This is a genomic window from Pseudoalteromonas fenneropenaei (genome assembly GCF_042643375.1).
In the GTDB taxonomy this organism is placed as follows: Bacteria; Pseudomonadota; Gammaproteobacteria; order Enterobacterales; family Alteromonadaceae; genus Pseudoalteromonas; species Pseudoalteromonas fenneropenaei.
In genome coordinates this window covers 115,343-173,013 of sequence record NZ_JBHRSD010000039.1, presented here as the reverse complement: position 1 = coordinate 173,013, position 57,671 = coordinate 115,343, and the positions used below count along the sequence as shown (strand labels likewise).

Here is a 57,671-nt window from a genome sequence, read left to right as displayed (position 1 = left end):
TGAGCGTTAATCAGGTTTTGTTGTTGAAGTTGCTGAAGGTAATGCCAAGCAAATTTCTGCATTTGTAGCACATCAACTTGATTCTGCAACTGTTGCTCACGGTTTTGACCACTCAACGCTCCTGAAAAACGCTTGAAAAACCCACTTTCTATCTGTTGTTTCAGGCGTTCTTCACTACAAGTGAAAAGCCGTGAGGCATCCATTGCGAGTTGCTGGGTCACTACTACGTTATTTTTATGTTGCGCAACAAGCGCTTCAACCATTTCCTGCTCTGCGTTATTCAATGGTTGTTGAAAAATTTCTTGGGGTACAGCTTCAATTATTTCACTCATTGAAAATATGCCTTAAAGATTATCGATTAGGTTCTTTATTTGTGTACTTTGGTCCGCCATCGTTTTAACTTGGCTAGCAAATTGACGCTCAGACATATACAGCTCCTTGTGAAACTCTGCATAGAAAGCTTGTGACAACTGCAGATACTCCAACGACTCGTGCATGATCATTGCGTTACTTGCGACACTCTCTGTTGCCTCAAGTGTCAGACGAAAGTTTCTCTCAATATGGTTGTCGATGGCTATGCTCATCGCGATTGTCGTAATTAGGCCTCCAATGATCGCACCGACCAATGCTCCAGCCGGTCCGCCGAGGGCTCCAACAGCTGCACCAACAGAGCTACCAGCAACGCCCGCCCCAGATTGCAATAAGTTTTTACCAGATCGAGTTTCTAGCTCTTCTCGGGTAATTTTTCCGGCCGCGAATAGGACAACGTTCTGAACCACATCCACTGCACAGACAGCCACTGCAGCTACACCATTGTTAGCAAAAGCTCGCTTGAATGCGGAACCAGTAAACAAGGTCGGTAAGTTTCTTGCAGTTATGCTGACCGTAGCTGTGGCAACACCGGCTTTCAATGCGCTATCACCAGCAGCGATAGCCGTATTCTGCAGAATCTCGAAAGTGGCCTGCTCAACCGTAATTTCCCCATCCCGCACACGTTTAATCGATTGAAACGTGTTAATGCTACCAGCAATGACTGTAGAAATTACCGCAGCCGATTTCGCGGCGCGCAAGCTCTGTTGAACAGTCGATTTATTGAGATAATCCTGTTGCAGGCTTTCATGCAGTTCCTTACCTTCCTTATTTCCTTGACCTAAACGCTCTGCATCACGTTTGCTAAGTGGGGTTGACTGGGCACCATCGACATCAAGATTTTCCGTTGCCTTATCGCGCACTTCTTTTGCTGCTTCAGCCACCTCCGGACGTGTTTGACTATTTCTTTGCACATCTCTTTCTGCAGCAGCTTTGATCTGGTCAATTTGGTCTGAAGGACCAATAAACGCATCACTGTCTTTATATTTTGCGATGTTATCTTTTGTCGCTCTGAACGCCTTTTGAGTCGATTCACCATCTTTGAAGTATTTAAGTTGTGCACCAAGTACTTGCTCGTCCCCTTTCATCACAACGATATCGTGGGTTGAATGGTTTTTGGTAAGGGGTGAGTTGGCAAAATTATCAGTGAAGGCTCGAACCTCCTTATCTTTTAGAATAGCGTCCAAATTAAATGATTCGGCATGCAAAGTCTCTGCAGCAAAACCGCCTTTAATTGCACTGTTCTGGGCTGTACTCGCAATTTTATTAATAATCGCGTTAGCCTGATTTATCTCTTGTATCATTTTGCCAATTTGCTCTGATGCCTGATGAGGCCAAATGGGGCAAAGGCTAACGGCATTATTTAATGCTTTTTTGCGTTCATTATTCATAGTTATTGCCTAACCAAAAACCATATCGCCCTATGGAAATAGAGCGACATAAAGTTACGTTACTCTAGTAAAGCTCGAAACTCTGGTTTCTCTAGCCCTTTCAAAGTAAATTTTAATAGTCAACCACCAAGTTACATACCCAATATAGTGCTCAGTAGCTAAATCAAGTAATGGCTTAGTAGTCCTGATGATGTAACGGCTAGCCCATTTATTGCTCTTGTTGCTGCAACGTGTAAAAGCGCTCTTTAATTAAAGTCATAATCCTGTTTTTGTCGATTAGTAATTCATCGCAATTATCCATATTTTTCCCTGCTGTTAATTAATTTTTGCTAACATAGTTTTACATCCGAGCTTAAGACCCGGCTTGCTAAAGTTCGCTTTGCTCAGGCGTTCTCAAAAGTGCTAGTTCTTTCACTAAAGCTTCAAACCCAGCAGATTTCACGACTATATCTAACCCTTCAGATAACACTTGATACAGCCGCTCGTATTGCTCCGTAGCCGTTTCTGTACCAATTAAAACATCCACCAGCGGAGCTTCGAGATAATAAGCGTGATAACGGTTTTGTTTTGCGTATTCACCGTCCTGATGATGATTGTAAAAATGCCAGATTGGATGGTTTTGACTGGCTTCAGTTAAATAACGTGGTAATGATTTATAGGCATCAAGCGAGGCATAGTAAGGATGGATTGCTTTCGAAAAGCTAACAATCACAACTAAGTTCACGCCCCTTATGTTACGATGAGTAACACAATGATCTTCTGGGGCATGCAACATACCTATAAAAAGGCCTGGTCGCCACGTTGGCTTGTTGTCCACTACATAACGAAACTCAAGACCATTTCGCCCCCATTGGCGTCCAATCTTTAAATCAAACGCTGCCATTTGCGGCCAAGGTTCTTCAGCTAACCTATTTACAAACTGATTAAATTGCCCTTCAAACTGTTTTGCAGCCATAAAGTGCCACATACCGTCAAAACTCATAGGTGCAATCGGCCCAAGTCCTTCATTTTTTAAAAGCGATAAGAATTCGCTCACTATCCAATGGGCTTTGCTATGCTCTTCTAACCTTCCAAGCAATGGCTGAAGACATACATATACATCTCGCCAACACAGCTTAATATCTGGCGATTGCTGGTGTTGCTTTTCATGGCGAGTAATTAACACTAGTAAAAATTGGTTGTAGTGTTTTGCTGCGTAGCTACGATAGTTATCTAGTTGATTATGGCTTAACCCAGTATCCGTTTTGTGTTCAAAAATTAGTTGTGTATGGCCGAGACTAAAAAACATATCTGGATATACACCGCCAAAATTTTGCTGAGTGGACCACTCAGAGTCACCGTCTAGTGGACCTGAAATGTTTAAAGATGCCCGTTGGGACGAAAGCAAGGAAAGAAATGATTGGGCGGCGTCTGGCACCGTATTCAGTAAGAACGCGAACGCTTCAGTAACAAAGTTTTCGGTTGGAGTGGTGTTTTCTCTTGGACGATACTTTTTTAGATTTACCAATAGACTCTGCACAGATTTCATCCTTGTATAGTGCGTTGTTTTAACTTTGTTTAAATGTACTTCAATATTCGCAATAGTGTAAATAAAACTTACCTCGCATGACTATCAATGTATAACTTCATGGCTGGTGGTTTTAATTTTATATGGTGTGGGTATTGATACCCACCACGGAAAAATAAAGACAAAGCTACATAGCTCAAAAAACTATCTATTTTTTGCTTGTTACTAGACGAAAAGGCTTCTTCCAGTTAATTTAATATTACAATTCAAAAGGATGTTGGGGTTTGCAATGAACTATCTGCAACTTAAAGAAAAGCAAAGGGCGTTACGCCACAATTTTCAGGAAGGGTTATCGCTAAGAGTACATAGAGCACTAAGCTGGATGAATAAAGCTGAACAATCGACAGACGATGTAGATAGCCAGTTCATCTTTTTATGGGTTTCTTTCAATGCTGCCTATGCGCAGGATATAGAACTAATTACTAGCAGCGAGATCCAGTCTTTCTCTCTCTTTTTAGATAAGTTACATCACTTAGATAAAGACAAAAAACTCTACCACATACTTTGGCACGAGTTTCCTTCCAGTATCCGGACTCTCTTAAATAATCCATACGTCTTTCAACCATTTTGGCAATATCAAAACGGGCTGATTAGCCAACATGAATTCGAGGAACGCTTTGCTGACGCGAAACGCTTTGCTAATTATGCTCTAGCACATCAAGAATCCGCTAAGTTAACCGCTTTAGTACTACAACGCTTGTATACTCTGCGAAATCAACTTATTCATGGCGGAGCAACTTGGAATAGCAGTGCAAACCGCGAACAACTTAAAGACGCTGTGAAATTTCTGTCTCAACTCGTGCCTTGTATCATTAACATTATGATGGATAACCCTAACGAACTTTGGGGAAAAGCCTTTTATCCTGTAATCAATTCCTGATTGATTAAAAATGCAAAAGTTTACCCAAGAGCAAAAAGAGCTTATCGTTCAAGCTAATTTATTAGCTAAAAAGGCCAATGGAGGTTGTGAGAAGTCGAAGCTAGAGCTTCTTCATTTACTGGCTGCAAACCCTAAACTTAAAAAAATTCTGCTAACGAAGGCCGAATCAGCAAAGCACAGAAGAAGCTCCAAAGGCCGATGGCGCTCAATTGGATATTCAAGCGTGATGTCGGGGCTTATCGGTCGGACCTCCGCGAGAACCTGGCGCACCACTAAATAATCATTTCTCATTGATGTTTAGCTACCTTAACATCAACGGTTCACGTACAGCGACTTAAAAATCAGTTTAAACTATTCTCTTCTTAATCAACTCTATGATTTAAGTTGCTCTAATAGGCGCTACTAGCCGCATTTTTACGATCACTATAAGTTTCATAGGTACACTATTGCTATTGATACAACCATCGATTAAGTTGATAAATCAGCTCGCATATGAGCAATTGACCAGTCAAGTTCGCTGTTAAGGAAAAAACACGATGATTGAAAAAGCGACCAAGCTTCGTAATCTGGTACACGACGTACTAACTAGTAAAGACCTACATAGCCATCAAGTAAATGCTGCTCAAAAAACTTTTGAAGCGTTCAAAGAAAATGTTCGAGCAGTAGTTACTGCCGCCGAAATGCAAGCAGGTAAATCAGGGATCGCCCTCGCTTTATGCTGTCTTCAAAGACTCAGTCTTTCCGATGAAGCCATTTGCGACAGAAAGCAACTTAAAGACACCCTATACCTGGTTACAATGCCTGACACAGCATTGAAAGAACAAGCTGAAAAAGATCTACAAAAGGCAAAAAACGTTGTTGTCAGCAACTTTATTAATTTCGAAAAAGCGCTTGATAATGAATTTAAAGGTAACCCACCAAAACTAATCATCATTGACGAATGTCACTATGGTTCAAATGTTTCAGCAGTGCGTTACAGCAAAGTTTTTGACTATTTAGAGCAAGAAAATGATTCGTGCAAAGTTGTATTCATTTCCGCCACGCCTTTTGGCGCACTTTACGGTGCTGAAACAGAATACCAAGAAGCCATTGAGCTTCAACAGGAAGCCGAAATTGAAAATGATGACATCAAGTTAAAAGATGCACAAGAGGTGGCTGCGTCAGCCCTTAAAGACTCCATTCTTCGCCGTGACTTTAATACTAGATTGGTGTTCCACAAAACAAGTGATGAGTATTACGGTGTACGCGAAATGCTGGCAAATAGCAAGGTAAAAGGGCTTGATGATGAAACTAAAAACTTTCTTTATCCCTCTCCTGAAAGAGCTAGTTTTGTTCAGCAATTTTTAAATCACCAAGGCATGGGCTGGTCACTTATTCGCGTTCCTGCAGGTTTCGCAATGGATGCTAAACAATTCTTGACTTCTCAAGGCATTGATGAACATTCTATTTATATTCTAGGAAACTCTTTATCCGGCGTTCCTGAAGACGAGCATTGCAGCATTGAGCGCTTCAAACAACAGTTTGAAGATGCCTTAATGTTTGACGAAAAATTAATAGCTATCACCGTCGCAGGTGCTAGAGCGGGTATTAATTTTGGTGCGATGATGAAAAACAACCTGATTTCCACTTGGGATAGCACTGTCGCTAGTGTGGCGGCGGTTGTTCAGGCCAATATTGGCCGTGCATGTGGTTATCATGGCAACAATGCATCAATCCACTATACGAATTTAAATGCAGCAGAAGCTTATGGCGCAATACTCGACCACTTAGAAAGTACTTGCTCCGATCATGCAGCATCAGATTTTGAGGGTCTAAAAGAGTTTTTTGAAGATGTTTGTCAAGAATATCAAGTCAATGGCTTAGATGTTGGACTAACGGTTAAGTATAAAAAAAGACGCCCAATTGGTGATGTTGAAACCTATAAGACAGATAGCTACGTTGTAGTGCCTGGCATGTTGTTTGATGAAGATCACGACTTCACGACATACACGAACAATCCACGTTTATTAGATGCAATTAAAATTATTCGCAACGAATATACCGCAAAAGGTGCACCTACGGTTCGTTCAAGTCGCGCCTTACGTGGCGCAAAGAAAAACTGGATTAAGGCACACTGGGTGAATGGTGACAGCTTTGACAATCCTGAAAAAGCACGAGCTGATGGTACACAGCGTGAAAAAACGCTTAAATACACTGACATGCTCGATAAAGGTGAATATCTAGAATACAACAGAGTTGTTGCTCCTGGTAGCGGTGAACTATCCGAAAACAAAGCTGTAACTGCAGCAATTTTCAGCGTCTATAATATATCGCGTCGCAAGGTCGCAAAGAAGCTCATGAGCACAGAAGATGTATGGGCGATGTGTGATCATTTTAATATCCCTCGCGACGATACGATGATGGTGCTGTATCTGCGAGGCGCATATGACCTGGATAGAACGTTAGAGAAAAAAGAGCATAACAACCTGCCTGAACAAACAGGTCAGCTAAGTGACGAATCCCACTTTTCGGATAAAGTAGAACCCGCATACTAATCACTAAATCTATAAAAGGAGGGAAACCTCCTTTTTGAGCGTATAAATATGAACAGTGCACTCACTCATCGCCAAATTGTTGAAGAATGTATGTCTAAAAATACCTTCGACCACCAGCAAAAGGCCGCACACAAAGTCTTTGAGCAATTCCAATCAGACTCTCGTGCGGTCGTAGTTGCAGCAGAGATGCAATCAGGAAAATCCGGCATCGCTCTCGCCCTCGCTTGTCTGCAACGTCTATCGTTACCCGATGAGCAGATCGTAGAAAGGAAACACCTTAAAGACACCCTATACTTAGTCACCATGGCAGATACAGCACTTCAAGACCAAGCCATGCTCGACTTAGCCCCATGTAAAAACGTGGTTGTCAGCAACTTTATTAATTTTGAAACCGCACTTAGGGCCGAATTCAAATATCAGCAACCTAAATTGATTATTATCGATGAATGCCACTACGGTAGTAGTAGTGACAGTATCCGGTACGACCGGATATTTAGTTACCTAGAAACAGATAATCTAACTTGTAACGTCGTATTTGTTTCAGCTACTCCATTTAGTGCACTTTATGCTGCCAGCAATGACTCCATATTGCGTCATAACTTTAACACCTCCCTTGTCTTTCATAAAACAAGTCATGAATATCTTGGCGTGCGACAAATGCACGCAAATAATCAGATTGTCAAACTTGATGAAGGACAACGTGACTTCTGTGACGACTCGCTCCTTCGTAAGCGCTTTATCCGCCAATTTAAAGAGCATCAAGGAACAGGTTGGTCCCTTATCCGAGTACCAAGTAGCCAAGCAAAACTAGCCCAGCAAATCCTGCTCGACAATGATATTGAGCCTGAACAGATTTATATCATAGGTCAAAAATTAGTAGGACTGGAGGAAGAAGAATTATCCAGCATTGATGAATTCAAGCGCGAGTATGAAACGGCTCTACTTTTTAACGACAAACTCATCGCCATTACAGTAGCTGGGTTTAGGGCTGGAGTTAATTTTGGCCAAGATATGAAGAATACGCTAATCAATACTTGGGATAGCACCATTTCAAATATCGCAGCTGTCGTCCAAGCAAACATAGGTCGAGCATGTGGTTATCATAACAACACCCTAGCTAAGCACTATACCAATTTAGATGCAGTGCGTGCCTACAGTGAATTACTCGACGTTCTCGAATCTCGAGCGGATAGTCGAGATTTTAACGGACTAGACCAGTATTTCGATACCATTTGCGAGCGTTATTCAGTTAGAGGTTTTGACAGAGGTACTGTCGTAGCGGCGTCACCTGAATACACTCAAAGTAAGAAGCTAGATGACTCGAAAACCTATCTCACAGAGCAGTTTTTCATCATTCCCGCTAAGCTTAGCGACCCAAGTTTCGATTTTTCTATTTATACACATGACGCTGAAGTTTTACAGGCTATTGCTCTTATTCGTCAAGAACTGCTCGCAGATGAAGGGCCTTATCGCAAAGCGCGACGTGCACTAAAAGGAGAACATCAAAACTGGATAAAAGCCCAATGGGTTAATGGTGCAACCTATGATGATGGTACAGCAAGTTGTGCCAAAGCTCGCGCTTTGAAGTTTACCGCTCAACTCGCAGCGGGTGAATCCGTTGAATTCAATCTAATCGTCAACCCCGGAGGAGGCGAAAAAACCGAAGATAAACGCATTATGGCGAGTATATTCAGTATCTATAACCTCTCTTCGCGTCAGGACATTCTGAAACGCGCGATGGATACTGAAGACATGGAAGAGATTTGCAAAGCTTTAGGGGCAGAATACGATGATACCCTGCTATTACTGTATCAACGCGGCTGTTATAGCCAAAGTTTGAGTGATGCCAAGTCACTCAATGCAGAGCCACTCCAAGCGTCACGTATCAGACATCAGAGCGTATTTTAAAAACAAAAAAGCCGCTATCGTGCGGCTTTTCTTCAATTCTGATTGCTTGGTATTACTAGGCAGAACAATTACCCGTCTGCTTTGCTTTCTCAATTATAAGCTTTTGATCATTAATAGAATCATGAACGACCTGCTCGAAAAACTTCTTTTTGTCACGAGATGAAGCATGTCTAAAGAAGTCTGAAAATGCGGTCGATTTTACTTTTTCACGCTTAGCAGCAAACATATAACCTCCTGCTACTTGTTCAAGCCAACTATGGCTTCTAACGATTCACGATTGTACTTTTTGCGCAATAGAGCGTCAATGTCACTAACATTAAAATGTGGGTTCTCATTAATACCGTCAATATTTTTTTCAATAAAAATGATATCTACATTATGTTTAAAGACTTGTTTTAACTCACTAACTACGCGTTGTGACTCCATAAATTGATTAACGAAAACGTCTGGAGGAACACGGCGACCTTCTACGATTTCCCTTGCTTTTACCAAACACCATGCTTGCTCTGGCTCTTGGTATACAAAAATAATCTGCACATAACGACCTCGTTTTAACGAGCGCTCTATATTGTCTTTTGCCTTGCTAAAACTCGACAATGTAGAATCTAGAATAAAACTAACATCTCGTTGCAGAGCTCGATCGTGGATCGCTTCTACCAAAAGTGTAGCTGGCGTTTGGAACAACGGTGAGTTTTGCCCATCATAATCCTCAAATTCTTTTCGCAATTCATCGTTTTCAATATGAACTGGGTCTATACCACACTTTTCTTGAAAAACTCGAATCATGTTGCGCGCAACTTCTGTTTTCCCCGCACCAGGCGAACCTGCCATAAATACCGAAACAGCAGAATCCTCCTGTGGTAAATGATCAACCAAGCGCTTCGCGACTTTCTTTTTAATCGCCTTGGCTTCCTTGATTGCCTTTGCGATTATCGCTTCATCATGCATTGTTTATTGTCACCACTAAGGTCGGAGTTAAACACTCTTGCAACGACAACCCTCCGTGATTGTAATGATCTCCTGCAACGAAAGCTGAAATACCAGGAGCCATAGCAATTGACACGTCAGGATTCCAAAACCATGGCATCACCAGGCCGTCATGCTGTACGTTATCTTTTAAAATAGCGCAGCGGCGTTGGCGATTCTTGCCAAGCGATTTGTGTAGATCCGCACTCGGTAGTCCATCAGGCACCCACAGCCAACCATGATCTGTCACTATCGTCACTTTCCCCCAGCCTGCATCAACTAAGGCACGTATTCGCGATACCACATCATTCAATACCCCTTCAATAAACAGAGGTAATTTACGTTGTTGTGCGTGACCTAAGTTATCTAGGTCGCCCGTCTGCACCCATGCCAATCCCTGAGGATCGCCCGTTTCCAAGCCATCTAAATATTGCCAACCATTTTCAGCAAGTAATTTTTTGAGTTGGTGACTACTAAATTCAGCATCCGTATCTGCTACAACGGGTTTAAAATAGGCGTTATCAAGCTGCCCCTTAAGTAAGTCCACTACAGGCGTTACAGCGGCCTTCGCAGTCGCAGTGAGTGAAGGTAATGCGGCCCACCGGGTCGATAAGTGGCTACTGAGCCCTACGTCCACCAGCTTTTGCTCCAGCCATTTGGCTGTATCAAAACGTAAGCCATCAACAAAAAACAGCACATGACTAGCTGTTCGGTAATTGCCACTTGGCTCATTCACTTGGTTATGCCCAGGGTAATATTGCGTTTCAACGAGTTGTTGAAAGTTTAATGTGGTTTGTTCAAGCCAAGGGGTATAAATAACACTCAGTACTTGCGCGAGTGTTTCTTGCTGGTGGATATCTTTAGCTTTTGCCATTGCCTTCAAAACCGCAGCATCAACCTGCCAAAACTGCTCTTGGTAATGCTGTGCCATAGATTCCGGTGTGCTGCCTGAATAAACTCGCTCGGTATGAGTCAGTACAGTCATCACCTCTCGGAGAATCTCAAGCCAGGGCGAATAACCCAGTCGAGTCCAAAGCCAAGATTGTCTCGCAGCTTGAGTATGCCAGATTTGCTCTAATGCTGCTTTAATCGCCTGTCTATCTTGAGTACTAACACGTTTAAATGTAGCCTCAATATCTTGATCGTCCCTAATGTTTTCAGACAAGTAATTTTCCGGGTTTACCGCACTCAATCCATCAAAAGCGATGCGCTTTAATTGTTCAAGCAAGTTGGGTAAGTTTATCGCGGTATCGGCAAAACGGGCCCAAACTGGCTGCCAGGCATGCTCAGCCTGACACAATAAATGCAGTGCAGACTCAATATCGCTCGAATCCGCTTTGAAGCCATATTGATTGAAGCACGAAGTGCTAAATACATCCCATTTACTGCCCTGCCACAGTTCTTGTTTCTCGTGTGGGTTGTTTAACCAACTTAAAATATCACGCGGAAGATCATCCATTACTAAGGCATAAAAATCATCAGCTTGAAGTTTTCGACCTTGCAGCTTGTCTATGGGGGTTTCGAGTAATTCTGGTAATATTTGTACAATAGCTTCTTGCGTACGCTTGTCTTTGGCGATATCAAACTCAATGCCTACTGCGGGGTTGGTCAAAAACGCACTGACACTCCAGTCTCGCCCTGCAGTGTTGTATACCCACCAACAACCACGGTATTGCAGCTCCGCCAGCGGTTGCAAGCGCTCCGGACAAGATTCGATAGCGCGCAAGTCTTTACGCTCAACACCCGGCATATAGAGGATAGGCGTCTTGCCTTCTGGGATCAGATTTTCTTCTAACGTCCCCGCCACAATGCATTTTACCCAAATTGCCGGGCCAATACGTTTGTCGGGCTGATAGAAGCCATCTGGCTCCACCAGCTCTATTAGCTCTGGCAGCTGCTCCTTAATATAGGGCATTGCTTTTTTCCACTGGCCATCTTTATCAGTCCAAAGCACCACTGCAGGGGCGACTTGGCTTGCCGGGTTAAAGGTCGCGCATTGCCTTAATTGCTGAATTAACTGGCTAACTACTAACATGCTTTATCCTTAGCGGCTCGCGCTGCTTTTTTCTCAGCGAGTGTTAGGTGATGGTCGTTAATACGATCGCCTTGATTGCCGCCATATTCTAAGCCTAAGTCATACCAAGGCGCTGATTCTACATCAGTGCCACGGTCTTTTTTCCAATGAATATTGGGGGCTGCACGCAGCACACCTGCACCTTTCTTAGCCACGTCTTTTGCATACATAAATGGGCGAATGTTCAAGCGAACACCGTCATTTAGGTCTGGATTCCAACCAATAGGTTGTTCTGCTAATGATTTCCAGCGGACAAAAATATCTAAGCCTTTTTCACCAACCAAAATGTCTTCAAGTTGCTTTCTTAGGTTTCGAGCTGCAGCTAAACGAAGTTCAGCGCCTTCGTCACCCTCTTTTTCTAGCTGAATTTGAGTACTAATCCAATCATCAAGATAAGTGTAGATTAAGCGCTCTAAACCTTTGTAATCGAGCTGGTGGTAATTCACTAGCGCAGAGAAACCATCTGGCAAGCCATCCCATATATGCCAGATAAACGGACGATGTTGGAACAATTTACAATGTTGTTCAAAGAACTTATCACGTAGCCAGATGTTTAAGTCGCGAGACTTAACGGATTTCAATAAATTGTTTAATACTGTCGCAGACCATTTATCACCATAGGCAGCATGCAATATGGCTTCTAATCTATCTATCGCTGGCTTTTCACCGCGTATGGCAGGTATACAAACAATACCATCATCATCAACTAAACCATCAAACACTTTGTTCTGGGCGATGATTTCACGCATTTCAGATGCTAATTCCATATCCGTGTCTAATTCGGCTGGCCAGCGGTAACCTAACAAACGAGCAACGGCAACTTGCAGAACGGTATCATCTTCACGTAAATCGCTAATAGTGGTAGTTTTCTTCTCCTCGTCCCAAACTACAGAAGCACAAGGGTGGCCGTGGTAAAGCCATTGAGTGCAGTCGTTTGAATATGGTTTGGGTAGTCCATAAGGATATTTAGCTTTAGCTAAATTCTGCCAATTATCTAGTTCGAGTTTAACCTTTGTAAAAGTACCTGCTGTAACAGACATTTTTTTATCTAATTTACTAATATCTGATTGTAGTTGACCTGAGATACAATATTCCCAGAGGGCCGGTAATAACTCATTTTTATCCGGAATTATTACTGCGACATTATCATCAAATATACCGTCTTCATAAGGAGTAAACCTAAACTTTCCAGCCTTTCCTATTGCTATCCCTTTTTTACCGTATACTCTTTCACCTCGTTGAGCAAAACCAACTTCTAACGTTGGGTTAAAATTGGTGTCATTCCATAGAATAAGATCACTGCGACCAGAGTAGCCATTTGAATGGTCGGGGCTGTTCAACCACTTCTTAGCGATTCGAGGAAAAGTATTAAACTCCCAAATTTTTCTAAGGTAATGAAAGCCATCTCCGGAAACGCTCCCCTTTCCAAAATCAGCAAACTTTGAAAGTGATTCTCCTTTTATACTAGCTAGTTCAAAAGAAATTCTATAATCCGGGTTGTCTAATTGTTTTAATTGCTCAGCAACCTCTATTTTTCCATTTTGTAAGGTGGCTTCTTTTGAGTTGACAGAGGCATCTTCGAACTCTATTCCTTTATGGAATTTGCCACTTTCATTAGCTGTCATTTGAAGACAAATATTGACGACCTCTCCTGAGATTTCTTCAAAAGCACCTTTCCCTACTCTTGCCATGAAGCCTAAGTTTTTACTTTTTATAAACTTTTCCCTCAGTGATGAATAATATTTTAGAAACAACCAATACTGCTGGGTAACTATGCTGCATACACCACCAGGATTTAGTAATTTATGGTTTCTTTCCATGAAAGTTGTTTCTAAAGCATATTTAGATTCAGGGTAGTAATTTTCACAAAATGATTTTAGAGTTTCACATTGATCACCAGCTTTTAGGTAAGGCACGTTTGTTACAACCCACTCATATTTTCTTGACAGTAATGTTGCTGATTTAGCAAGTCCTTGTGCTGTAATTAATGTCTCGTTCGAAGCATTGGATTGTTGTTTTAATGCATTTTGTAGTAACTCCCACGGAGCCTTTAATATATCAATCTGAAGTGGCTTTGGCTCAATTAAACTTCCAAGGATTGGCGCATTCTTGAAAGTTTGCTTCATCCACCCTACAGCACGTTCAAGCTCTTCATTACCTTTGGCTATATTCTTCCACTCTTTTTGAGCTTCATTGATCGATATACCTGAACAGGCAAGATGTAATTCAGGTAATTGACGGTAACCACCAGAATTAGGATAACGCCATGCTTCCAGCGCTAAAGCAAATGCTGCTAACTCTACACAGCGTTGGTCGAGTTCTAATCCATGAATATTTTGAGCTAGCACCTTATCAATGGCTTCTTTTGCAGTAAGTCCCTCCAGCTCCATACGAATTGGCACTAACATTAAAAATTTAGCTACTAAAAAGTGACCCGACCCACAGCATGGATCGAGGGTTTTAAATTCACTTAAATCTTCTGGCCACTTATCAAAATCACCTGCGGCGCAACGCCATGTTTTTGTAGATTCATCCTGAACAAAACGCAAATATTCAAGCGGAACGCCGGGAATAGAGGCTAGATTTCGCAGCTCTTGTTCGTTGGTAGCTTTAGCTAAGTCGTCTTGTGTTAAGCGCCGTTTTGCCCACCATGCGCCAAGCGCGTTGTCGAGTAAAAAGCTCACCATATAAGGTTCGGTAAATAGCTGAGTAACCGGGCTTAATTCTTTGGCGCCGATTTTTACACCAGATTCATTAACCTGTTTTTTCTTTTTGTTTTGCCAGAATTGATAACACCAACCCAGGGCGTCAGATGCTTGGAACGTATCCGGGTGTAAGCCTGCGATTAGCTCTTCTAAAGCGTGAACATGGTTGATAGACAGCTTTACTTCAAATACAGGGGAATCCGCACGGAATATTTGCGGCAACATTTTTTGCGCTAAACGTCCTGCCAATTCCCAGCCGTCTTTCACATCCGGGTCTTCTTGTGCTAAATCGTGGCAATCTTGTAAAGTGACCGAGGTATACTCGTCGTACATCAGTAATTGGCTTTGCTCTAAAAAGCGCGCAAATAACATACGGTGCCAATGTTCGTAGGCCATTTCATTAACGAGTAACTCAGTTTCTTGCTTACCCGTATCTTTAGACAATACATCGCCAAGCTGCCTGCCATGAGCACGCAGCCGAGTTCTTAATTTTTTATCACCATCATTTAAGTAGCTTGGTGCAGCACCTTCCGCGACCCCTAAACGAGTTAGCGCTTCAACAACCGCGACTTCGACGATATCACGCGCTTTTTCAACCGTTTTTTCAAGTGTACTGCGCAGTGTTCTTTCTAATGCCGTTCTCATTTATTGTTCCTTTTCCACATTGCAGTTGACTAATTGGGTACTACAGGCCCATGTACTAATTGCGCTTTTAGTTCGCGTTCAACATAAGCAAGCCAATCGCTTAACTCTTGTTCTGAATTGATAACGGGCTTATTAATGCGGTGGTATCGTGTTTTAGGCTGCAACTTTGTGATTGCGGCTTGTAATACTTGGCTGAATAGTCCTGGTAGGGCGGCTGTTTTGTCGCTCCACTGCTGTAGGCTTAACCTATCGAGCGAGTCAAAGATATCTTCAAGACTACTGACATTAACCGTAGAATTAAACATTAAGCCGCGTTCGCTTAATAACGCATCTTGTTCCTCTGATGACAACTTACACCAATTTTCATCGTCTAATAAATCACTTAAACCTTGGCGATGTTCTTGGTCGTATGCGGTACGTTTTGCCTCGATAGCGAGGCGCAGTGCGTCCGTGGCTTTTGTAATTAATGGTTCAACCGGACACGGGTCGACAAGCAAACTGCGATTCGCAATAATGGCTTGGTATTCAGCGTCAAGTTGACTCATTACGCTTAGACCTTTGCAGTACTTCATCGCGTCATCCAATTTCTTCCAACGCTTTAGGCGTTGCTGTGCTTTGTCTGCTTGCGCTTGCCAACTCTCAAAGAGCGAGCGAATGTTATCGTGTTGTTCAAATACTACTTGTAATTGTTCATTACCATTAAGCATATCGAGTTGCGAAAGGATGGGGGAGTTTGGCGACTTTGGTAATGGCGCATCGCCACCAGCTTGCTGAGCTAACTGAACAAGGCGCTGCAGTGCTATTGGGAATTTAGTGGCTTCTTCACCTGTTGCGCACCCTTCACCCAACAAAGCGCCAATTAAACCGCGAACTTTGATCAATTGAATTGTTGTTAATGTGACTTTTTCCGGACGGAATTTGGTTTGCGACAGCGCCTTTCGGTCAAGGTTTTTGGCATCAATCGGGCGCTCTTGCCCTATGGTAGCTTTCAGTACGCCCGCTGCTAACATCGCGAATAATGCGCCTTCAATGGTATCTTTTGACCATCCAAACGGCGCTTGCTCGAAATTATCGATGATCTCTTTGCCGACTTTCATCACACCGATAAAACGCATTATTTCAATACAAACAGGATGTTTCTCAACACTGTCTGAAAAACCGAGTTTTTCAACCGCATTGGCATCGCCTATTTTGCTTGCCGCATCGTAGACTTTATTCCAACGACTGTCGTCTGACATTTTGAATTTATGATAAAGACGCGTGCAAGCCAATTCAGCTGCTTCTTTAAGCTGCTCGACTAGGCTGTCACCCTCAATTTGTTGGCCTCCGGCCAAACACACCTGAATGCTCGCAAAGATTTCATCTAGTAGCTTTTTGCGTGTTCGCTCTGCTTCTGCACGGCGAGTCTCCATAGCTTGCATTGCTTCGCGGCCAGCTTCCGTTGACGGACGTCCACGCACTTCAAGTGTGGTTTCCGCCGCTTTAAACGTTAAAATCGCTTTTAGGAGTTCAGTCCGATAAATAGGAGGTACAAAAACAAAAATAGTTGCACTATCCGGGTCGGAACGGCGCGCTAATTCGTAAAACTGCTTTTCTGGTAGTTCAGGCACTAACACACTGACACGATTTTGCCCTTCAGCGGGCAGCTCATCTGCAAAAAAAGTTTTTAACTGGCGGCTAACCTTACTTTCGCCTTGAAGCACACTAACTTGCTGAGTTTGCCGAGAAATGTAATTCTGGATTTCTTTTGCACGTAATATTTCGAGGCCTTGAAAGTTACCTCTTAAGTCACTTTCCTGGCGGCGATATTCGTCATACCACGCTTGGCTTTCCACCGTTTGTAAACTGAATTGGTTGCCTTGAACCGTATCACGCGACATCACTAAGTGCTCGTCCTCAAGAATAGCAAGCATTTTGGGGACTTTTGCACGTAATTCGTGCTTGTCTTTGGTTAGGTCTTCTAGCAATAGATCAGACAGAGTGTCAACCGTTGCGTAGATACCATATTCCATCTCGCTCGGTAGTTTACTGATCAGTAAAATTAAGGCCAATAATCGACTTTGTAATTGCTCGTCTTCAGTGCCGCCACGTTTTCGGCTTATGGTTTCGTATATGTCTTTTTGAATGACACCATTTTGAAGCAAATTAGTGGCAATTTGGTCGTATAGAAAATCGGCAGGCACCACATAACCAAGGGGCCTATGGGCATTTGTTTTTAGGGCTTCGTGAACAACTCTTAACTGGTTACGTAACTGAGATCCCGTGCCTGTTTTATCAAGTGCGGGTAATACCTTTTCCCAAAAACGACGACGTACTGGTAATAGAGGATAATCAGGTACCATCCACTGTTCGTCGTCTTTTTTGTACTCTATTGTTGAACCGCGCAAATGGCGAGCAATTTCACCTAAGTTGTCGTCTACAAGCTCTGCAATTGCAGGTTTAGCCGACTCCTTTTTAGCTAGAATGACTTTGCGAATTACCGAGTCTACGTCGGTATCTTCTAGCTGCACAGGGACCGGAAAACGCCCCATTAAACGTTGTAAATTAGTCGTGCCCGACAGCGCGCTCTGGCCTGTACCAACAAAAATGAGTTTCGCTTTTAATGCACTTGCACCACTACACGTTTCTGTAAGCTCTTGCACCGCCATCGCTTTTTCGATGCTGTCACCAATATATTGCTGGACTTCGTCCAGGACAACTAGGGTCAAAGGTAGCTCACCATTTCGGCTAATGGCATCGACAATCGCACTCACCATTTCTTCATTACTAACGTCTTTGACTATCGTGTATTGCGCTCGCAGCATTTCACGCATTTCTTTGAGATCAGCAGCAATGCCAGGAATAGCTTGAAAGACAGCATCAGCCAGTATCGGAGATACGTGGAGGTTTTTAAGTTCCTTTTGCCAAGTGTCGATTCCCTCTTTTTTAGGCGCTTTATCTTCAACAAACGCTTGAACTTGCTCTAATACTCCCTGTGATTGAAGCCATATTACAAAGCGCGCTAGATGGTATTGTTCCGGTAAACCAACCGATTTAAATATAATAGCCAAAAGTGCAATTCGAATTTTATCATCAGCACCTGAACCCAAAGTGCCGGAGGCCGCATGAACACCACCATGCTTTTGTGCTAGCTGTGAAAGGGTTTCAAACTTTGTTCTAATACCTTCGGGCAGATCTGCAATTGAGCGAGCGGTCGCCCCATTATTTAAAGTTTGATTTGTCCAAAGCGCTCGTAACATTTTAGCTAAATGTGATTTACCTGAACCAAAGAAGCCGCTGATCCACACACCTGGCTGTTCATTTGCTTTACCTTTGCTACCATCTTTTGGATAATTTTGCTCTAGCACATTTAGATAATTGTCTAGTATTGAATCTATCCCTTGAGCATATTTACCTTCGCAAACAAAGGTTCGTAGCTCGTATTCCAGAATATCAAGCGCGCCAGATGACAAATCATCCTTTACTTTTGCAACACCATTGTTAGCTAAACGACTGTTTACTGGATCATTGATAAATATTTCACGATTAAGCATCTTTTTTCCTTATGATGTTGCTGAAATGGCGGTAGCGTGATAACCCCAACCGTCCTTTGCATCGAGTAATTTGTAATTGTTGTTTGTTACCTCACCTGGGAAGAAAACCACCAGGCGCCCAGCTACATGCTGCGCTAATTGACTCACTACATGTGAAACTGATGTAAAACCAAATAGCGTTCCGCAACCTTGTAAAGCAACAACGGTATTTTCACACTGGTGCTCTTGTGTGCTGGTCACTAACTTTGCTATTAGCTCTTCGGTGAAGTCATCGTAAAGACCGACTAAATACTCGGGATCTTCAAAATAGGTTTCTTTATAGTCTTGTTCAGCCATCCAGCTCTCGAAACTTGTTGTCACATCTAAGAGCAGCCAAGGGTGTTCATGTTTAGTACAAGCGTGTTCGAATTCAGCAACTCTGGCACGCAGCTTTAATTCATCTTCTTTGTTGTATACAAGAAATATACTGCGCTCGTCTGCCGATACCGCTTTTGGCCATGGGATGCTTATATGACTTTCAAAGCTATGAAGCAGTTTTGATATTCTATCTGACATCACTAATTTCCTTGTTGTCGTTGTTCTTGAGGAAAGGTTACTTCGATGATTTCACTGACTTGTTTAAATCTTATTAGCCCATGCAGTGATGCACGATGCGCTAAATCAAGTAATACCTGCTTGTTGTCGCTTAATAACTTACACCAATAGCTATCAAACATTCGCTGTCCACTTAGACCATGGCAATGCGCAAGATAAAGAGCAAATGCTACGTTGACGTAACTCAATCTAGGTTCGTCACGCAACTTTTTGCTTCGCCCGACCAAGTACCCTGCTTGTGTCCAAGTACCGTTGATATTCTGAGCAAACGACTTTAACGACGCTGGACTGAAGCGAGTGGGATCATCCTTAGCTAAAAATGCTTCCATACTTTCCCTAGTTAATCGCTCGCCTAAATCCAGCCCTAAAATCACCTCACTTGAGGCGCGTAGTAATGGGTCTCTAGCTATCGCTAGCTGTAATGCCAAAACATCTTGTGCTTTTTCATCTAACGCCCAATACCCGCGAAATTGACGAAAAATCACGACGCTTGAATCTAAACTATACAAATCAAGTAAGTGACGGTATGTAAGCTTACGAGAATTAGTCGTTGGTTTATGTAATATATTGCCGTCGACTATAGCGTGTTCGTATTGTTCTTTGGTTGCGTTTGCACCATGAACACTGAACAACAGTTTTAGCTCTTCGTTCATCATACTTCGAGCAGCATGTGCACCATTTTTTCCAAATTTAAACCCTAAGGTAATAAGCTGCTGTTCTGATATCATGATTGAGTTTCCTGGTAACCTGGAGCAAGCGAAGCGCTCTCTACGCCAAAAATAGCGGCCTGCTCCTTAAGCGCTAAATGATGCCTTTGAGGACATAGGCTATGTGTAACTGAACAATCCACTTGCCATTGATTAAGCAAATAGCCGACAAGGGCTGCTCGGCATTCTAACTTAAGTGTTCCTTGCTCCATATTGTAATCCAACTCAATTGCCTGCGGATAAGGAGCTTTCGGATGGGGAATCAGTGTGAGATCCACGATGCGGTTCCATTGCTTGTCAGCCTGACTTGTTTCTTTTTCCAAAATGACTGTGCTTTTAACTAACAATGCGTTTTGAATGCGAGTGATAACAAAATCCCGAAACGTGTTTGATTGCCTGTCAAATCCTCTAACATGCCAACGATTTCCATTGTTCGCCAAACTATGAGGAACAATCTCCCTTTCACTTAAACCAGAAGTTAACGATATATAGTTGATTTTGACTACTTGATTGCGACAAATAGCAGGCATTAAAGTTGCTAAAATTTCAAGTGAGGGCTTAGTAAGACTTTGATAAGTATTATAGTGCTTGAGTATTCCGGTTGTATTACATGTATAGGAAAACCCTTTACTAAAACTAGTCAACACCATATCAATATCATGCTCGAATAAGGGAATAAATGAATCTGTGCGGTGATATGACTTGGTGTTGTGTATTAGCTTGAGATTCGAGTCAGCAAATTCTTTATACGACGCAAAATCTCTCGTTGCTGCCGCAGACCCTGTTTGAAAACAATCAATTAAATCTTGACGACTGATTTCCCCAATGAAGCATAACCGGAAGTCTATAAATGCCAAACGTTCCCTTTGTGCATGTGATAGCTCTTCTATCTTCTTCATATATTGAATGCCGAAATGTGATTGAGATAGCTTACTATAAAAGCAAGCTACTCATGATGCAATCAAAATGATTCGATAAAATACTTATTATGATTTTAACTTGTATTTTTTCGAGAGGTGATATTGACCCTGTAACGCTGTCAATCAGATATATTTAAACGCAACCGTTTTGGAGACGCACAATGTATTTGTAATCGAGCACACTTCAGCGTTGCTTGATACGTTCATCAATCCACTCATCCACTTCACATAACACCCAGGCAACTGACCTAGCCCCGAGTTTTACTGGTTTTGGAAATAGTCCTCTGTCGACGTAGTCATAAATGGAAGAACGGCTTAAACAGGTTTTGCTGATGACATCTTTTAATTTGATTAGTTGCATGATGGTTGGCTCCTAAACTTAACCATCAAATAAGGAAGAGTTGTAAAAAAATACGCAGCTATTGTGCTCCCAACTGAGGACTCATCGGTTCAAATCGATAATTATTCAAATCTATATCATGCTCCTGAAATCAGAACATGGAGCCTCACTATGACAACTTTAAATTCCACAAATTTTGCCCAGAACTGCATCAATGAAGACGAAATGTTATCCGCAGCGTCTCAAATCCTTTGGAATCGCCTGAAGCGCCTGGGTGCGATTCAAAACCCTTTAGATGCGGTTGAGTTTTTGAAAACCAAACTCGGAGCACTTGAACGCGAAGCGTTCGCCATTCTGTTTTTGGATAATGCGAATCAGATCATTGATTACCAAGAGCTATTTCACGGCACGATTGCTAGTGCCTCGGTTTACCCAAGAGAAGTGATAAAGGAGGTACTGAAACAAAACGCCGCCAACGTTATTCTGGCCCACAACCACCCTTCCGGTAACTGCGAGCCGTCAGCTGCGGATAATGCCATCACAGCCAAGCTTAAACACGCATTGTCGTTGATTGATGTGGAAATACTCGACCATATCATCATCGGTAATGGTTACGTGTCTTTTGCCGAAAGAAACCTATTAAACCCAAAGTAGGAGAAAATTGGTGTTAAGACCTATTTCTACACCTCAAAGTACTCGCCTCATTGTGCAAATCGTTGCGATTTTGATGATAGTTAAAGAGATACTTGAGGAAAACTAGCAAAAATAAAGGGATGGCATCAGCCATCCCTTTGCTTTGTCGTTTATTTTTTTCCTTTTTTTTGACGCAATCCAAGAACTACTGGTGGCGTATAAATCAAGTATTTTCCATCACTATAGGTCTTCTCTCCGATTCCGAAGACTTTAGTGTTTGGCTTTGCTAAGTAAGATAGACGTGTGAGTAGCGCAAGCTTTCCTAGTCCAAGCGTTTCATTTTTTGTGTCTACCCAATACTTGGGGTTCTCAGGGAAATGAACATGTGAACAACTCATCGAATATTCGATTTTAAGTGCACTAGCCCAAGCTTCTATAATCTGCTGTGCCAATGATTTTTTAATAAATTTAGGTGAGCATATGGCTGCATAAATATCGCCTAATCCTTGGAAGTTATCTTTGTTTAAAAATATGCATACATGATAGTGAGGTCTGTTGCTTTTCTCGCCATATTCTTTTACCCATACATATCGTAAATGTTGTACCTGCTTACTTGATTTGAACTTATGAGAAGCTTTTATCTTAGCTTGAAGCGAGCTAAAAAATCGCTTCATTACGCCACTTCCAATGAAGCATATCCCTTCAGGGTCTAGACAACTTGGTGGAATGTGTAAGTCAAAGCGAATGCCCGTTAATCTTGGATGGGCGCTTAACGCTTCATCGACAGCCCATTCAATCTTGCCCATAGTCTCTTTTAAGACTTTGTAATTCTTATCGTAAGGATTGGTGATGATATTTGCTTGGGTTTTGGTGTGTGTTTTCGTATTGATATTGTTGTACATTTTGAATACCTATTTAGTTGATTCAAACAATATCGATGACTAATAAAAGTTTACGCAGCATTGAAGCAGAACATAGCATCACAAAGGTTTAAGCGTTATCCCTCCTCTCATCCCTAAAACTCAAACAGCTAATACCTTACAAACCGTTATGCCCATACATGGTTATTTAGATTAGGTGTATATATTAACAATACGGAATTGTTCGATATCTAAAATCTAAGCGTGTACATCTCTTTTGATCATGAGGTCCTGTGGAAAGTGCTGTTTTTTAGAGTGAGTTACTCTGCAGTTAGCGGAACATAACAAATTGCATACTTGTAAGGATAATCGCTAATAAATCGATACATAACCGGAGCTGGCTCGTCCCTAGATAGTTCGTCAAACGGCAAAACCTTGACGTGGTTTGAATTCCATACTAAGTTAGGCCAACGCCATTTGTAATAGTTTAACCTTGATTCAATGAACTCTAGTACTCAGGCAATCTATTCAAATTCGCTTGTATCGGACGAAACTATTTAAACCTTTAAACTTAATAAAACCATATAGCAATATAAATAAAACCCTTGTAATACATAGACTATTGTGAAAAAACCACACACCCTGATAACGTTACCAGTAACACTATTAGTAACCAGATTGACAAAATTCGTTACCTATAGCGTTACCGGTAACGTTACAACAAATTAAATAGAAAATTTTTCCTCCTTAGTTATGCGTAGGAAACAGAAATGTGTAATACAAATGACTCTTCTTTAGATTTAAAGAACCTAAAAAGATTCTTCCATGGCATGAGCAATGTCGAATTCGAAGAGGCTAAAAAATGGCTTTTTCCTTACCTGTGCAAGAAAAATAAAAAGATTGGCAAACTTTACAATCTTCTAGAGCCTCATATTCTTATTCATTCTAAACGGCTAATATTTACTAATCTTCAGGAGTTTGATGAAACTCAAAAAAGCGAAATTTGTAGTGCAGTTAAGTCTGTCGGAAAATATTTGGATGACCATAAAAGCTATTCGCAATTAAACAACGCTTGGAGGCAATGGAAATTTAGAAACTCGAAAGAAAGAAAAAGGATTTCAATTGACATACATTCAGATGACTACGATAAGTTAGTTAAACTAGCCGAAAGAAAAAATGTAACGCTTTCAGATATCGTAAATGACGCCATAAAAAAAGAGCTAGCAGATAAATGGTGGCTCGCTCCTCTGATCTAACAAAGTTTATCGCGCACTACATCGTGATGCATAACGATACATTTGGGGGATGAAACGGGGTAATAAAAAACAAGATACAAGTTAAAACTATAAAAATCAATTAACTATGATTTAAAAAATATTAAGATCCAGAATATTGAGTAAAGCTTATCATCGCTCAAGAAATCGTAATACAACGAAAAACCTTGCTTTATAGCGAGGTTTATTTTCTATCATTTTAATATCTACGCTATGCAAATTGCGATTAACCTACTGCCAACTTGGCCGCTTGTTGCCACATAAAGTGCGGCATTTGATCTTTTAACTGCCACGTAATGCTCATCGGCTGAGAGCCCGTATGCGATATATAGTCCACTTCACCATAATTAACAAAACCCATGGTACGGCCATATTCATCTTTGCTTTGTTCACGCACAAATAAAAACAGACGCTTACCCATTTTTTGGTGTTGGATGTACTCCAAACCACGGCCTTTATCTGGCCGTGCGCTATTTTGCGACTGCCAGTGAAACAGGTGTTCGTTGATCGCGTAATCGTGATACATGGTGGTTGGCGAAAATTGCTTTTCATTTTTGTCTAAGGTGACAAACATCAGTTCAATATTTTGATCCTTCAGTACAAACACACCTTCGCGTGCTGGCGGCTGGCGCTCAAACGTGGTTGCACCAAATGCCACCAATATTTGTTCACGCGCATAGCGTGCATGTAGCCTCAATGAAACATCAGGCAAAGCATGCATTGTTGGTTGCTCATGTTTGGTTTGTGCAAGTTGCCAGTTAACAACGTCCATTAGTTCTGCCTTTATCTCGCAAACATTCAGTTTCGCTAAGCTCAGATCAATGGAATCGAATCCACATTCAGGTCCCGTTTTTTGCCAGAAATCGTAATGGCACATCAAGGCATGACGTTGACTATAATTTTCAACAATAAAGTTATTTTGGCAAAGCTGCTTTAAGAAGCTTAAATAGGCATGATCGTCACAGGTCAAAATTCGGTTATGAATGGCCTTTCTAAGCATTTTCAGCAGATCTTCATCAGCTGAATTTTCGTTGATTTCATCTTTAGCTTGTTGAACCAGCTGCGACCAACTCCCTCGCTTATAAAGCTCATTCAAGTCAATATGAGGATTTAAGGTTAAGAAATTCGACAATGTTAACGGCAGTGTGGAATGCTGAGGATATTGGCGGATCATCACGACTAGGCGCTTCAACGTTAATGAGGCTTGACGGATATTGCTCAGTACCATTTCTTGCGTGCGCTTACTCAACTCAATGCGGCAACCCAGTGGCGCGTGGGGGAAGCCTTGCTTTATTTCATCACTGATCGCTCGATGACTTTTACCCACTAATGCTCTAAATTTGTTGGCAAAGTCATATTCAGGACGTGAGTTGCCAACAAAATCCAACACGGTACAGCACTCTTTTCCGTCAGCTAAACGCAAACCTCGGCCAAGCTGTTGCAAGAAAATCGTGAGGCTTTCTGTCGGCCGTAAAAACAATAATGTATCGACCTCGGGAATATCGACACCTTCATTAAAGATATCGACCACGCAAAGCACGTTAATGCTGCCAGAACGAATCGCTTGCTGCTTTTGTTGCCGCTCGTGGCTGTTATCACTGGTCAACACATCCGCTTTAATGCCTTTTAATAAGAGTTGCTCTGTCATATACAGTGCATGTTCTTTGCTCACACAAAAGGCCAATGCTTTCATTTTGCCTATATCAGTGATGATCTCCTGCATACTCAGCAAAATCTTGTCAAAGCGGACTTGGTTGTGGGTATAGAGATTGGTCAGCTGAGCGATATCGTAACGTCCACGACTCCATGCAATGTTGCGAAGGTCGGTATCATCATCAATAGCAAAATACTGAAATGGACAAAGGTGACGACGATTAATCGCTTCCGGCAAACGGATCTCTGCCGCAATCACACCACCAAAATCCGCTAAAATATCACCGCCATCATGCCTCTCTGGTGTTGCAGTCAGGCCGAGTAAAATAGTTGGAGAAAAGTGCTCCAGCAGCGCGCGATAACTAGTCGCTGCAATATGGTGCACTTCATCAATGACAATGTAGTCATAATAGTCAGCAGTTAGGTTAAGCTGTTCCAGTTGATTGTTCAGAGTTTGAATAGAAACAAACAGTTGTCGATAGTGCTCCGGTGAATGTCCGCCAACCCAAAGTTCACCAAACGTACCATTACGCAATACGCCACGATACGCAGCTCTGGCTTGTTTTAATATTTCTTCGCGGTGAGCGACAAACAGGAACTTAGCTTGCGGCTTGTCTTTTACAAAGCGCGCAAAGTCAAAGGCTGAAATCAGGGTTTTTCCGGTGCCGGTTGCCGCAACCACTAAATTGCTAAATCGTTGGTGAACACTACGCTCTACAGCCAATTGCTCCAATATGTCACTCTGGTGCGGAAACGGCGAAATATCAAAGAAATGCGTGGGACTAGCCTCAAAATCTCCGCGCTGCTGGTTCAAGGCTTCTTTGAGTTTTTCACTGCTTGTTGCATCGCCACTAAAGTGTTCAAAATCATGAGAAGCCCAATAGGTTTCAAAGGTGCTCAATGATTTATTGATGATGTGTGGGATTTCTTGCGAGGTGATTTTTAAATTCCACTCTAAGCCATTGGTTAACGCTGAATGGGAAAGATTGGAAGAGCCGATATAACCAGTGTGATAACCCGTGTTGCGTAAAAATAGATAGCTCTTTGCATGTAAACGTTCCCGCTCAGTGTTGTAACTCAGCTTCACTTCGGTATTGGGTAAGCTCGCCAGATATTCCACCGCTTTGGCATCTGTCGCCCCCATGTATGAGGTGGTAATGATTTTTAGCTCACGGCCACTAGACGTAAACTCTTCTAACTCTTTACGAAAAATTCGTATCCCTGCCCACTTAATAAATGACACTAACCAGTAGATTTTATCCGCAGACAAGATCTCCCGCTTTAATTCAGATTCGAGCGACAACCCTGCATTACTGCCACAAAACAGCTCGCTTTGGCTTAACCCTGTTAGTGGAAAAATGTCGTTAATATAATTTTTTAAATCGGCTGAGACAGGATTTTCGAGCTCATAGAGCGCAGTCAGAATTTTACCTTGACTGGCGAGCAAATTGTCTTCGATAAAATCGTTATCTTGAATTTGTGTTTTTAGCCAGAGTAACAATTGGTTAGATAAAGCAATCTGCTGTTGTAGGCGATCATCGTTAGAGGGGACTGACTCAATCGCATACTCAAGAATGTCTGATAGGAAACGAGATAACCACGTCGATGCTTCACTACTATTGAGCTCACGTTCGCCCACATAGAATCGCTCTCGGTCAATGCGACTCTCGATAAGCTGCGTTATAAGCTGCTCATAAATTCCGACTTGTTGCATGATATTCCTTTTATTCTAATGGCTGGATCAATAACAACATCGATTGATATCGCAGTTTTACCGCCGATCCATTTTGTGATTTTTGCATCTCAACCAAGTTGTACTTGCCCAGTATTTTCAATGTTCTCGACACATTACTGACCGTTCGGCCTGTAAGCATGGCCAGCTCAGTTACCGATTGCGGCTTTTGCTCGGCAATCACTTTTAACAGTTCCTGGTTTTCTTTCGACAGCACATTGGAGACCGATTTAAGCGAGTCGAACCAGATATCAACGGGGTAATCGGGGTCGGGCCTTTGCCCTTTAATCCCAATCACGCAGCGCGAACTTTTGCGTTTTTCATTGCTTTACTCGCATGTCTTGAGTCGCACAGTTTACTCAAATCATTTGCTCGCACTCTCTAGTTTCCCCTCTATACTCTCAAAAAAGCCAGCGAGTACGTAAAACAACGCTTGCTCAATCAAAAGACTGTACGCTTATACATAAGCTGCATATCGTATCAATCGCTGATAATCACGCAAGACTATTTTCCGTTCGGGACGATTACAACCCTCGTGTACAGTAAATGCACGAGCAGATTTGTCAGTGTCGAATTGAATCAACAGCACTCGTTCAACTTCATCATTAAAATCAAACGCTTTGAGCCACATGAAGTACACAAGGCGCCAATCCCCTTGCATTAACCCGCTGCGTAAAGCAGCTAAATGCTGGAAAAAATCGTCAGCATGTTCATCGTCAAAATATTCGTAGTACTCCTTGATGGAAAAAGTCAGCAACTGCGACTCATCGCTTTGATGCACATAAAGCCCATCGCTTGAAAAGCCAAGTAACGCATCGGGAAGCGTTCCAGCTGGCAGCTTGATGTAAGCATCGATTGAACCCCAATCGGCATAGTAAAAACCGATATCAAAGTATTTTAACATCAGCTCAAAAGGCTCCGCCTTTAAGCCGCTGTAGGTGTAATACACCTGAAAGGGCGTAGCGCTGATCTCGGCTCGGCTTGAAATGGATCTGAGTGCTTGACGTGCTTTAGCATCTAAATACCCATCCAAACTCTAGAATTTATAGTATTGATATTCACTCACGATGACCTTGCTATGTATTTATTGTGAATTGAAAAGTTTGTTTTAACAAAGGCTGTACCTGAACCATTCTATCGACAGGTTCCGTATTTAAAAAACGTCTTGGGTCAATGGTCACAAATCCCCAAAACTGCAAAAACCGCACAATAAAGCGTGACTTTATCAACATACTTAAGCGTTGCTCCGGTGAGAAGTAATCACCTGCAGGGAATCCCTGTAGTAAATCGGGGAAAGCCGTCATCACTTCTTCAACCAGTTGTTCCAAATTGTTATGGCTTTGAATGCGCCACAGCATAAACAGCCAAAAGGTTCGCAAGTCGACATCAAACTCAAAACCGTCCAAATAGCCCCAGTTATATTTACTGATGGCAACTTCTAACATAGGTTTAAAAAATGCTTGTATACCTAACGCCTGATACTGCTTTTGCGCTGATTTTTTTACATGGTAGCGACCGCTTCGCCGATAAATAATACCGCTAATTTCGGCTAGCACTCTGGTGTAGTGCAAGGCATTGAATTTGTCTTCGTTGCTACCCACAAACTCGCTGATGCTTATATCACGTTCGAATTGAGCAACGGCAAACTCAGGCAATAACTCACTGGCCTGTTTGACTAACTTAGCGGGTAAGTTGCCTTTACTTGTGGCTTTGAAGGCGCCTTCTTGCGCCATAGCTTCATCAAGAATGAGGGCTAAATAGCGCATCACTGGGCTGGCAGAAAGAGAGTCGGGTGTGCTGATTGTCACCCACTGTAATTCATCAAAAGGCGCGTAAAGCCAATTAGCCATTTGCGTTGGCGTCACGCCACAAAAATCGGGATTAGGTTGATTATTGCGATCCTGCACTTTGTGCTGCAAAGCTGCGTTGAGTTCATCAAGGCTCAAATTTGGGTTCATTGCCAGCATAGCTTCAACATCATCGAAGACTTGAGCATGTTGGTTGGAAACGCTGCTCATACAACAACGTTTAAATTTTTTACCACTGCCACAATGGCAAGGATCGTTACAACCGAGCTTCATTGTTGTCCCTTCTTATTATTTAGGAAAAAAGCGCCGCATTTTCCTGTTTACGCTGATTAAGGGTCTTAGTAATTGCAGACACTGTTGTTTTACTGATCCCTTGTTGCTTCGCAAGATAAGCAAATTGGCTGATGGCTTCTGCCGCTTCATCAATGACTTTCCTTGCCTCATGCCAACTCCCATAGCCAGCACTGGTCGCTAGTTTTTGCATCACCTTAAGCGGTGGCGCTTTGCCATAACCTCCGAGCGCAGTGGCGTGCTCGTTGAATGGATGTGGGCTGTAAGTAACATCGTAAAAAGGTGCAGGATCCCATTGGCCGTCATCAGCTTGCAAAAACGCCCAGTTTTTACTGTGGTCGTCTTGATTAGACGACAGCAGGTTAAAAATGGCGCGGCGAAATTGCAATTGTCCAGCAGCTGGAGATTTACACAACTGACGGCTGGCTTTGATCAAGTCAATATAATCTAAACTTGGCGTTCGAAAGTCTGCATCCAGCAGCCCGCAAGCGCTGTGCATATGCAACCGACCTGCACTGCGTTGACTGCCTGAGTCGGCCTGTTCAGTGACATAATCAAAACGCTTGAGCGCCAACCACGCAGGCGCACCGCTTTTAGCTGGTGCTTCAATGAGTTGCCAAATTGGCGGTTGGCACTTTGCTTGCTCGGCCATTTGCAAATACACTGCCTCACACAAGCCTTCTTCATGCCCGAGCGCGAGATTTTTAGAGGTAAACTTAATCAGCCAAGCCTCATCTCCAGGCTGAGCAAAGGTTCGACAATGCTGAGTTTCCCCAGCAGGCATATAAATCTGCGCTTTTGGCCTTGCCCCACCCGAACTACCTCCGGCAACTAATGCGGCCAACACTTGTTGCGTATGCCCATCTAACTCACCGTGGTGGTCGGCACTATAATCTGACATTGAAGCGTCGAACAGCGTTTGCGCTTCTAAACCCAAGGTTGCCAAATCAATATCCGCGTGCGTCGCGGCTGAAAACTCAGACACCGGAGAAAAAGACAATGCTCCCATGCCTTTATCACCAACAAAGGCCAGCCTATCCATCGCCGTTAATTGATTAGGCAAGATGCCCTTTTGCCGGAAAATACGATCTTGTAACAACATGCCCCAGCCATCAGGCAAACAATCTGCAAATACGCCATGTACACCTTGATGCGGTGCTTTAGGTGCGGCTTGGACTTGCACATTCGCTTGCAAGGTAAAAGGTGATAAATTGCCAAACTGCTGCAAATAGGTGTCTGCATACTGAAAAAAAACGCCTTGCCGATTCTGGGCTAAGATCCCAACAGCTATCTGCTCACCTGAGCTTAACGTACGAGTTACAGTGAGTTTTTGAATGGGTTTAAAACTCATCTTTTAGCACCTCATCAATGCTAGTGGGCATAGTGGCGCGCTCTTTGTTAGGTTGTGTGAGTTGATAGAGCCTCTCTAGCGAATCAAGTGTCTGCCAAAGCAACAGCAATTGGCGAAATGAAATTTGCCCAGTCAACTCAAACTTCTTAATTGTGGCCGCAGGTACGCAGCTCCGCTCTGCCAGAGCAGCGCGTGACAGCTTTGCCTGCTTTCGTAACTCACGCAAATAAGCCGCATAGGCTTGGCTTACATCGGTATCATCAAGTAAGGTAAAATTCATCAGCAAAGACAAAATGGACACAGTTATATCCATTATAGCGAAATAAAACAAAAAGTGGATACTATTGCATCCATTAACGGATGAGGTGTTGAAAAATTACTCGATATAGCCTTTCAAAACTGCTATGTTTTTACCCTAACAGCAGCATAAAAACGGCACTGTTTTTCTATTGCTAACCACTAAGATTTAGTAAAAGCCACAGGCAAGTGGCAGGCAGTTTTATGGGCAAGTATTTTTGAACGGCTCCCATTCGAGAGTCAATTGATTTTTATAGGGACTACTACTCAATAAACAAACTCGGAATATTGAGCACTATTCGATGAACCCCTTACTGACGAACGTTATCGTGTGCTCATTAGCACAAGCTACTTCGTTGCCATCAATGGCTGGGTTTACGCTGATTGACCATTTCACCCTAAGTAAACAAGCGTGGTTAGATTATTACCATCCACTTAAGGCGCGCGTCTCGGAACTAAAGCCCAGGATGTCCGGCTCAGTAGCAATTGCGGATTTAGAGCGAGAAATTGCTTTTTATGAGCAATTTCGCTGCAACAAAATTCCTAGCCATTATTCTTTACGGTTATTCTTGCACTGCGCAATTGAGCCTAATTGGACATTTGCGATACAATGCGCCACTTTAAAATAGCAAGGCTTTTAGAGAAACATGATGGCAACCACCACACGCGGTAATTTGTTTATTTTATCGGCTCCTTCTGGCGCAGGTAAATCCAGCTTGATCAAAGCATTACTTGAAAAACACAGCGATGTGCAAGTGTCGGTGTCGCACACCACCAGACAACCTCGTCCGGGTGAAAGCAATGGCGTGCACTACCATTTTGTAACTGTTGATGAATTTAAAGCCTTGATTGATAAAGGTGACTTTTTTGAATGGGCACAAGTATTTGAAAATTACTATGGCACCTCAAAACAAGCGATTGAGTCACAACTTGCTGCGGGTATCGACGTATTTTTAGATATCGACTGGCAAGGCGCGCGCCAAGTACGTGAGTTGGTGCCTGATGTTGAAACCATTTTTATTCTGCCCCCCTCGCGTGATGAACTTGAGCGCCGCCTGAATAGCCGGGGGCAAGATTCGCAAGAAGTGATTGCAGGGCGCATGGCACAGGCAACATCTGAGTCTTCACATTACAACGAATTTGATTATGTGTTGGTTAATGATGACTTTAATACCACCTTGGCTCAGCTAGAAAGCATTGTTCTTGCAGCGCGTTTGCGACAAAACCGCCAAGCACAGCGCCATGCCGCGTTGATTGCTGAATTATTAGCCGAATAACAGCAGGCAAAATTTAACCATGGTGCTTGGCGAAAGCAGCACCATGCAGTACACTACCCCCTTTCCGAGTGAATAATTTTGGAGTGCATAGATGGCTCGCGTAACTGTAGAAGATGCAGTAGATAAGATTGGTAACCGTTTTGACTTAATTCTGGTCGCAGCACGTCGTGCGCGTCAAATCTCTGTAGGTGGTAAAGATCCTATGGTTGATCCAGAAAACGATAAACCAACGGTTATTGCTTTACGTGAAATTGAAAAAGGCCTAGTTAACTCTTCGTCTTTAGATCGTATCGATCGCGAAGAACAGCAACACCAAGAAGCCGCTGAGCTTGCTGCGGTGGCTGCCATCGTTGGTGGAAAGCGCTAAGCACACGAGAATTCGTGGCCAACCCTCCGGGGTTGGCTTTTTTATTTCTGCGTCTAACCTCTTTCGCCGTTGGCAACCCCCTTAAATCATCGTATATTCTTAAGCAAGCAGTTAACCTTTTTGGAACATTGGAGTGTGAATGTATCTATTTGAAGGTCTAAAGAAAAAGATTTCCGAATACCTTTCCCCTGAAGACGTCGAACTAGTACAGAAGGCGTACGTCGTGGCGCGCGAAGCGCACGAGGGCCAAACACGTTCCAGTGGTGAGCCTTATATTACTCATCCGGTTGAAGTCACGCACATTCTTGCCAGTATGCGCCTTGATCATGAAACGCTGATGGCAGCACTGATGCATGACGTGATTGAAGACACTGAATTTAACAAGCAAGACTTAGCTGAAATTTTTGGCACCACAGTGGCAGAATTAGTCGCTGGGGTAAGTAAGCTCGATAAACTCAGCTTTAAAGATCAAAAAGAATTTCAGGCTGAAAACTATCGCAAAATGATTATGGCGATGACGCAGGATATCCGCGTTATTCTGATCAAGCTTGCCGACCGTACCCATAATATGCGCACTTTAGGCGCACTGCGGCCAGACAAACGCCGCCGCATTGCCCGTGAAACGCTCGAAATTTTTGCACCTATTGCCAACCGTTTGGGTATTCATGATATTAAAAACGAACTTGAAGACTTAGGCTTTCAGGCGTTATATCCCATGCGGCACCGCGCGCTACGCTCAGAAGTGGCTAAAGCTCGTGGTAACCGCAAAGAAATTATCAATAACATTCAAGGCGAAATCGAAGCGCGTTTATCTGAAAGTGGCATTAAAGCTTCAGTTAAAGGCCGCGAAAAACACCTCTATAGCATTTACAAAAAAATGCTTAATAAAGAGCTGCAGTTTAATGAAGTGATGGACATTTATGCGTTTCGTATCAATGTTGAGAACCTAGATACCTGCTATCGCGTGCTTGGTGTGGTGCATAACCTTTATAAGCCGATTGAAACGCGCTTTAAAGACTATATTGCAGTGCCAAAAACTAACGGTTATCAATCGCTGCATACTTCGTTAGTCGGTCCTCACGGTATCCCAGTTGAAATTCAGATCCGCACTCACGATATGGATCACATGGCGGATAAAGGGGTTGCAGCCCACTGGATGTACAAAAAAGCCGGCGACAGCGCAGGCCACACCGCCCAGCAACGGGCGCGCCAATGGATGCAAAGCTTACTGGAATTGCAGCAAAGCGCCGGTTCGTCGTTTGAATTTGTCGAAAACGTTAAAACCGAACTCTTCCCTGAAGAGATTTACGTCTTTACCCCAGATGGCCGCATTGTTGAATTACCTATGGGCGCGACCGCAGTGGATTTTGCCTACGCGGTACATACCGATGTGGGCAATACCTGCGTTGGCGCCCGAGTTGACCGCCGCCCTTACCCACTGAGTAAACGTTTAGACACTGGCCAAACGATTGAGATCATTACCAGTTCTGGCGCACATCCCAATGCCACTTGGCTCAACTTTATCGTGACCGGTAAAGCCCGTCTTGGCGTGCGTAACTATTTGAAGAGTCAGCGCCAAGAAGAAGCGTTGCAGCTAGGCCGTCGTTTACTGGATTCCGCTTTAGGTGAAACCAAACTGGAACAAGTACCAGACGAAAGCCTTGCTCGCGTGTTAGAAGAGCATAATCTTAAAACCATGTTGGAATTATTGGTCGAGATAGGTTCGGGTAACATCATGAGCTTACTGGTCGCTAAGCGTTTGTTGCAAAAAGATTCGGACGAGTTGGAAACCCTCGCGAAAAAAGCCAAAGCTGCCATTATCGGCACAGAAGGCATGTTGGTCACTTATGCTAAATGTTGCCGTCCAGTACCGGGTGATGAGATCATCGCTTACATGAGCCAAGGTAAAGGCTTAACTGTGCACCGCGAAGGCTGTAAGAATATCAAAGGCTGGCAGAATGAACGTGCCAAGTACTTTGTGGTAAAGTGGGAAGATACCAAAGAGAAAGAATATATTGCCAATATCCGGGTGGAGATCATTAACCACCAAGGTGCCTTGGCTAAACTCACCAATGTGGTGGCCAGTACTTCGGCCAATATTGTCGAAATCGCCACTGATGAAAAAGAAAGTAACTTATACGTCATTGATCTCGGTGTTACCGTCAAAGATCGCATTCATGTGGCTAATATCATGCGTCGTATTCGCGTGATGCCAGATGTACAACGCGTATATAGAAAAAAATAAAGGACAGCTATGAACAAAGCAATTATTTCGACCGATCAAGCGCCAGCTGCTATCGGCACTTACAGTCAAGCAGTTAAAGTAGGTACTGCGGTTTATCTATCAGGCCAAATTCCGCTAGTGCCAGCCACTATGACTATGGTTTCTGACGATTTTGCTGAGCAAACTCATCAAGTGTTTAAGAACCTCAGCGCAGTCTGTGAAGCTGCAGGTGGTCAGCTACAAGATATGGTAAAGGTCAATATTTTCTTAACGGATCTCAGTAATTTCGCCATCGTTAACGAGATTATGAGCCAATATTTCCGCACACCTTACCCAGCTCGCGCCGCGATTGGCGTCAAAGAATTGCCGAAAGGTTCACAGATTGAAATCGATGGCATTATGGAACTGCCGTCAACCAACTAAAAATCCTCGAACAAAGCTCGCAAATGCGAGCTTTGTTTTTATTATGAACGACTTGACGAGTTGGCATTATTTTAGCAATCTGTAGCTGACAGGTTCGCATGCTAGATTAAGGATGGCATCAGGTGTTTAAACTGGCACATAACGGCAATATTCTCATTAATGTCTCGGAAACTCCCCCCCCGAGTCCCGCTTTTATTATCGAAGCGCTGGAAAAGTCGCCCTATGCCGAGTGTGAAATTAACCATGATACCATCAACGCCTTCTTTAAAAGCGACAGCAAAGAGCCAATGTTGGTTGTGGCGAAAAAGGTCGATGCGCAATTTTCAGTTGCTTTGTCTGCCGACAAAATGGAAGCCATCGCCACTTTAGTCACCGCCAAAGGTGGCAAGGTGATTAGTCTTGATGATGCCAAGCGAGAAATCGTTAAAGCAGGTGTGACCCGAGGCTATAAGCAAGCCTTTCTAGAAGACCTCCTTAAACACCAATTTAGTAGCACTCCAGGTTCAAGCTTCGAAGGTGTGGTAGCCAGAGGCCGCGCCCCACAAGACGGTTTGCCGGCTAAACTGATGCCACATGTGCAAACACTCAAAGAACGTTTAAAAACCCCTAAGTTACGCGAAGACGGCACGGTTGATATGCGTGATTTTGGCGCACTTGCCAGTGTTGCGCCAGGCACAGTGTTAGTCACCCAGCGCCCCGCCACGCCGGGCAAAGAAGGCTACACGGTGACTGGTGATTCGATTGCCGCCAAACCCGGCGCAACCTTTCAATTAATGGCAGGTGAAGGTACCCAGATCTCCCCCCATAACCCGCTTGAGTTAATTGCCACCATCGCAGGTTGCCCGTCAGATATCGCCAATGGTATGCGCGTTGATGACGTGTTCACCATTGCGGATGTCACGGTAAAAAGTGGCCATGTTGATTTCAGCGGCAGCGTTATCGTCACCCACAACGTTGAACCTGGCATGCGTATTAAAGCCAAAGGCGATATTACGGTGATGGGCAGTGTTGAATCAGGCGAGCTGATTGCAGGTGGCGATATTGAAATTCGCCAAGCGGCCATTGGCCACATGAGCCATATTGAGGGCGACCACAGTTTATCCTGTCGTGTTAGTGCCAAAGGCGACGTGCACCTTACCCATGGCCAATACGCCTATATTGAAGGCACTAACATTTTTATTGATAGGCAAAGTAACCACTGCGATTTAAAAGCCACCAAGCTTATTCAGATTGGCCAAACGGATAACCCCAAAGGCAAATTAATTGGTGGTCATGTACTCGACGCACAGATGCTTATCGCCGGAGAAATTGGCGTTGAGTCTGGCACCAAAATGTCTATCACCCTCGCGGCGGAGGGCAAAAAACTCACTGAGCAAACCGACCATTGCCTCAAAGAGTTAGCAAAAACGGACGAGCAGCTTGACGCGTTACAACAAGCGATTGAAAAAGCCGACCAAGTGAAAGATGCGGCGAAGAAAAAACTCTTATTAGAAAAAATCGGCGCAACCCAATTGCACTATTGTCAGCAAGCAGAACAACTTGAACACAAGCTCACTGAACTCGACAATACCCTGCACGAACTGGTTGATAATGCTAAGTTATCCGCCACTGTAACGCTCCACCCGGGGGTTGAAGTACGCATTTTTGATAAACAGCTGAAGACTACTCGCAGTTACCCACCCTGCAGCGTGCAACTCGAAGAAAGTAAAATCGAAATCGTCTTTAAAACTGCGTGATGCAAATGAAAACGCTCAGGAAGTGCCTTGCAACAACCTGAGCGCCAGGGAATTTTCTCTCTTAACTTGGTAGCGAAATCGCTACGTTCATCCCCAATCACCTCACAATCTAGGCTCATGGGAATGCGCTGACTAACCACTTGACTGCAACGCCAAGTAAGCTGGGATCAAATTATAGCAGTGACGCGACCGAGGCTTTGACTACAGGTGCCCACACGCCCACTTGCACTTGGCCGATATGGTCTTTCTGTAATAACAACATGGCTAATCTTGATTGCCCAATGCCTCCGCCAATGGTTTGCGGTAATTCACCAGCCAATAGTTGCTGATGCCAAGCTTGTTGTAAGCGCGCTTCATCTCGGGTTATGGTCAATTGACGCTTGAGCGCATCAGGGCAAACTCGGATCCCCATTGAAGAAAGTTCGAAAGCATCTTCAAGGACGGGGTTCCACACTAAGATATCACCGTTTAAACCATAATAATGATCATCGTTTTGCGTCGACCAATCATCATAGTCAGGGGCGCGCACATCGTGCTTTTGCCCGTCGCTTAACTCAGCGCCGATGCCAATTAAAAATACCGCACCATACTTACCACATACCGCTCGCTCGCGCGCTTTTGGTGATAAATCTGGATACATTTCTCGCAGCGCTTCGCTGTGCACAAAAGTGATCTCTTGCGGCAGGAATGGCGTTAGGCCAAACGCACTGCTGACCGCTTGTTCGGTTTCGCGTAGCGCAGCATAAATTTGTCGTACCGTGGTCTGCAAGGTTGCAAGGTTGCGTTCAGAACGAGAACAAATGACTTTTTCCCAATCCCACTGATCCACATAAACAGAATGCACTGGTGACAAGCGTTCTTCATCTGGGCGTAACGCTTTCATATGAGTATATAGCCCCTCACCCACTTCAAAACCGTAATCACCTAAGGTCTTGCGCTTCCACTTTGCCAATGAATGCACCACTTCAAATTGCGCTTCAGGGAGGGTTTTGACTTTCACCTGCACGGCTTGTTCAGTACCGCTAAGGTTGTCCTGAATACCATCCCCTACTTGCGCCAAAATCGGTGCTTGGACTTCAACAAGGTTGAGTTTGTCTGCCAATGCTTCACTAAACTTTTGTTTTACATAGCTAATCTGTTTTTGTGTGGTGATAAATTGTGTTTTCATGATTTAGGACCTCATTCCCAATACAATACTTGCTGTCTGGAAACCATAATCAACAAAACTCAACATTAATTCAATAACATCACAGACAAAAACCACCTTTACATAAGAATCAATAAAATATTAAACTTAAAATTAAGAAATCATTAATTGAAGCCAAAAATCATGCAGGAAATTTATCAGATCGATAATCTCGACCGTGACATCCTCAACGCTTTGATGGAAAACGCCCGTACACCTTATGCCGAACTCGCCAAACGTTTTGCCGTGAGTGCAGGGACTATTCATGTGCGGGTAGAAAAAATGAAGCAAGCCGGCATCATTACTGGCACCAAAGTGCAAATCGACAGCAAAAAGCTCGGCTATGACGTATGTTGCTTTATTGGCGTAAACTTACGCCATGCTCGTGATTATCCCGAAACCATTAAACAGCTGACTGAGTTTGAAGAAGTCGTCGAAGCCTATTACACCACAGGTAATTACAGCATTTTTATCAAAGTTATGGCGCGTTCCATCGAACATTTACAAGATGTGCTGATCAACAAAATTCAAGCCGTTGAAGCCATTCAATCGACCGAGACGCTTATTTCGCTGCAAGCGCCAATCCAGCGCACTGTGATGCCCTAACTAAAAATAACATTTTGATCTTAAAGAAGTTAATTTTAAGCAGGTGGTAAATTGGCGGTGTAAACTAAACTTTGCGGCGATTTGCAGGTATAATGCGCGACATTTTGACCAACAGAGCCGAATAGTATGGAGCCAAATCGCTATCATCGCGTAAAGCGCGTGTTAGACCGTCGCCAAACCGACCTGACGGTATGTCTAGAAGAAGTCCATAAACACCATAACCTCTCAGCCATTATCCGCACTGCGGATGCGGTTGGCTGCCACGATATTCACGCGGTTTGGCCGCATGAGCGTCGCCGTGTGACCAATAACACCTCTGGTGGCAGTAAAAACTGGGTTGCCACCCATATGCACCCCAGCATTGAAGATGCCGTTGCTAGTATGCGTGCAGCCCATCCGGGGACGCAGATCCTTGCTACCAATCTGAGCGACAAAGCCGTTGATTTTCGTGCTATTGATTATACTAAACCGACCGCCATTATCGTTGGTCAGGAAAAACTCGGTATTTCAGACCGCGCATTGGCCTTGGCCGACCACCATATCGTGGTGCCGATGGAAGGCATGGTGCAATCACTGAATGTTTCGGTTGCAACAGCGTTGATTTTGTATGAAGCGCAGCGTCAACGTACGCTAGCGGGGCTGTATGAGCGCGAACCTATGCTTGACGCAGAGGTGAAACACGCCCTGCTATTTGAAGGCTGCCATCCCATCATAGCCAAACGCTGCAAAGAGAAAAATTTGCCTTATCCACCGCTAGATGACAATGGCGAGATTGTCGCAGACGAGCAATTTTGGCATATTCTTAAGTTCTCACAATAAACTGCATGGAATCAGCATGAGTAATCTGTCCTTAGCGCGCTATCCCATAACCGAACTTAAAGGTGTTGGCCCTAAAGTCGCCGAACGCTTGAGTAAGCTTGGGATACACAGTGTTCAGGATATGCTGTTTCACTTGCCGCTGCGCTATGAAGACCGTGCAGCCACTCATGCGATTGCTACGTTAATGCCGCACAGCCACGTCGCGGTTGAAGGCGAAATCGAACACAGTGAGGTCACCTTTGGCAAACGCCGGATGTTGCTTTGCCGCATCAATGATGGCTCAGGGCGCATGACGCTGCGCTTTTTTAACTTTACTGCGGCGCAAAAAAACGCCATGGTGCCCGGTAAAATCATGCGCTGTTTTGGTGAAGTGCGCCGCGGTAACGTTGGCCTTGAAATGGCCCATCCCGAATACAGCATTCGTGACAGTTACAGTGATGCACTTGGCGAGGAAGCGACGTTAACGCCAGTCTACCCCACCACCGAAGGACTCAAACAATTGAGCCTGCGTGCCATTGCCCTGCAAGCATTGGCACTTTTGGACAAATACCAGCTGGATGAGTATCTGCCAGTACAGTTTCGCCCCACCGCCCTTACCTTAACCCAAGCGGTGCAATTGCTGCATGCGCCCCCCAGCGATGTGAACTTAGCAGATTTAGAACTTGGTCAACATCCAGCGCAGCAACGTTTAGCATTTGAAGAATTACTGGCGCAAAACTTAAGTTTACTGCAGCTGCGCGCAGCGGCGCAGGCAGTAAAAGCGGTTGCGTTACCAACCAGCTCATTGCTCGAGCAGCAATTTTTGGCGGCACTGCCGTTTTCACCCACTCAAGCACAACAGCGTGTAGTTAGCGAAATCAAAGCAGACTTAGCAGCGCCCTATCCCATGCTCAGATTAGTGCAAGGTGATGTCGGCTCAGGTAAAACCTTAGTCGCCGCGCTCTCAGCACTGTGTGCGATTAGCGCTGGTTTTCAGGTGGCTTTAATGGCGCCCACCGAAATTCTTGCAGAGCAACACAACAACAGCTTTAGCGCGTGGTTTAACGCGCTTGGCATTGAGGTCGCTTGGCTTGGCGGTAAAACCAAAGGCAAAGAGCGCCAAACTGTGCTCGAGCGTATTCAATCTGGCGCAGCACAAATGATAGTGGGCACCCATGCACTCTTTCAGGAGCAGGTTGAATTCAACAATCTGGCGCTGATTATTATTGATGAGCAACACCGCTTTGGTGTGCACCAAAGGTTGTCGCTACGCGAAAAAGGCCGCTACGGCGACTGTTACCCACACCAACTGGTGATGACCGCCACCCCCATCCCACGCACCTTGGCTATGACTGCCTATGCGGACTTAGAAACATCAATTATCGATGAGCTGCCACCGGGACGCACGCCCATTACCACAGTCGCAGTGCCAGATACTCGCCGCAGCGAGGTGATTGAGCGCGTTCGACAAGCCTGTACGCAGCAACATCGCCAAGTTTACTGGGTATGTACTTTGGTTGAAGAGTCCGAAGCATTGCAATACCAAGCAGCCGAAGATGCCGCGGTAGAGTTGGCCGAGCAATTGCCAGAACTGAATATTGCCTTGGTGCATGGCCGTATGAAAGCGGCGGAAAAACAACAGATCATGGCTGCATTTAAAGAGGGTGCCAGTCAGGTCTTGGTCGCAACCACAGTGATCGAAGTGGGTGTCGATGTCCCCAATGCCAGTCTTATTATTATTGAAAACCCCGAGCGTTTAGGCCTTGCACAGCTACATCAGCTGCGTGGTCGAGTCGGTCGAGGTGCCGTCGCTTCTCATTGTTTATTACTTTATCACGCACCGCTGTCTTATACCGCGCAACAACGCTTGGCGGTGCTACGTGATAGTAACGATGGCTTTGTGATTGCAGAACGAGATCTGGAAATTCGCGGCCCGGGCGAAGTGCTCGGCACAAAGCAAACGGGTTTAGCCGAATTTAAGATTGCCGATCTGAATCGCGATAAAGCTATGCTGTCGCAGGTACGGGCATTGGCAAAAACCTTACTACAACAACACCCAGCCATTGTCACGCCGCTTATCCAACGTTGGATGGGCGAGCGTAGTAAGTTCGCGATGGCTTAGCTGCGTTATACTCGCTACGTGATATTTGCCAACATTCACACATAAAAAAGCCCCGCTTCGCGGGGCTTTTGGGCTAAATCAGGGCGATTTAGAACTTGTATTCCATGCCAAGTGCCAAGTAGTTTGACTCAGCTTGGTTGTCAGCATCAAATGTCGAGTAGAAAGCAAACACTTTGGCGTTTTTGCTTAACTTGTGGTCAACCCCAACAGATAAACCATCAATTTTGTTACCCGCATCAAAATCAATGACTTGATACTGAGCTTTGAACGTATTAGCGCCCATTTTATAGGTTGCATTAAGCAAGTAGCCGTCCGCTTCTGCGCTGCCATCGACTTTCTCTTGAGTTTGATACATTGCGCCTACCGTGAAATCAGCTAATTTAGTTTGCGCACCAAAACGTACTGCGTCGTAGCCTTTCACTTCGCTGTCAGCCGCTAATGACAAGTATACTTGGCTATTTTTAAGCTCTGCATCACCATAAGTGATAGCGCCTGATAGACCAGATTTACCCGCTTCTTGATCTTTTGCGATGTAAGTAGCTAGCACACGGAAACCGTTCAAATCCATAGATTTGTAAGATACCGTGTCACCTAAACGGTTTTCACCTTTGAATAAACGCTTGATATCGCCTTCAAGGTCATTAAATAGATCAAGTTTGCCTTGTGATTGTTTAAGCGCCGTATCGTTACGACCGATGACCACCTCACCAAAACCGCCTTTTAGACCAACATATTGGTTACGGGCTTTGATGTTGTCGTCTTCGTCGTCAGCAAGGTCTACTTGAAATTCAACTTTGTAGATAACTTCTAAACCGCTTTCTAATTTCTCGCTACCTTTTAGACCAAAACGTGAAGCATTGCTTTTGATCTCAGAGAATGTGCCTTCACCTTCATCAACTGATTGCACAGTTACGTTAGCTTTACCATAGACATCAACCTCAGCTGCCGCTGTAAAAGACACACCAGCTAATACAGCAACACATAGCGCAGATTTAACTAAATTCATGTTTATTCCTCAATATCGCAACACGGTAGTTCGTAATGGGGAAAGATTCTGACAGGGCTTAATGACAGAAATATTACATCTTGCATTTTGCTGCAAAAATTCTGTCATCAGCTGGTAAGGAAATCGTCAAATTTCAATTTTAACCAATACAAATCAATTTGTTATAGAATTTCACAATGGCACAAAAGTGCCATAATTAATTCTCAAATTTGTCATGACCTTGATTAAGTTGCATCAGCAAGCTGACCATTCTCTCAATTTGCTCTTTTTGGTCGTTCTCGCGGTGGTAGGCCACAAACACTTCTCTTGAAGTAGAAGGCACGGCATCTACATGATGCAATAACCCATTAAAAATGTGCTCTTTAGCCAAAATTTCTGGCACAAAGGCATTGCCGCCGCACTGTAAGATCAAATCAAGTGCGATACGGCCTGTGCTGGTACGGAAAAATGGTGGAGTATTGCCGGTAAATTGTTTGGCATGCCAAAGCGAAAACGCAGTCCCCCAATCCACATAGACATATTGCTTTTCAAAGAAACGTTCGCGGTCCATACCATCAAAAGTGCTCACCGCAATGATAGCCAAGTCGCAAATGGGCTGTACTACCAACTCATCCACTTTTGGTGGATCAAATAATACCGCCAAGTCTAAGGTGCGCTCCAATAGTAACCGCGTACTCTCTTGCTGCGCTTTTACTTCCGCCATGAGCGATACTTCAGGCATCGCCGAAACAATGTTATTAATGCCAAATTGTAAAAACGCATCCCAAATATTGGGCGTCCCCGCCAAAGACAACTGTTTATGCATGTTGTTTGCCAGCGCCACATCGACTTTAGCGCGCTGCATACCGGTTAGGATCATTTTGGCGTGCGGCAGCAAACGCTCACCGGGCGCGGTAAGCTGAATATTGTTGCGCTGACGAATAAACAGATTTACGCCTAAACTTTGTTCCAGTTGGCGAATACGAAAACTCACGGCAGACTGCGTAATGTACAAATTCTCCGCCGCCCGACCAAAATGTCGGGTTCGCACCACTTCCACAAAAGTTTTCAATAAATCTATATCCACAAATTTATCCTTTCGATAAAAATATCTTGTTTAAAAAAATCGACAACGTGATCCATACTCCTGCGCAGCTGGAAGATCAGAGGAATCAGTCATGAACAACAATTTGTCTGAATTACGTAGTGCTTTTGCAAGCCCAAAAGCATTCTATGACGATGCAAATTTTCCACGTGGTTTCGCACGTAGCGGCCACTTTACCTTAGCGGAATCCGAAGTGCTTGAAAACCACGGCGTAGTTTTGAAGGGTTTATACAACAAAACCCTAGAGCCACAAAATAGTTTTCAAACACAATTTGTCAATGTGATGCAAAATGGCCTTGAACCAAGCAACGTTGTTGAACGCGCTTGGGTTAAATATTTAAAGCTGACCACCAGCAAAGCCAAATTCCATACCTTGTTTGGCCGTTCTCGCTTGGTAGCAGAAAACGTTCCAGCTGCATCTAGCAGCGACGACGATTTCTAATCTACACCCCATAGACTTGACGCAGCAGCGTCAGCTGCTGCGTTAGTTATACCCAGATCACTTGGTGCGATAGATACGCAGCAAGTAATCTGGTCATATGTGGGGAAGGCATTTGGCGTATGGATTAACTGTTCAATCCTGCGCCAGCTGTTTCTTAACACTCTCTTGACATCCCGACATTGCTTTTTCTACACATCACGATTAATAATAGTCTCATCATTGAAAATAAAGCAGATCTTGTGTGGCAAATCGAATTCTTATAGTTGAAGATACCCCAACTATAGCCAAAGTTCAAAAACATATTGCAGTATCAATGGGTTACGAGGCTGATGTCGCAACCACACTGGCAGAAACTAGCCGCTTTTTGGCTGAGCATCGCTACTTTTGTGCGATAGTCGATTTTGTCTTGCCTGATGCACCACAAGGTGAAGCAATAGGTGTCACTGTCAAAGCCGATGTGCCTACTATAGTCATGACGGGTAACATCGACAATAAAACCCGCGAAATCGTTGAACGTTATCCAGTAATTGATTACATCACCAAAGAAAGCAAACAAGCTTACCACTACTTGCGCAAACAACTAATGCGACTGCCACGCAATAGCAAAAGAACCATCTTGGTTGTTGATGATTCCATGCAAACGCGTCATCACATTTGTGATTTGTTGATGCGCCAAAAATACACTGTACTTGAAGCCAAAGACGGTCTCGAAGCATTAGAAGTGCTTGAGCAACACCCAGAGATCAGTGTGATTATTGCCGACAACATCATGCCAAGAATGTCAGGCGAAGAGCTGTGCGTCGAGGTTCGCCGGAAGTACAGCGATGACGACATTGCGATTATTGGTGTATCAAGCTCAGATCAAGCATATCTTTCTGCCCGTTTTATCAAAAGCGGCGCCAATGACTACATTCGTAAACCTTTTAACAATGAAGAATTTTACTGCCGACTCAGCCAAAACGTGGATATGTTGGAAAATATTGCCACCATTCGCCGCCAAGCGAATACCGATTACCTAACGGATTTACCCAATCGCCGTTACTTCTTTGAGGTTGCGCGCAAGGAGTTACGTCAACAGGAGTCGGCTGGAAAATCTTGCCATTTGGCGATGATGGACATAGATCATTTTAAACGTATCAATGATCAATATGGTCATGACACTGGCGATGCGGTGCTAAAAGCGCTAGCCAAACGTTTACTCAAACATTTTCCCAATGATTTGGTGGCGCGATTAGGTGGTGAGGAATTTGCTATTTACTTTACCCACAGTAGTTACACCCAAGCCAGTGAAATGCTAGAGCAGTTTTTGACTATGGTGGATAAACAAAGCCAATCCTTCTCGCCTGATGCGGTGCATTTTACCTTGTCGGTGGGACTGACTCAGGCAAGCCAAGTCAGCATTGACAAACTGCTCAAACAAGCCGACCTAAATCTTTATGAAGCGAAACAGACTGGGCGTAACCGCATAGTGAAAGATGCCTGAGTACTAAGAGCTAGACTCAGGCATAATCAGATGTAGAGTTAAATAGGTGAACCCGGTGGTAAAGGCAACGCCTTAAAGCCACTTGGCCACTTACCCTCATTTAAGAACGCCCGCACTTGTTCAGCCAGATACACTCTAAACGCCGCTTTATCGGCTTTATTACTTTCAAATAACGAGGCGCCCTCAGGCATTACCGCCAATTGTCGTAAAAAGCGATGTAACTGCGCTTGTGCTTCTGGTGCCACTTTGTCACTGATACTTAAATCGGCAAATTGCTTCGCTGCTAACAACTGCACGCGCTGTTGGATAGCGAGCGCTAAGCCACTTTGGCTTTCACTGTCGAAAATGTGCTGATAAGTGCGCAGTAGCACAGTATCTAAGCCTAAGTTTTTCGCATCACGCGCCTTTTGTTGGGCAAGGCGGTTTAAACGCTCTGGGTTTAATAGCAAGTTTAAAGTTTGCTGTGCTGCGACTTCGGGTAGCGCCATGGCATCAAAAGTAAGCCCAGTGCGTCCTGTTACGCTTTCACGGGTTTTATACTCACCGTAAGCTTTAGGTGGGATCAAAGCCAAAATCGACTCAGGTAAAGCCAATTGTGATGGCGTTAGCGTACCAAGTAATGCTTTTAATGCACTGAGTTGAAGCTCGCGATTTACCACTTGTGCACCTTTGATGGTTTCATCACCACGCACTTCGTAGTCGTAATCCACACCACCGATGAGTTTTACCGCCGCTTCTAACTGATAACGGTGGAATAAATACAGTGGTACTAGGCGCTCTTCCAGTTGCGATAACGCCTCACCGGTTCTAAGATTCTCAATACCAAATTGCGCCAACGCTTTTTGTCGCAGTTCCAGCACTCTTTGCAGCTCAGCAGCAGGATCTTGACCATTGTCCCAAAGGTGTGCAGTTGGATGCGCACCACCTGCTGCACGAGCGTCGGCATCGGAAATGAATTCAAGCCCCAATGCGCGATTTTCTTTTAGTACCGCAGCCAGTGCCGCTTTTTCGTCAGTTTGACTAAAGTCGCCATAACCATATTTAATGACCTGTTTATCCCACACCCCAATATCGTGCGCATAACCTTGGCTGACATCTAATTTGCCCGCCTCATCGATACTCAGCAGTGGATGCGGATAATCCATCACAGAGGCACGCTCCGCCACAGATGCCGAAAAGTTGTGTGCAATCCCCAAAGTATGGCCTATCTCATGGGCGCTGAGCTGACGAATTCTATCCAGTGCCATGGCATGCAAAGTTTGGTTGACTTCATCGCCTTGTTTAAACGGTGCAGCCAATGACTCTGCGATCAAAATATCCTGACGTACTCGCAGTGAGCCCAACGTCACGTGACCTTTGATGATTTCACCGGTACGCGGATCGATAACCGAGGCGCCATAAGACCAGCCGCGTGTCGCACGGTGTACCCATTGAATAACGTTGTAGCGCACATCCATAGGGTCAGCGGTTTCAGGAAGCATCTTTACTTGGAAGGCATTTTTATAGCCTGCCGCGGCAAAAGCTTGATCCCACCAGCGGGCACCATCTAATAAGGCGGTACGCACCGGCTCTGGCACACCAGGGTCTAAATAATAAACAATCGGTTCAACTGCTTCACTCACCGCAGCCGATGGGTCTTTTTTCGCTAGACGGTGACGCGGAATGTAACGCACATACATAGACTCACCCAGTGGCGCTGAATAGTCTTTGTATTCGATGCTCCAATAACCACTTTGTGGGTGGAACACACGCGGCGTGTACTTGTCATCTGGCAGTTCAATTAAAGAGTGATGCTGGTGCACCGTAAACGCATACGGGTCGGCACTGACTTGCTTAAGATACTCACCAGGATTGTTGCCTTTAAACGTCAACATCGCTTCAAGTTCAGTATTTTTTACAAACGCTTTTGAACGCGGTAAGTAAACGGCACTGCGGCTGGCATCTAAACTAAAGCTGCCTTGCTTAGTCGCTTCAATACTGCGGCTAACGCCGTGGACATCCGACAACAAATAGGGGGTGTAATCGACCAACACACTGTCGTTATCTTCTGCCACTACGCTAAAACCTTGTAATACGCTTGAAGCAAACGCTTCGCGTACACTTTGCTGCTCAGCAGGGTTAGCGGCTGTGGCGCGATAATAAGTATTGAGCGCGCGTAACATCACTTTGTCGCCAGTGCGCTCAAATTGCACTACATAGGTGCCACCTAATTGCCCACGGTCAAGGCCAATGTCATTTGAGCCAACACCGTACGGCAAACTGTGCTGCATTAAAAACGGCTTATCCAATTTATCAATATCTAGGTAGATTTTTGCTGTTGCTGGGTCTACATAAAAGCTATAGAAACCGGGAAAACGATTAAATGTTTCGGTATATTCGTCAATTGACTTAATCGCGGCGTGCGCTTGGGTTATCATAGTCAGCAACAAAGCTGAGACCATGTGTTTTATCACTGTTATTTTTTGCATAAACTTATCTTTGTTATGTCAGGTTTAAGTAGAAATTTTGTTCCAGTATATGGAGATGGTATACAAAATACAGCTATTTAGACGAAAAATCAGCGCGGTTTGTCGCTTCTCTCACATTTTCGGCGATAAACACAACGTTATCAGGATCATAAACTATGCGTAGACTCCCACCGGTGTTAGTTGAAGACGGCTGCTCTCGCGAGCTGGTGTCGCTTATTCGTACCATTTTAGCGGCTTGTAAAGAAATTTCTTTCCGTGTTGGTCAAGGGGCATTATCTGGCGTACTTGGCTCCACTTTGGATGAGAACATTCAAGGCGAAACTCAGAAAAAACTCGATGTATTGTCTAATCAGCTATTAAAAGACATCCTGCTCGAAAGCGGTTACGTTAAAGCAATAGCTTCCGAAGAAGAAGACAGCACGGTGGCTGGTAACCCAAACGCCACTTACATTGTGGCTTTTGACCCGCTTGATGGTTCGTCAAATATCGACATTAACTCGCTGGTTGGCACCATTTTCTCAATTATGACGGTCGATAAAGACGCCGACGCCAACGACCCAGCTATTTTCTTACAGCCGGGCCATAAACAAGTCGCAGCAGGCTATGTATTGTATGGCCCATCGACTATGTTGGCATTGACCACAGGTAAAGGCACGCGTATTTTCACCTTGGATAAAACCCATGGTAGCTTCTTGCTGACCCACGAATTTGCCAGCATTCCAGCGGACACCAAAGAGTTTGCTATCAACGCCTCAAATCAACGTTTTTGGACGCCAGCGATGCAAAACTATGTGGCCGATTTGCTTGCCGGTGATGCAGGCCCGCGTGGTAAAAACTTTAATATGCGTTGGATTGCCGCTATGGTTGGTGACGTGCACCGTGTACTCTCGCGTGGTGGCTTGTTTACTTATCCTGAAGATACTAAAGATCCCAACAAGCCATACAAACTGCGCTTACTTTATGAAGCAAACCCCATGGCAATGCTAATTGAACAAGCTGGCGGCCTTGCCCATACGGGTACGGAACGTATTCTGGACATTGAGCCAAAAGAAATTCACCAACGTGTAGCGGTAATTTTAGGTTCAAAAAACGAAGTAGAAGCTTGTTTAGGCTACCATAAGTAAGCGCTTAGCTTGGTGTCAGCAAAGTCAGCAGCTGGGTGAGTTTATCATTTGATAACTCACCCATTTGCTCAGCATTCGCTAAAGCGTAAATGACCCCGTCAATTTGACTACAATCGAACTCTGGCCGCGCTTCAATAATATTCGCCCACAGCTCTAGCTCGTCAAAGTCAATGTGACCCTCTAAAGTCCGTTGCAGCACAGAGCAAACCAAACTTTTATCAATAACATAAGGCACATAGTCAGTTTCAGTGTTGGCACTCAACACTTGCATGGCTGCGAGGTAATTTGTTTGCCAATGGGCAACGCTCATTATCGCCGTTTGTAGGCTTGTGGTAGACTGCACCGGAAACCCTTTTTGTTAAATTAAAACCAATTATGCCCAGCTTAACCTGTCGGCGCTGTGACGCCATTTTACAATGCCAGCCTACAGACTGCTGGTGTTTTTCGCTGCCAGCCATTTTGCCTTTGGATAACGCCACCGGATGCTTATGCCGAACCTGTTTATTGCAAGCTATCCGCGCTTACATTGCCAGCAGCGAATTAACACTGCAAGAGCAAATCACTTTGGCCGCGCCCTATAAACAGCAGGCTTTGATTGAGGGGCTAGATTACGATATCGAGCAAGGCTTTATGGTGTTTAGTCGTTGGTATCATTTACGTCGCGGTGCCTGCTGCGGCAATGGTTGTCGTCATTGTCCTTGGCGCAAAGAGCGCCAAACTTAATGCGCCCCCGTTGCAACCGGTAAACTCGCATCACCACCCCACTGCGCCCAAGATCCATCATATACACTCATAGGTTGGCTAAATCCGCTAAGCTGCGCAGCAAATGCCAATACACATGCCGTTACGCCAGAGCCACAACTGAATTGCAAGTTTTGCTTAGCGACACCCAGTGCGCTGAATAAAGCGTGCAGTTGCTCGGGAGATTTCACTAACCCATCGGCGCCTAATATCTGGCCATAAGGTAAGCTTTTACTGTTTGGCACATGACCACTGCGCATCCCCACTCTTGGTTCTTGCTCTTCGCCGCTAAAGCGTTTAGCACCACGCGCATCCAGTAGCAAAGTATTAGGGTCGTCAATTGCCGCTAATACTGCGGTTTTATCAATAAAATAACCGGCTTGTGGATGAGCAACAAAATCACCTAAAGTCGCAACTTGGGCGTATTCAGTCGTGGTCGGCAGCTCGAGCTCTAACCACCTAGGTAAGCCGCCATCCAATACATAAACTTGCTCAAACCCCATCGCTTTAAACATCCACCACGCACGTGCCGCACTAAACAAGCCTAAGTCATCGTACACCACGATAGTATCTTGCTGACAAATACCTAACTGTCGCGCTTCCGCTTGAAACTGCGCAGCACCACACATGGTATTGGGTAAAGTGCTGTCAAATGCATTAAATGCGCCACTGATATCAAACCGCTTAGCCCCTGCAATAATGGCTTCAGGCTGGTATGGCGTGGTGACTCCCGGCTTCACTAAGCCTGCATCTAAAACCACCACATCCGCTAAGTGTGCACTTAGCCATTCACATGTCTTCAAAAAACCCATTTTGGCTCCAAGCGTAGACCCCTGAAAAGGCTCAGGTATAATCGAACGATAAACTCACTCTAATCTATCTGTGTATGCGAAGCAAAGCTATCCAACCCAGTAATGAGCAAGGACCTATATTAGTGGTTCTGCCCAAATTTATTGGTGACGTGATCAATACCTTACCAGCCATTGCGTTACTTAAAAAACTCTATCCTGACTCTCGGATAGACTTACTGGTACGCCCTTACTTGGAGCAACTGCTTTTAGCCCAACCTGAGCTGGGTGTTAACCTTGTGGTAGACCAACGCTATAGTGATAAACGCGCGTCGACATGGCACAAAGCAGCGTTGTTGCGCAACACGCATTATAGCTTGGCATTATTGTTTCGCGGCTCTTTAAGTGAAGCTCTGCTCTGTAAGTTGGCTGGGATTAAAACCATAGTGGGTTATGCTCAAAACGGGCGTACACCGCTATTAAGCCATGCACTTAAACTAAATCAGAATCACCATTACATTCAGCGCTATTGCCGTCTGGTCAATGAGAGTCACGGTGCACCATTTACTGAATTTGCTTTACCTCAGTTACAAGCTAAAACTAGCCCTCTAGTTGATGCAGCAAAAACCACCATTGGCTGTTACTTTGGTGGCACCAACAAAGGATTTCGACATTATCCAACACATCTTGCTGAGCAAGTTGTGGCCGCTCTGGCTGAGCAAAAAAATACTGAAGTTGTATTGTTAGGTGACAATAGTGAAGCGGCAGATAATCAAGCAATTGTAACTAAACTCGGACTACCCAACGTACGTAACCTTGCTGGAACAACCGCACTACATGAATTAGTTGACGTCGTTGGTAACTTACAATTGCTAATCAGTATAGATTCAGGCCCTATGCATATCGCCGCTGCTTGCAACACGCCTTGCGTTGCCATTGTTGGTCTGGGGACTTCACCTTGGAGTGTGGTAGCTCCAAAAGCGCCGAATTTCAGCGCTTTAGTGGCTAATGGCACCAGTTTGGATGATGCAAAATTAATAGAAGCCATAACACCAGCCGAGATTATTACGGCTGCGCAGCTACAACTGGCTAAATTTTAATGATTTCACCGCGCAGCGGTGCCAAGCGTGCAAGGATTTGATTTTGCACGGGCACGGAAATGCCCACTTCATCCATCGCCGCAATCAACAGCTCAACCACGCGATTAAAATCCGCTTCTTTTATTGCCATTCCAGTATGGATCTGCACCATAGAGTCGCCGCGATATTCACAAGGACCATCTAACACATCACACATATGCGTTAAGAAACCAGCGCGAAAGTGCGCTACACTGGCATTAGCAAAGAATGGTAGGATCTGCGCGTCATTGCCTATCTGGTTAATAAAAGCATCGACTAAACGTTCGGCACCAGCCTCGGCACCGATTTGTTGGTATAAACTGGGGCTTGCAGTTTGGCACCCACTGACCAATAACAGCGTAGCAAACAATACCGCTTTCATCAGAAGCTCCCCATCAGTGAGATATACCAACCCGTTTGCTTATCTGCCCCGGCTATGCTGCCAAGGTCTAAATAGGCTGCGGTAATACTAAACGCTTTATTTGGAAACCAAGCGACAAACACATCCCGCCAATGTGATTCTGCCAAACCTAGGTTGTCTGGTTTTTCGCGAAACTCCATACCAACTGCCCAGTGCGGCGTGATGAAAACTGCGGTACTGGCCTCTTTTAGCCAATTGCTTTGCGACTTAGCGCCACCATAACCTAATAGCCCCAGTTGGTTCGCTTCAGAGTGGCGCAGCGTGGCATTCCAAAACCAGTTGTAACCGCCAATTGCGCCCAAATGTAATTTACTGGCCGCAATATATATATCGTTCCCAGCGGTGCGCTCTGCGCCAAGTAATTTTGCAACACTGCCATCATGGAGCTGTTTGTGTTGCCAGCCAACACTGACTTGCGGATAAGGGCTATACACTATATCGCCAAACAGCCGTAATTTAGCGCCAAACACCAACTGTTCAATGTCGGTGTTAAGCGCAGGCACGGCAAATTGTTGCTCAGCAACACTGAGTTCAAGTCGGTCAAGAATGTTGGTTTGTACCCCACACACATCTAAGCGATAGTCGCGTACATCTGCGCGACTACAAAAGCCACTGACGCTCCACTCGTCTTCACTGGCGTAACCCGCTAATTGCGCCCAAGGTACTAACCCCCCGCCACCACTGCCTTCAACTTGAGCAACACCCGGCGTGGCAAGGATTTTGCCACTGGCTGCATAACCACTACAGCTGCAGAGTAATAACGCGAGACTAACCTGCTTCATGATACTCCCCTAGCCACTTACCAAACTCTAATGCAGGTAGCGGCCGACTGAGATAATAACCCTGCGCGTAGTCGCAACCCATATCACGCAGCAGCGTTAAAGTAGCTTTAGTTTCGACCCCTTCGGCAACCACGCTAAAACCTAACTGATGACCAAGGCTAATTGTTGATTGCACAATACATTGATCTTCATGCGACTCGTCGAGCTTTAAGATAAACACTTTATCTAGCTTAAGCTCATCAATAGGAAGCATTTTTAAACGTCCTAAAGAGGTTTGCCCGACCCCGTAGTCATCCAACGACACCACCACACCCAGCTCTTTTAAGCTTTTCAGTGCGGCAATACCTTTGGCTTCGTTTTCGATCATGTCGCGCTCAGTAAGCTCGATAGTCACAAGCTTAGCGGGGACTTTATAAGTCAGTAAAATTTGCTGCAAGTAGGGTAAAAAGGCTTCATCGACTATATCCTGCGCAGAGACATTAATGGCCGCTTTCATGGTGATCCCTTGGCTTTGCCATTGCGCAATTTGCGCCACCACAGTCGCGATAACCCATTGTGTCAGCTCTACAATCAAGCCCGATTGTTCGGCCAAATCAATAAACAATTCTGGCGATACCCATTCGCCGCTATTGCGTCGCCAGCGGATCAAGGACTCAACTTTATCAATGGCTTGTGTCCGCATGTTGAGCTTAGGCTGGTAGGCCATAAATAATTGCCCATCATTGGCGCTCAGCGCTTGCTTCAACTCATCAATTAACTGCAAACGAGCAAGATGTTCTTCGTCTTCGCCTTGGCGATAATAGTAAACTTGACCACCTTCCCCTGCCGCATTGTCGAGCGCAATTAAAGCTCGGCGTAATAAATCATCGGCATTGTCACCTTGCTCAGGCGCCACCACGACACCTAAACTAAACCGTAAGTTAATTTCCAACCCTTGCACCGCATACTGCGCCTCAAGATGACGCTGTAACTCGGCCACACAACGAGCCACGGGCCACTCGTCACGACTTTCTAGCAAGAGTAAGAATTCATCGCCGCCTAGGCGAGCAAAACTCGCATTCAACCCCTCGGCCATCACTTGCATCCGAGCGGCTACCATTTGAATGCATTGGTCGCCAATTTGCGGCCCCAACTTATCGTTGATGTGGCGTAAGCCTTTAATATCTAAAGCCAATAAAAACTGATTGGGCTGCTTTTGTAAACGCTGTGACAACGTCTCCAAAATAGCGCTGCGGTTTAAAAACCCAGTTAGGCTATCGTGGCTGGCTGCAAAGCGAATTTGCGCTTCACGCGACTGAATATCCGAGCCCATTTCATGGAAGGCGTCCACTAACGCGCATATTTCTGAGCTTGGTTTTTTCTCTGCCATGGTGGCAGCATAATTACCTTGGGCAAACGCTTTAGCCATTTTGGTCAGCTGTTGCAGCGGGCGAGTCAAATTACGCGCCAAGAAGCCACTGGCCAGTAAGCCAATTAAAACCGTTGCGAGCGACAAGCCTAAAATGGTCAAAACCAGCTGATCAAACTCCGCATAATCGTTACGCAGATCAGCACTTAACACCACACTGATTGGGTTATCCTGCAGCGCTGGCAGCTCTAATTCTGCATTCGCATAGGCTGGAGCATCCGTTAGCAAACGGTGGACAGATTGGCTGTCCATATAGGCGAGTACATCAAAATCAGTATTGTTGGCTGCGCTTGCCACTGGCAAACTGGTCACGGTTAAGTGGTCAACTTTAGCAAGAATGCTCACTTCCATGCTGGTTAAATCACGCAGTTCTTGGGTAACTTTTGGGGTAATGGCAAAGCCCACCAAAGTGTAGGCAATGGTACGTGGCGCTTTCACGGGGAGGATAATGGCTTGATACAAAACCTTATCTATCACCAAAAACGTTGATTCATTATTATGCGACTGCAACTCACGCATCAGCGCTGGCGTATCCTCCGGCAGGGTGATATTTTGCTGATTAGACGAGATTAAATTGCCTTGCGTATCAAGTAGCAGCATCAGCTCAGCATCAATACGTTGGCTATGGTTAAAGAGTGCACTGGCAATGGTGTCAGCATCGCGCGTTGCAATCGCTTGTTTAAAGCCAAAATCCGCAGTTAAAACATTAGCAGCAGTCAGCAGCAAACGTTCTTTGGCTTGTAGGTACTGCTTATACACGTTTTGCGCGGTATTGATGGCGTCTTGAGTCTTACGCTCGTTAAACTGATTAGTTGACCACCAAAATCCCGTTAAGCTGGCTGTTGCTGTCAGTATCACTAGGCCGATACAAAGCGCAATGATACGATGCTTTAAACTAGTGAGCATGATTTCCCTTAAATTTGTCCGCAAACGACTGACGTGGCGCTGGAGCCACCGTCGCAATGCGTAACGGCTGTTGTTGTTTTATTTGCTGCCATTGGGTTGTCCACACTTCTTCTGCGCCGATTTGTTGTTGAGGATGCCAAAGTCGCAGCTGCTGAGTGTCAGTGAGACTCGGTAAGCTAATTTCACCACGCTCATTACTCACATAAGTTGCACTAGATGCCGCGACATAAATATAACCCACCATAGAATCATGGATATTACAGCCAAGCACCACAACCCCAGCGGTTGGAAAGGTCAAAGGCGCGCCCGGCGTACCGTGATATAAACGCAGTTCAAAGGGTTTGGTTTTAGAAAATGAATAAACATGATGACGAATATCATCACTATTAGGAAAACTCACCGCCTGACCTGCGGTGATCACCAACACATGGGGTTGGAACTGCTGGTTTACTTGATCCATAATCGCATTCACGGCTGGCGCAGGGGTGGTATCACCAACTAACTCGACGACCACACCAGCGAGTGGGGCGCCTTGCGCATCAGTCACATATAATGTGTGTGCATAAGAAGTGGTCGCAACACTCAGGGCAATACCGCACACCCAGTCGCGCCACCTGCTCAACTGCATTCGCATACTAGGCTCTATTTTTGTTTGAAGTGCAATGTACTAAGTAAAAGAGGTTTGCCGAACAATTGCAAGAGGGATGCGGGAAAAGCGCAAAAAAACCGCGCTCCCCCACTGATTTTGTTGCCTAATTAGTCAATTAAGCCGTATTGCTGATCTAGAATAGCGATGACTTCACTACGAGGATCGGCTGGGATAGTCAGTGTATGGCCGACAATCTTGCTGGCAATGCCCACATAAGTCTCTGATACAGCAAGCATCACAGCTTCTGGTAGTTTATACCCTGTAGCCAATGCTTCACGCTCCGGCATACGGTCTTTATTTAACAATACGTCGCTGTCAGGCACGGTATTGATGAGCAATTGGCGGAAGCCTTCTTTCGAGTTCTCAACAATTTTGCCGTCACGGAAGGCTGCACCATCCCAAATCCGTGATGAATCAGGAGTACCCACTTCGTCGATATAAATCAGTTTTTCAGTTCCATCGACATCTTCAACGTAACCAAACTCAAACTTGGTATCAACAAAGATTTGGTCTAGTTTCGCCAGCTCCGCAGCAATCACATTAAAACCTGCAGTCAACAGTTGCTCATATTTATCGACATCAGCGGCAGATTTAAAATTAAACGCCGTTAAGTTATTGAGGATATTTTGACGCGTGATGTTTACATCGTCCTGTGCAGGCACCTCTGCCACACCGGTAATGATCCCTTTGGTCGATGGCGTGATGAGTAACTCGGCCAATTTCTGATTGGCGGTTAAGCCTTCTGGTAAATCAATACCACAGAAGTTACGTACACCCTTGTTGTAGTCACGCCACATGCTGCCAGTAATATATTGGCGCGCAATCGCTTCCACTCGCACCGTGCTGGCTTTACGCACAATCCACACATAAGGGTGTGGAATATCTACAATGTGATTGCCAGCAAGGCCAGCTGCATCAAATAATTTAAACCAGTGCGCGGCCACACTGTTCAGTGCGATACCTTTACCCGGTACGCCATTGAGGCCATTTTCGCCTTGCCAGATACAATCAAACGCGGAAATACGGTCTGAGATCACCATAATAGCCAGCTCAGTACCTTCAGGTACTTTGTAGCCTTTTTCAGCGATTAAGCGGGCACTGTCAGCATCGGTCAACCAATAAACTGAACGTACTTTACCGCTGTGTACTGCACCTTTGGTGCGAATTGGCAGGTCGTCGTTGACGTCTAAAACTTTGTAGCTACTCATTGTATCTCCAGAAATGGCTGTGCCTTGCTAAAGGGCACAAAATAATGAGGGGGTTAGAGGCGTGTATAATAGTCGAGCGAGGGTAAAATCACAATTGTTTGCCCGCTTGGCGTACTGATAAGCGCACCTAAAACGCAAATTTTTGGCGTTAACCGCAGGGTACTGTTGCCCTCTACCGTTCTCAGGTAGCATGGGGCAATTTCGTGTTTTGGAATCGTTATGCTAACCGCGAGTAATCTACATTTTCAGTGGCCGTCACAGCCCTCGCCCAC

49 protein-coding genes and 1 pseudogene (2 of these 50 running past the window's edge) are annotated in these 57,671 nt (G+C 44.6%); 20 read left to right on the top strand and 30 right to left on the bottom strand.

The features are described 5' to 3' along the window. The 3 genes from ACFOEE_RS18365 to ACFOEE_RS18355 all read right to left on the bottom strand — a co-directional run. Positions 1 to 332 carry the 5' portion of a hypothetical protein gene (locus tag ACFOEE_RS18365; RefSeq protein WP_377127819.1) on the bottom strand. 2,866 nt of this gene lie to the left of the window's left edge, so only the first 332 of its 3,198 coding nucleotides appear in the window; its start codon is at positions 330 to 332; its stop codon lies beyond the left edge, outside the window. 12 nt (positions 333 to 344) lie between these two features. Beyond that, the gene (locus tag ACFOEE_RS18360; protein WP_377127816.1) at positions 345 to 1,760 is read right to left on the bottom strand and encodes a hypothetical protein; all 1,416 of its coding nucleotides are present in this window, start codon (positions 1,758 to 1,760) and stop codon (positions 345 to 347) included. 367 nt (positions 1,761 to 2,127) lie between these two features. Next, positions 2,128 to 3,279 carry a hypothetical protein gene (locus ACFOEE_RS18355; protein ID WP_377127813.1) on the bottom strand — a complete coding sequence of 384 codons (1,152 nt, stop codon included), beginning with the start codon at positions 3,277 to 3,279 and terminating at the stop codon, positions 2,128 to 2,130. A 277-nt stretch (positions 3,280 to 3,556) separates the two neighbouring features. Between ACFOEE_RS18355 and ACFOEE_RS18350 the strand changes: the two genes are divergently transcribed. From ACFOEE_RS18350 to ACFOEE_RS18335, 4 genes are all read left to right on the top strand, one after another. After that, positions 3,557 to 4,207, top strand: a complete 651-nt coding sequence (locus tag ACFOEE_RS18350; RefSeq protein ID WP_377127810.1) for a hypothetical protein — start codon at positions 3,557 to 3,559, stop codon at positions 4,205 to 4,207. Between the two features lie 10 nt (positions 4,208 to 4,217). Continuing rightward, positions 4,218 to 4,487 (top strand): hypothetical protein, encoded by a 270-nt coding sequence (locus ACFOEE_RS18345; protein WP_377127807.1) that lies wholly within the window; start codon positions 4,218 to 4,220, stop codon positions 4,485 to 4,487. Positions 4,488 to 4,743: 256 nt separating this feature from the next. Further along, complete coding sequence (locus ACFOEE_RS18340; RefSeq protein ID WP_377127804.1) at positions 4,744 to 6,741, top strand: DEAD/DEAH box helicase family protein; 1,998 nt, start codon at positions 4,744 to 4,746, stop codon at positions 6,739 to 6,741. 48 nt (positions 6,742 to 6,789) lie between these two features. Beyond that, positions 6,790 to 8,649: a DEAD/DEAH box helicase family protein gene (locus ACFOEE_RS18335; RefSeq protein WP_377127801.1), complete on the top strand. Its 1,860-nt coding sequence runs from the start codon at positions 6,790 to 6,792 to the stop codon at positions 8,647 to 8,649. A 55-nt stretch (positions 8,650 to 8,704) separates the two neighbouring features. Here the strand turns inward: ACFOEE_RS18335 and ACFOEE_RS18330 are convergent, their stop codons facing one another. From ACFOEE_RS18330 to ACFOEE_RS18290, 9 genes are all read right to left on the bottom strand, one after another. Then, on the bottom strand, positions 8,705 to 8,875 hold the full coding sequence (locus ACFOEE_RS18330) for a hypothetical protein (protein WP_377127799.1): 171 nt from the start codon (positions 8,873 to 8,875) through the stop codon (positions 8,705 to 8,707). 11 nt (positions 8,876 to 8,886) lie between these two features. Then, the gene (locus ACFOEE_RS18325) at positions 8,887 to 9,597 is read right to left on the bottom strand and encodes a zeta toxin family protein (RefSeq protein WP_377127796.1); all 711 of its coding nucleotides are present in this window, start codon (positions 9,595 to 9,597) and stop codon (positions 8,887 to 8,889) included. Further along, positions 9,590 to 11,650 (bottom strand): BREX-1 system phosphatase PglZ type B, encoded by a 2,061-nt coding sequence (gene pglZ / locus ACFOEE_RS18320; RefSeq protein WP_377127793.1) that lies wholly within the window; start codon positions 11,648 to 11,650, stop codon positions 9,590 to 9,592. Before pglZ ends, ACFOEE_RS18325 begins: the two co-directional genes overlap by 8 nt. Beyond that, positions 11,644 to 15,039, bottom strand: coding sequence for an Eco57I restriction-modification methylase domain-containing protein (locus ACFOEE_RS18315; RefSeq protein ID WP_377127790.1), 3,396 nt, complete (start codon positions 15,037 to 15,039; stop codon positions 11,644 to 11,646). Before ACFOEE_RS18315 ends, pglZ begins: the two co-directional genes overlap by 7 nt. 29 nt (positions 15,040 to 15,068) lie before the next feature. Continuing rightward, positions 15,069 to 18,572: a BREX system P-loop protein BrxC gene (gene brxC, locus ACFOEE_RS18310; RefSeq protein WP_377127787.1), complete on the bottom strand. Its 3,504-nt coding sequence runs from the start codon at positions 18,570 to 18,572 to the stop codon at positions 15,069 to 15,071. A gap of 9 nt (positions 18,573 to 18,581) precedes the next feature. Next, positions 18,582 to 19,127, bottom strand: a complete 546-nt coding sequence (locus tag ACFOEE_RS18305; RefSeq protein WP_377127784.1) for a BREX protein BrxB domain-containing protein — start codon at positions 19,125 to 19,127, stop codon at positions 18,582 to 18,584. A gap of 2 nt (positions 19,128 to 19,129) precedes the next feature. Next, positions 19,130 to 19,894, bottom strand: a complete 765-nt coding sequence (locus tag ACFOEE_RS18300) for a hypothetical protein (protein ID WP_377127782.1) — start codon at positions 19,892 to 19,894, stop codon at positions 19,130 to 19,132. Continuing rightward, entirely contained in the window at positions 19,891 to 20,772 is an 882-nt protein-coding gene (locus tag ACFOEE_RS18295) for a WYL domain-containing protein (protein WP_377127779.1), read from the bottom strand. The genes ACFOEE_RS18300 and ACFOEE_RS18295 overlap by 4 nt, the downstream gene beginning before the upstream one ends. A gap of 205 nt (positions 20,773 to 20,977) precedes the next feature. Next, the gene (locus tag ACFOEE_RS18290) at positions 20,978 to 21,154 is read right to left on the bottom strand and encodes a helix-turn-helix transcriptional regulator (protein WP_377127776.1); all 177 of its coding nucleotides are present in this window, start codon (positions 21,152 to 21,154) and stop codon (positions 20,978 to 20,980) included. 150 nt (positions 21,155 to 21,304) lie between these two features. Between ACFOEE_RS18290 and radC the strand changes: the two genes are divergently transcribed. Next, the gene (radC, locus tag ACFOEE_RS18285; protein ID WP_377127773.1) at positions 21,305 to 21,787 is read left to right on the top strand and encodes a RadC family protein; all 483 of its coding nucleotides are present in this window, start codon (positions 21,305 to 21,307) and stop codon (positions 21,785 to 21,787) included. Between the two features lie 149 nt (positions 21,788 to 21,936). Here the strand turns inward: radC and ACFOEE_RS18280 are convergent, their stop codons facing one another. After that, positions 21,937 to 22,668 (bottom strand): inovirus Gp2 family protein, encoded by a 732-nt coding sequence (locus ACFOEE_RS18280; RefSeq protein ID WP_377127770.1) that lies wholly within the window; start codon positions 22,666 to 22,668, stop codon positions 21,937 to 21,939. 728 nt (positions 22,669 to 23,396) lie between these two features. Between ACFOEE_RS18280 and ACFOEE_RS18275 the strand changes: the two genes are divergently transcribed. Then, a complete protein-coding gene (locus tag ACFOEE_RS18275; RefSeq protein ID WP_377127767.1) occupies positions 23,397 to 23,882 on the top strand; it encodes a hypothetical protein in 486 nt (161 codons plus the stop codon). A 244-nt stretch (positions 23,883 to 24,126) separates the two neighbouring features. Here ACFOEE_RS18275 and ACFOEE_RS18270 read toward each other — a convergent pair whose 3' ends face one another. The 6 genes and pseudogenes from ACFOEE_RS18270 to ACFOEE_RS18245 form a co-directional block, all read right to left on the bottom strand. Continuing rightward, positions 24,127 to 27,267, bottom strand: coding sequence for a DUF3427 domain-containing protein (locus ACFOEE_RS18270; protein WP_377127764.1), 3,141 nt, complete (start codon positions 27,265 to 27,267; stop codon positions 24,127 to 24,129). A 10-nt stretch (positions 27,268 to 27,277) separates the two neighbouring features. After that, positions 27,278 to 27,583 (bottom strand): HVO_A0114 family putative DNA-binding protein, encoded by a 306-nt coding sequence (locus ACFOEE_RS18265; RefSeq protein ID WP_377127761.1) that lies wholly within the window; start codon positions 27,581 to 27,583, stop codon positions 27,278 to 27,280. 270 nt (positions 27,584 to 27,853) lie between these two features. Continuing rightward, positions 27,854 to 28,318, bottom strand: a pseudogene (locus tag ACFOEE_RS18260) (hypothetical protein); the annotation flags it as partial. Between the two features lie 43 nt (positions 28,319 to 28,361). After that, on the bottom strand, positions 28,362 to 29,366 hold the full coding sequence (locus ACFOEE_RS18255; protein ID WP_377127759.1) for a YecA family protein: 1,005 nt from the start codon (positions 29,364 to 29,366) through the stop codon (positions 28,362 to 28,364). Positions 29,367 to 29,385: 19 nt separating this feature from the next. After that, on the bottom strand, positions 29,386 to 30,735 hold the full coding sequence (locus ACFOEE_RS18250; RefSeq protein WP_377127756.1) for a type II toxin-antitoxin system HipA family toxin: 1,350 nt from the start codon (positions 30,733 to 30,735) through the stop codon (positions 29,386 to 29,388). Next, on the bottom strand, positions 30,725 to 31,015 hold the full coding sequence (locus ACFOEE_RS18245) for a helix-turn-helix domain-containing protein (RefSeq protein WP_377127837.1): 291 nt from the start codon (positions 31,013 to 31,015) through the stop codon (positions 30,725 to 30,727). The genes ACFOEE_RS18250 and ACFOEE_RS18245 overlap by 11 nt, the downstream gene beginning before the upstream one ends. Positions 31,016 to 31,682: 667 nt before the next feature. Here ACFOEE_RS18245 and gmk point away from each other — a divergent pair. The 5 genes from gmk (at position 31,683) to ACFOEE_RS18220 (ending at position 37,059) form a co-directional block, all read left to right on the top strand. Beyond that, entirely contained in the window at positions 31,683 to 32,309 is a 627-nt protein-coding gene (gmk, locus tag ACFOEE_RS18240) for a guanylate kinase (protein WP_377127834.1), read from the top strand. Between the two features lie 91 nt (positions 32,310 to 32,400). Then, on the top strand, positions 32,401 to 32,676 hold the full coding sequence (gene rpoZ, locus ACFOEE_RS18235) for a DNA-directed RNA polymerase subunit omega (protein WP_377127753.1): 276 nt from the start codon (positions 32,401 to 32,403) through the stop codon (positions 32,674 to 32,676). A 139-nt stretch (positions 32,677 to 32,815) separates the two neighbouring features. Further along, the gene (gene spoT / locus ACFOEE_RS18230) at positions 32,816 to 34,921 is read left to right on the top strand and encodes a bifunctional GTP diphosphokinase/guanosine-3',5'-bis pyrophosphate 3'-pyrophosphohydrolase (protein ID WP_377127750.1); all 2,106 of its coding nucleotides are present in this window, start codon (positions 32,816 to 32,818) and stop codon (positions 34,919 to 34,921) included. 9 nt (positions 34,922 to 34,930) lie between these two features. Beyond that, positions 34,931 to 35,323, top strand: a complete 393-nt coding sequence (locus ACFOEE_RS18225) for a RidA family protein (RefSeq protein WP_377127747.1) — start codon at positions 34,931 to 34,933, stop codon at positions 35,321 to 35,323. Between the two features lie 122 nt (positions 35,324 to 35,445). Beyond that, a complete protein-coding gene (locus tag ACFOEE_RS18220; protein WP_377127744.1) occupies positions 35,446 to 37,059 on the top strand; it encodes a DUF342 domain-containing protein in 1,614 nt (537 codons plus the stop codon). Positions 37,060 to 37,231: 172 nt separating this feature from the next. Here ACFOEE_RS18220 and asnA read toward each other — a convergent pair whose 3' ends face one another. Further along, positions 37,232 to 38,227 carry an aspartate--ammonia ligase gene (asnA, locus tag ACFOEE_RS18215; RefSeq protein ID WP_377127741.1) on the bottom strand — a complete coding sequence of 332 codons (996 nt, stop codon included), beginning with the start codon at positions 38,225 to 38,227 and terminating at the stop codon, positions 37,232 to 37,234. Positions 38,228 to 38,389: 162 nt separating this feature from the next. Between asnA and asnC the strand changes: the two genes are divergently transcribed. The 3 genes from asnC (at position 38,390) to recG (ending at position 41,771) form a co-directional block, all read left to right on the top strand. Beyond that, complete coding sequence (gene asnC, locus ACFOEE_RS18210; protein WP_377127738.1) at positions 38,390 to 38,851, top strand: transcriptional regulator AsnC; 462 nt, start codon at positions 38,390 to 38,392, stop codon at positions 38,849 to 38,851. 126 nt (positions 38,852 to 38,977) lie between these two features. Further along, a complete protein-coding gene (gene trmH / locus ACFOEE_RS18205; RefSeq protein WP_377127735.1) occupies positions 38,978 to 39,670 on the top strand; it encodes a tRNA (guanosine(18)-2'-O)-methyltransferase TrmH in 693 nt (230 codons plus the stop codon). Positions 39,671 to 39,686: 16 nt separating this feature from the next. After that, positions 39,687 to 41,771: an ATP-dependent DNA helicase RecG gene (gene recG, locus ACFOEE_RS18200; protein WP_377127732.1), complete on the top strand. Its 2,085-nt coding sequence runs from the start codon at positions 39,687 to 39,689 to the stop codon at positions 41,769 to 41,771. Positions 41,772 to 41,859: 88 nt separating this feature from the next. Here recG and ACFOEE_RS18195 read toward each other — a convergent pair whose 3' ends face one another. Further along, entirely contained in the window at positions 41,860 to 42,777 is a 918-nt protein-coding gene (locus ACFOEE_RS18195; RefSeq protein WP_377127730.1) for a porin, read from the bottom strand. A gap of 196 nt (positions 42,778 to 42,973) precedes the next feature. Continuing rightward, complete coding sequence (locus ACFOEE_RS18190) at positions 42,974 to 43,843, bottom strand: LysR family transcriptional regulator (RefSeq protein ID WP_377127727.1); 870 nt, start codon at positions 43,841 to 43,843, stop codon at positions 42,974 to 42,976. Between the two features lie 91 nt (positions 43,844 to 43,934). Between ACFOEE_RS18190 and ACFOEE_RS18185 the strand changes: the two genes are divergently transcribed. Both ACFOEE_RS18185 and ACFOEE_RS18180 read left to right on the top strand, forming a co-directional pair. Further along, entirely contained in the window at positions 43,935 to 44,303 is a 369-nt protein-coding gene (locus ACFOEE_RS18185) for a DUF413 domain-containing protein (protein ID WP_377127724.1), read from the top strand. A 241-nt stretch (positions 44,304 to 44,544) separates the two neighbouring features. Beyond that, a complete protein-coding gene (locus ACFOEE_RS18180; protein ID WP_377127721.1) occupies positions 44,545 to 45,786 on the top strand; it encodes a GGDEF domain-containing response regulator in 1,242 nt (413 codons plus the stop codon). Positions 45,787 to 45,824: 38 nt separating this feature from the next. On the opposite strand, the gene ACFOEE_RS18175 is transcribed toward ACFOEE_RS18180, so the two are convergent. Then, entirely contained in the window at positions 45,825 to 48,254 is a 2,430-nt protein-coding gene (locus tag ACFOEE_RS18175) for a zinc-dependent metalloprotease (protein ID WP_377127718.1), read from the bottom strand. 155 nt (positions 48,255 to 48,409) lie between these two features. Here ACFOEE_RS18175 and ACFOEE_RS18170 point away from each other — a divergent pair, with 155 nt between their 5' ends. Further along, on the top strand, positions 48,410 to 49,378 hold the full coding sequence (locus ACFOEE_RS18170; RefSeq protein WP_377127715.1) for a class 1 fructose-bisphosphatase: 969 nt from the start codon (positions 48,410 to 48,412) through the stop codon (positions 49,376 to 49,378). A 4-nt stretch (positions 49,379 to 49,382) separates the two neighbouring features. Here the strand turns inward: ACFOEE_RS18170 and ACFOEE_RS18165 are convergent, their stop codons facing one another. Then, on the bottom strand, positions 49,383 to 49,721 hold the full coding sequence (locus ACFOEE_RS18165; RefSeq protein ID WP_377127713.1) for a hypothetical protein: 339 nt from the start codon (positions 49,719 to 49,721) through the stop codon (positions 49,383 to 49,385). A gap of 32 nt (positions 49,722 to 49,753) precedes the next feature. On the opposite strand from ACFOEE_RS18165, the gene ACFOEE_RS18160 reads away from it, so the two are divergent. Next, positions 49,754 to 50,101, top strand: a complete 348-nt coding sequence (locus ACFOEE_RS18160) for a DUF5522 domain-containing protein (RefSeq protein WP_377127710.1) — start codon at positions 49,754 to 49,756, stop codon at positions 50,099 to 50,101. On the opposite strand, the gene ACFOEE_RS18155 is transcribed toward ACFOEE_RS18160, so the two are convergent. Continuing rightward, positions 50,098 to 50,931, bottom strand: coding sequence for a sulfurtransferase (locus tag ACFOEE_RS18155; RefSeq protein ID WP_377127707.1), 834 nt, complete (start codon positions 50,929 to 50,931; stop codon positions 50,098 to 50,100). The two genes, ACFOEE_RS18160 and ACFOEE_RS18155, sit on opposite strands and share 4 nt — an antisense overlap. A gap of 122 nt (positions 50,932 to 51,053) precedes the next feature. Here ACFOEE_RS18155 and ACFOEE_RS18150 point away from each other — a divergent pair, with 122 nt between their 5' ends. Further along, entirely contained in the window at positions 51,054 to 52,007 is a 954-nt protein-coding gene (locus ACFOEE_RS18150; protein WP_377127704.1) for a glycosyltransferase family 9 protein, read from the top strand. Here the strand turns inward: ACFOEE_RS18150 and ACFOEE_RS18145 are convergent. From ACFOEE_RS18145 to ACFOEE_RS18125, 5 genes are all read right to left on the bottom strand, one after another. Further along, positions 51,997 to 52,407: a group I truncated hemoglobin gene (locus ACFOEE_RS18145; RefSeq protein WP_377127701.1), complete on the bottom strand. Its 411-nt coding sequence runs from the start codon at positions 52,405 to 52,407 to the stop codon at positions 51,997 to 51,999. The two genes, ACFOEE_RS18150 and ACFOEE_RS18145, sit on opposite strands and share 11 nt — an antisense overlap. Beyond that, complete coding sequence (locus ACFOEE_RS18140) at positions 52,407 to 53,228, bottom strand: DUF3034 family protein (RefSeq protein ID WP_377127699.1); 822 nt, start codon at positions 53,226 to 53,228, stop codon at positions 52,407 to 52,409. Before ACFOEE_RS18140 ends, ACFOEE_RS18145 begins: the two co-directional genes overlap by 1 nt. After that, positions 53,215 to 55,542 (bottom strand): bifunctional diguanylate cyclase/phosphodiesterase, encoded by a 2,328-nt coding sequence (locus tag ACFOEE_RS18135; RefSeq protein WP_377127696.1) that lies wholly within the window; start codon positions 55,540 to 55,542, stop codon positions 53,215 to 53,217. The genes ACFOEE_RS18140 and ACFOEE_RS18135 overlap by 14 nt, the downstream gene beginning before the upstream one ends. Continuing rightward, a complete protein-coding gene (locus tag ACFOEE_RS18130; RefSeq protein WP_377127693.1) occupies positions 55,532 to 56,176 on the bottom strand; it encodes a methylamine utilization protein in 645 nt (214 codons plus the stop codon). The genes ACFOEE_RS18135 and ACFOEE_RS18130 overlap by 11 nt, the downstream gene beginning before the upstream one ends. Before the next feature lie 122 nt (positions 56,177 to 56,298). After that, positions 56,299 to 57,399 carry a phosphoribosylaminoimidazolesuccinocarboxamide synthase gene (locus tag ACFOEE_RS18125; protein WP_377127690.1) on the bottom strand — a complete coding sequence of 367 codons (1,101 nt, stop codon included), beginning with the start codon at positions 57,397 to 57,399 and terminating at the stop codon, positions 56,299 to 56,301. A gap of 219 nt (positions 57,400 to 57,618) precedes the next feature. Between ACFOEE_RS18125 and ACFOEE_RS18120 the strand changes: the two genes are divergently transcribed. Then, on the top strand, positions 57,619 to 57,671 hold the 5' portion of the coding sequence (locus ACFOEE_RS18120; RefSeq protein WP_377127688.1) for an ABC transporter ATP-binding protein. It continues 667 nt past the right edge of the window; the window shows 53 of its 720 coding nt (coding positions 1-53); its start codon is at positions 57,619 to 57,621; the stop codon falls past the right edge of the window.

What these genes read in the sequence shown, in the direction of transcription:
- ACFOEE_RS18360 (WP_377127816.1), bottom strand. Translation starts at nt 1,760, where the DNA reads ATGAATAATGAACGCAAAAAAGCATTAAATAATGCCGTTAGCCTTTGC.
- ACFOEE_RS18350 (WP_377127810.1), top strand. Translation starts at nt 3,557, where the DNA reads ATGAACTATCTGCAACTTAAAGAAAAGCAAAGGGCGTTACGCCACAAT.
- ACFOEE_RS18345 (WP_377127807.1), top strand. Translation starts at nt 4,218, where the DNA reads ATGCAAAAGTTTACCCAAGAGCAAAAAGAGCTTATCGTTCAAGCTAAT.
- ACFOEE_RS18340 (WP_377127804.1), top strand. Translation starts at nt 4,744, where the DNA reads ATGATTGAAAAAGCGACCAAGCTTCGTAATCTGGTACACGACGTACTA.
- ACFOEE_RS18335 (WP_377127801.1), top strand. Translation starts at nt 6,790, where the DNA reads ATGAACAGTGCACTCACTCATCGCCAAATTGTTGAAGAATGTATGTCT.
- ACFOEE_RS18330 (WP_377127799.1), bottom strand. Translation starts at nt 8,875, where the DNA reads ATGTTTGCTGCTAAGCGTGAAAAAGTAAAATCGACCGCATTTTCAGAC.
- ACFOEE_RS18325 (WP_377127796.1), bottom strand. Translation starts at nt 9,597, where the DNA reads ATGCATGATGAAGCGATAATCGCAAAGGCAATCAAGGAAGCCAAGGCG.
- pglZ (WP_377127793.1), bottom strand. Translation starts at nt 11,650, where the DNA reads ATGTTAGTAGTTAGCCAGTTAATTCAGCAATTAAGGCAATGCGCGACC.
- ACFOEE_RS18315 (WP_377127790.1), bottom strand. Translation starts at nt 15,039, where the DNA reads ATGAGAACGGCATTAGAAAGAACACTGCGCAGTACACTTGAAAAAACG.
- brxC (WP_377127787.1), bottom strand. Translation starts at nt 18,572, where the DNA reads ATGCTTAATCGTGAAATATTTATCAATGATCCAGTAAACAGTCGTTTA.
- ACFOEE_RS18305 (WP_377127784.1), bottom strand. Translation starts at nt 19,127, where the DNA reads ATGTCAGATAGAATATCAAAACTGCTTCATAGCTTTGAAAGTCATATA.
- ACFOEE_RS18300 (WP_377127782.1), bottom strand. Translation starts at nt 19,894, where the DNA reads ATGATATCAGAACAGCAGCTTATTACCTTAGGGTTTAAATTTGGAAAA.
- ACFOEE_RS18295 (WP_377127779.1), bottom strand. Translation starts at nt 20,772, where the DNA reads ATGAAGAAGATAGAAGAGCTATCACATGCACAAAGGGAACGTTTGGCA.
- ACFOEE_RS18290 (WP_377127776.1), bottom strand. Translation starts at nt 21,154, where the DNA reads ATGCAACTAATCAAATTAAAAGATGTCATCAGCAAAACCTGTTTAAGC.
- radC (WP_377127773.1), top strand. Translation starts at nt 21,305, where the DNA reads ATGACAACTTTAAATTCCACAAATTTTGCCCAGAACTGCATCAATGAA.
- ACFOEE_RS18280 (WP_377127770.1), bottom strand. Translation starts at nt 22,668, where the DNA reads ATGTACAACAATATCAATACGAAAACACACACCAAAACCCAAGCAAAT.
- ACFOEE_RS18275 (WP_377127767.1), top strand. Translation starts at nt 23,397, where the DNA reads ATGTGTAATACAAATGACTCTTCTTTAGATTTAAAGAACCTAAAAAGA.
- ACFOEE_RS18270 (WP_377127764.1), bottom strand. Translation starts at nt 27,267, where the DNA reads ATGCAACAAGTCGGAATTTATGAGCAGCTTATAACGCAGCTTATCGAG.
- ACFOEE_RS18255 (WP_377127759.1), bottom strand. Translation starts at nt 29,366, where the DNA reads ATGAAGCTCGGTTGTAACGATCCTTGCCATTGTGGCAGTGGTAAAAAA.
- ACFOEE_RS18250 (WP_377127756.1), bottom strand. Translation starts at nt 30,735, where the DNA reads ATGAGTTTTAAACCCATTCAAAAACTCACTGTAACTCGTACGTTAAGC.
- ACFOEE_RS18245 (WP_377127837.1), bottom strand. Translation starts at nt 31,015, where the DNA reads ATGAATTTTACCTTACTTGATGATACCGATGTAAGCCAAGCCTATGCG.
- gmk (WP_377127834.1), top strand. Translation starts at nt 31,683, where the DNA reads ATGGCAACCACCACACGCGGTAATTTGTTTATTTTATCGGCTCCTTCT.
- rpoZ (WP_377127753.1), top strand. Translation starts at nt 32,401, where the DNA reads ATGGCTCGCGTAACTGTAGAAGATGCAGTAGATAAGATTGGTAACCGT.
- spoT (WP_377127750.1), top strand. Translation starts at nt 32,816, where the DNA reads ATGTATCTATTTGAAGGTCTAAAGAAAAAGATTTCCGAATACCTTTCC.
- ACFOEE_RS18225 (WP_377127747.1), top strand. Translation starts at nt 34,931, where the DNA reads ATGAACAAAGCAATTATTTCGACCGATCAAGCGCCAGCTGCTATCGGC.
- asnA (WP_377127741.1), bottom strand. Translation starts at nt 38,227, where the DNA reads ATGAAAACACAATTTATCACCACACAAAAACAGATTAGCTATGTAAAA.
- asnC (WP_377127738.1), top strand. Translation starts at nt 38,390, where the DNA reads ATGCAGGAAATTTATCAGATCGATAATCTCGACCGTGACATCCTCAAC.
- trmH (WP_377127735.1), top strand. Translation starts at nt 38,978, where the DNA reads ATGGAGCCAAATCGCTATCATCGCGTAAAGCGCGTGTTAGACCGTCGC.
- recG (WP_377127732.1), top strand. Translation starts at nt 39,687, where the DNA reads ATGAGTAATCTGTCCTTAGCGCGCTATCCCATAACCGAACTTAAAGGT.
- ACFOEE_RS18195 (WP_377127730.1), bottom strand. Translation starts at nt 42,777, where the DNA reads ATGAATTTAGTTAAATCTGCGCTATGTGTTGCTGTATTAGCTGGTGTG.
- ACFOEE_RS18185 (WP_377127724.1), top strand. Translation starts at nt 43,935, where the DNA reads ATGAACAACAATTTGTCTGAATTACGTAGTGCTTTTGCAAGCCCAAAA.
- ACFOEE_RS18175 (WP_377127718.1), bottom strand. Translation starts at nt 48,254, where the DNA reads ATGCAAAAAATAACAGTGATAAAACACATGGTCTCAGCTTTGTTGCTG.
- ACFOEE_RS18170 (WP_377127715.1), top strand. Translation starts at nt 48,410, where the DNA reads ATGCGTAGACTCCCACCGGTGTTAGTTGAAGACGGCTGCTCTCGCGAG.
- ACFOEE_RS18160 (WP_377127710.1), top strand. Translation starts at nt 49,754, where the DNA reads ATGCCCAGCTTAACCTGTCGGCGCTGTGACGCCATTTTACAATGCCAG.
- ACFOEE_RS18155 (WP_377127707.1), bottom strand. Translation starts at nt 50,931, where the DNA reads ATGGGTTTTTTGAAGACATGTGAATGGCTAAGTGCACACTTAGCGGAT.
- ACFOEE_RS18145 (WP_377127701.1), bottom strand. Translation starts at nt 52,407, where the DNA reads ATGAAAGCGGTATTGTTTGCTACGCTGTTATTGGTCAGTGGGTGCCAA.
- ACFOEE_RS18140 (WP_377127699.1), bottom strand. Translation starts at nt 53,228, where the DNA reads ATGAAGCAGGTTAGTCTCGCGTTATTACTCTGCAGCTGTAGTGGTTAT.
- ACFOEE_RS18135 (WP_377127696.1), bottom strand. Translation starts at nt 55,542, where the DNA reads ATGCTCACTAGTTTAAAGCATCGTATCATTGCGCTTTGTATCGGCCTA.
- ACFOEE_RS18130 (WP_377127693.1), bottom strand. Translation starts at nt 56,176, where the DNA reads ATGCGAATGCAGTTGAGCAGGTGGCGCGACTGGGTGTGCGGTATTGCC.
- ACFOEE_RS18125 (WP_377127690.1), bottom strand. Translation starts at nt 57,399, where the DNA reads ATGAGTAGCTACAAAGTTTTAGACGTCAACGACGACCTGCCAATTCGC.